This window comes from Kitasatospora sp. NPDC094028 (assembly GCF_049543595.1).
Taxonomy (GTDB): domain Bacteria; phylum Actinomycetota; class Actinomycetes; order Streptomycetales; family Streptomycetaceae; genus Kitasatospora.
This window is the reverse complement of the sequence record NZ_JBMVFA010000021.1, coordinates 1-57,671: the sequence shown is the minus strand read 5'-3', so window position 1 is coordinate 57,671 and position 57,671 is coordinate 1. Positions and strand designations below refer to the sequence as shown.

Sequence of the window (57,671 nt, the reverse complement as noted above, 5' to 3'; positions counted from 1 at the left end):
CGGCGTGATGGACGACACCCGGATCCGGCGCAAGCTCGCCCAGGCCATCGCGACCGCCGCTGAAGTGCCGCGCCGCCACTACCAGTTGGCCGCCTGCCTGCGGGGCGACGACCAGCCGGTCGGGGGCATCCGCCTCGACGTCGAGGACGCGACCACCGGTTACGCCGGCGTCCTCACCATGGCCCGGCACCTGCGCGGCACCGGGTGCGCCACCGACATCGGCCGGCTCATGCTCGAACTCGCCTTCGCCGGGCTCGGTCTCACCCGGGTGTGGAGCATGACGTCCGTGGAGAACAGCGAGGCCGTCCGTGCGATCACGCGCTTCGGTTTCACGCCCATCGGCGAGACCGAGCGGTACTTCCCGGAGGCCGACGTCACCATGCGCCTGGTGGTCATGGAGGTGCTCGCGGACGCCTGGCGTGCCACGCCCGTTCCGGACGGCCCCCGCTCCGGCTGACCCCGACCGGTCAGACCGCGACGGCCGCACCGGTCCGCGCTCCGGACGATCCCTGGGCCTGAACTCGGGTCACTGGCCCTGGCCGGCGCTCCCCATCGGGCCGATCTTCACCGGCGCCCCGCTGCCGTCCGTGACGGGCAGCGAGCCGGCGCCCGGCCAGGGCAGGGTGACCGACTGGGTCTCGTCCGGCGGGGTCACCACCAGGCCGGTGATCCGCACGCCGGTGCCGCCCGAGGTGTTGGCCGGGTAACTGATGCCGAAGTAGGTCGACTTGCCGTTCGCCACGATGCCCGCGACGACCGGTTCGCCGGAGCGCTTCGCGGACACCGTGCCCGCGGAGGTCTTCAGGTCGACGCCCGCGTACCCGGAGAGCGCGCAGTCCTTGCCGCTGTGGTTCTTCAGCTCGACCACGACGGTGTTCTCGGCGTCGCCGGTGACGGTGCGCTCCGCGGCCGTGATGGTCAGGTCCGCGGTCCGGCACTTGGCGCTCTTCCCGGCCCCGGCGGAGCCGGCTGGCGCGGTGGTGGGCGCCGTGCTGCCCTTCCCCGTCCCGCCCGAAGCCGGAGTGCCCTTGCCCGCCCCGCCGGTGGCCGGACCGCCGCCGGGGGCGGCCCCGGTGGACGCGGTCGGCGCCGCGGTCGGGGCTCCCTGCGCGCTGCCCGCCTGGTCGTCCTGGCAGGCGGTGAGCGAGAGGGCGGCGGCGACGGCCAGGACGGCGAAGGCGGGCTTGCGGACGCGCACGGTGTTCTCCTCCGGGTGGGACGGGCAGGGCCCGGTGCTCGGTGCGAGCGGGTTTCCGAAGACCGGGACCGCCCTCCCGCACGAACCGTTCCGCCCGGGCCGCCCCCAGGACAGTGCTGTGACACGTACGGCCGCGAACCACCCCCGCCCTGGCCCGCCGCACCGTGCCGCACCCCGCCGCCGACCTGCCCGAACACCGGCCCGCACCGCCGACGCGCACCGCCGCCGCGCACCGCCGACGCCGCCCGCCGCCGGTACAGACCCGTGACCCGCACGGTCTTGACCTTCCCTCGGAAACCCCCGGTCGCCGGCCGCCGGTACGTCGCGAGCCGGTCACCGGCCGGCGGTGCTACCAGTTGGCCCACAGGAGGTTCCAGCCGCCGAGGCCGTTGTCGGGGGCGACGGTCTTCTCCTTGGTGTTCACGACCGTGACGACGTCGCCGATCAGCGAACTGTTGAAGAACGACCCGGCGGGGGAGGAGTCGCTGCCGCCCTCCACGTCCTTGAGCGAGACGCAGCCGTGACTGGTGTTGGCCTTGCCGAACGGGTCGCCCTTGTACCAGTAGTTCCCGTGGAGGTAGGTGCCGCTCCTCGTCAGCCGCATCGCGTGGGGGGCGGCGGGGATGTCGTACTCACTGCCCATGCCGACGGTCTGGGAGTTCATGTGGGTGACCTTCTCCTTGGACATGACGACCATGGTTCCGCCCCAGGAGGGGTGCTTGTCGTCGCCGAGGGTGGCGGGCACGGTGGTGGCCTTTCCGTCCCGCCTGACCGTCATCAGGTGCGTGGCGGCGTCCGCGGTGGAGACCTGCGAGCGGCCGATGACGAACGGCTCGTCCTTGTCGACGTCGCCCCAGACGCCGGGGGCGACGTCGACGTTCTTCAGCCGGTAGTGGACGGTGACCCTGGTACCCGGCTTCCAGTACTGCGCCGGGCGGAAGTCGATCCGGTCGTCGCCGAACCAGTGGCCCTTCACCTCGGTGCCGTCGCTCGTCTCGAAGGTGATGGCCTTGGCGACGGCCTCCTTGTTGACGACCCTGCTGCTGAAGTCCACCTTGACGATCATGCCCACGCCGTAGGTCTGGCCGTCGGCGATGTTGTCGTTGGTGGACACCTGCTTGCCGGGGGAGACGGTGGTGAAGGCGCTGGTGGCCGCGGAGACCAGGCCGTCGGCGTCCTTCGCCTGGGCGTTCACCGTGTACGTCGTGCCGGGGGCGAGCGCGGCGGCGGGCTTCCAGCCGGTGCCGTCCGGGGTGATCGAGCCCTGGACGGGCCTGCCGTCCTTGTCGGTCACGTCGACGGCGGTGAGCCTGCCGTGCGAGACGGTCACCTGCAGCGCGGTCGGTGCGACCGCCCGGGCCCCGTCCTTGGGCTCCACGTCCAGTACCGCGGCCGACGTCCTCGGCGTCGCCGCGTCGGCGCCCGCCCCGCCGGGCGTGCCGGACGGGGTGCCGGACGCGGCGGTGTCGGAGGCGGGGGTGTCGGCGCTCTTGCCCTGGCCGTCCCCGCAGGCCGCGGACATCAGCAGGACCCCGCCCATCGCCAGTGCCACCGCGCCGCGGTGGAGACGGTCGTTGGTGCGTATCGCGGCCCGGGCCGCCCGAACAGTGCTCACAGTTGCTCCCTCTCGGTGTTCGCCGTCAGCTTGCGAGCCGGTCCGTCCCCGCCGCAACGGTGGGACGGCGATCAGGGACGCGGGGACGTCCCTGCCCCATGTGAGCTGGGAAGACGTAACCTTCCTGGGACGCGGCGAGGGGCGCCGGGAGAGCGTGGCCGATGCCGTCGGCCACCTCGGGGGAACCGGGGGACGGCCTGCGGCGTGCTTGCCTGCCGGAGCCGGGGAACGGGTGGAGGAACAGTGCCAGAGGGGAACGGCGAGTTGAGGGAGTCGGATGGGGTGGCGCGGCTGCTCCAGGAGCTGAAGAGCCGCTCGGGCCTCAGCTACGGCGCGCTGGCCAAGCGGCTGCACGTGAGCACGTCGGCCCTGCACCGCTACTGCAACGGCGACGTGATTCCGGTGGAGTTCGACCCGCTGGAGCGCCTCGCGCGGCTGTGCGGGGCGACCCAGGAGGAACGCGCCGAGCTCTACCGGCTGTGGGGCATCGCCCACGCCGCGCGAGGCACCCGGCAGACGCCCGCACCCGCCGGGCCCGCGGCACCGCAGACCCCCACGACACCGGCACCGGCACCGACACCGGCACCGGCACCGACACCGGCGCCGACCCCGGCACCGGCCACAGGGGGAGTCGGCGAGGACGAGAGGCCCACCCCGGCGCACACCCCCGCAACGCCGCCGCCGCCTCGGCGGCGGCGGAGCGTACTGGCCGCCGTGACGGCCGTCGTGGTGCTCACCACCATCGGGGCCGTCGCCACCGGTCTCAAGACCCACCGGGCCGGTGACCCGGCGTCCGCCCCCACACCCGCGGCCGGCGCCGCGGCCCAGGGCACGGGCGCCCCGATCACCGTCGCGGTCCGCCCGTCCCTCCGGGACGCCGAGTGCGACCGGTACCTGGTCGACCGTCCGCCGTCGGACGTCCCCCGCCCGCCCGCGGTGGTGGACGTCCCCGCCTGGGTCTCCGAGGTCGGCGCGGTCCCCGGCCACTACCAGTCGATCGAGCTCACCGTGCAAGGCACCAGCAGCGACACCGTGGTGCTGACCGCCCTCAACGTCCGCATCGTCCGGACCGCGGCCCCACTGGCCTGGAACGCCTACTCCATGGCCGACGGCTGCGGCGGCGGAGTCGACGTCCACTCCTTCGACCTCGACCTGGACGCGGCCCGCCCCCGTCCGGTCGTACCCGAGGGCGGCACCGGCCTGCCGGTCAAGGTGAGCGAGCGGGACCCGGAAGTCATCGAGGTCAACGCCGAGACCACCTCCCACGACGTCAGCTGGTACCTGGAGCTGGAGTGGTCCAGCGGCAACCGGACCGGCACCCTGTCCATCGGCCCGACCGAGGGCGCGTCGTTCCGCACCAGCGCGGTCAAGGGCCGGCCGCTGTACCGCTACCCGACCGGCGGGAAGGCCTGGGAACCGAGCCCCTTCCAGAAGTGACGGCCGGGCAGCGTACCCGCCCCCCACCGGAGCGCCTCGTCGTCGGCTGCGCCGCGGTGCCGTGCCCGTACGGGCGGTTCCTGCGGGCTCCCGGTCAACGCCGGAGGCCGAGCAGCTCGGCCGTCTCGGCGCGCCGGTTCCAGGCGATGACGGCCAGCGGCACCATGAACAGGAACGGGGTCCCGGCGTTCTCCCCGTGCATCGCGGTGAGCTGGGCGACGAACGCGAAGGCCAGGAAGACGATGAGTGCCGTCGCGGCGGGCCCGGCCAGCCGCCCGACCAGCAGGCCGACCGCCCCGGCCAGCTCCACCAGCCCGGTCAGGTACATGAACCAGTGACCCCAGCCGATGGCGTCGAAGACGGTCGTGGCGGCGGGGAGCGCGAGCAGCTTGGGCAGCGCGCTGGCCAGGGCGAAGAAGAGCGCGAGCAGGATCCGCAGCGTCCAGACCGACCGGACGACGGCCTTGCTGGACTTCATGGCGATGACGGTGCTGGACATTTCAGGTCTCCCGGGGCGGCTGTCGTTGCGTACTCGGGTATGACCGCCGCCACCGTCCGAACTCATCGGTCCGGCGAGAAGAAGTTTCCCGGGCCTCGGCCGATGGGCCCCGCCCCCCCGCCGCCGCCCGCCGCCGGTACGGACCCGCGACCCGGACGGCCTTGACCTTCCCTCAGGCGCCCCTGGTCAGCTGGGCACCCGGTTGTCGGTCGCCAGCACGTCGCCCGGCACCGCCGAGCCCACCCGGCGCCGCAGCGCGCCGATCGCCGGATCGGAGATCGACACCGTGAGCCGGTACAGCGGCTGACCGGTCGTGCTGTTGTGCGCGTCGGTCGGCGCCACCAGCCGCTGCTGGACGGCGAACCCGTCGAAGCCCGGGCACAGGGCCGCGGCCGGGAGGGTCACCTGCACGGAGGCGCCGCCCTCCGGCCCGACGCGGACGGTGCCACCCGCGCCGGACGGGGCGTCGTCCTCGTGCGTGACCGGCAGGCCGTGGGCCCCGCCGACCAGGCCGTCCGGGCCCTCGATCTCCACCGCCACGCCCTGCGGACCGAGCGGCGCGGACAGGTCCAGCGCGCGGCTGCCGGAGCCCGGACCGAGCAGCAGGCCGATGGTGAAGTGCCCGGGGTCCGTCGCCGAGTTCCGCGAGAACCCGTAGGAGCCGAGGACGAGTTGCGGCCCCGGCGGTGCGGCGTCCGGCTCCGGTCCGGCGTCGAAGGTGAAGGCCGCGGGCGCCGGCTCGAAGTGGTGGAAGCCCTTGGCGCCGCACCTGGAGCCGTCGAAGACCCCGCCGCCGGGCAGCGCGACGTCCACGGCCGGCCGGGGCGAAGCGGGCACGGCCCGCGGGCTGCGCGGTGCCGGACCGTCCCAGTTCACCAGAGCGGCCGGGTCCGCCCCGACCGCGACGGCCGGCCCCTCGACGAGCCCACGCTCCTGCGGGTCGGCCACGCCTACGAGCAGACCCGGCCCGCCCGGGCACTCGCCACAGCGGCCTGAGCGCCGGGCCGGGGCCATCCGCGGCGCCCCGGTGATGCGTCGAGTCGTGTTCCCGGGCCGGGAGTTCACGGGTCGGCCGAGAACTGCCGGACGGCGTGGGAGGGGGAGAGGCCCGGCCCCGGGTATCAGCCACCGAGCTCAGCGCCGCGCGCCCCGCCCTTGCGGACCATGCGGGTGTTGTCGGTCGACCGGGATGCCGGGGCTGTGGGGCGCAAAACCGTTCGCCCCGGCGTTCGGGCGGCGGGCATGATCGGCCGGTGGACCTGCCTTCCCTGCTGGCCGCCATCGAGTGCGGCGACGACACCGCGGTTTTCGAATTCCTGGAGGACGTCTTCCTGAACGACGCGGCGTACGACGAACTCCTCGGCGACGGCGGCGTCACCCTGTTGGCCGCCGCCGCGCACGCCGGGCGCCACGAAGTCGTCGACCGCCTGGTCGCGCGGGGCGTCGATCCGGCCCGCCCCTGGGCCGGGGGCGTCGACCCGGTCACCTGGGCCGCCGAGAACGGCGCCTACTGGGTTCTGAACGCGTTGCTGTCCCCCGAACGTGACCCGCTGCGCGCCGACAGCGCGCACCGCCGCGCGCTGCGGGCGGCCCGGGCGGCACTGGAGTCCGGGGCCGGTGCCGGGTCCGTGCCGCCCCCGGCCCACCGGGCGGTCATCACCGACCTGGAGGCGAGGCTCGGCATCCCCCGCACGCCGGACGAGCTGATGGCCCGTGCCCTGGTCCATGCCGATCCGGAGCACGACGACTGGTTCGCCTCGCTGTTCCGGATCGCCGGGCCGGAGAGCCAGGAGAGGTTCGACTGGGCCCGTACGGTGGCCGAGGGCGCCGGGGAGGCGGGGGAGGCCGGCTCGCTCGACCGCCGGCGCTTCGCGCTCGACGTGATCAACTTCCTCGGTTTCGGCCTCAACCCCGACAACGGCGACGACGAGCCGCCGTTCGGCAGGGCAGCCGTCGAGTTCCTCCGGCCCCGGCTGGACACCGAGCAGGACCCGTACGCCCTGCGCGCCGTCATCGCGGCCTTCACCGGCTACTGCTCCCGCGAGGAGCTCCCGGCCGTCCTGGCCCACGCCGACCACCCCGACCCGGCTGTCCGCCACTGCGTCGCCCTGGCGTTCCCCGGCCTCCTGACGGACCGCCCCGAAGCGCTCGCCGTCCTGCTGCGTCTGGCCGACGATCCTGCCCCCGTCACCCGGACCAGTGCGCTCCACGCCCTCACCCGCTCGGCCGTCGACAACCCCGCCCTGCGCGGCGTGCTGGCGGCCCACCTCACCGACCCCGACTTCGACGCCCGCCTGGAAGCCGCCGCCGCTCTGGCCCTGCGCGGCGACGAACGCGGCACGCCGGTCATCGAGGAGGTCCGTCGCAGCATCAGGAACCGCGGCAGCCGGGGCGCCGGTCGCCTCGAAGACCTCCACTACGAGCTCCGCGCCGCATTTCCGGGCCCGTGACCGAACGGCCCGGGCCGGCTCATGCACGCTGTTCCCCGCCGTGGCCGTGCTGTCGTGCGGCCGCAGGCCTGCCGCGCCGTGTGGTGTCGGGGGCGAGCGCTACGGTACGTCGCCATGGACGCCGCCGATCTTGAGCGCCGGACCCGTACGCGGTCCGGCTGCATTCCGCCGGAGCTGGTCGCACGGCTGCTGGAACGCGGCCACACCGCTGTGGTGGAGGAACAGGCCGGGCGAGGGGAGTGGTTCTGCGCGCGGACATGGGCCGGACTTCTCGCCGAACAGGGCCGGCAGGCACAGGCGCTGGAGGTACTCGCCCCCCTATGCCGCGACGGGCTGGTGGACGGCCACCGAAGCCACCGCCGCCCTGCTGGAGGGCTGGGGCCGGATCGAGGAGGCGATCGAGCTGACCCGGGCCCGAATGGCGCTCGGACACCCGATGGCACTGAAGTCCTACACCCGCCTGCTCGCCCGGCACGGACGCGCCGAGGAGGCCTTCACCCTGCTGCTCCCGCACATCGACGACCGGTCCCTCGCCCAGGCCCTGGTCGACATCGCCGCTGACGTCGACCGCGACGACGAGGCCGCTGAGCTGCTCGACGCCCGGATCCCGGCCGAGCACCGGTGTGACGGCCCCTGGTGCTGCCGCGGTCTCGACCCCGACACGGCGATCGGGCTGCTCGCGACGATCCGCGAGCGCCAGGGCCGCGTCGACGAGGCCGTCGCCCTGCTGCTCCGCCGCCGGATCACCTCGGTCAACGGCCGCGACCAGCTCGCCGACCTGCTGGCCCGGCAGGGCCGGATCGGGGAACTGCGCGCCTACGCGGCAACCGAGGACCTGGGCGACGCGGCGCAGCGGCTCGCGGAACTGCTGGAGGAACGCGGCGACGTCGAGGGCGCGATCGCCGTGTACCAGCAGGCCGCCGGGCCTGCGGCCCAGGATCCGAACGCGGCCTTCGAACTCGCGCAGCTCCTGGCCCGGCACGGTCGGGGCGACGCGGCGATCGACGTGATGCGCGCCCAGGCCGACGCCCGGCCCGGCGAGGACTGGATCCTCCATACCCTGGCCGACCTGTGCCTCGACCACGGCCGCCCCCAGGACGGCCTGGCCCACCTCGACGGCCTCAGAGCCCGCCGCGGCAGCGAGGAGGAGTGGGACCTGTTCCGGATCCGACTGCCGCTGATCGCCGCCGACGACGGTGTCGACGAAGCGGTCGAGCAGGCCCGGGCGCACCCCGAAGGAGCCACCGCGTTCGCGGCCTCCGACGTCGCCCGCCTCCTGGCCGGCGCCGGGCGAACCGAGGAAGCCGTCGCCGTCCTCGAACCGCACGACCTCGAACCGCACGACCTCGAACCGTACGGCCGAACGAACCGGTATGACCTGGCCGGCTACCTCATCGACCTCGGCCGCACCGCGGAGGCCCTGAGCCGCCTTCAGCACACCGAGCCCTCGCCACCTCCCATGCCGACCGCACGCCGGTGGGCCGACGCACCCCCGTTCTGAATCCCGCCCTGCCCGGCCACGCTTGCGGGAAACGCGTGCTCGGCGGCCCGCAGCCGCGCGGCCACCGTCGACTTCCCGGCACCGCTCGGCCCCCGCACCCGGATTTCATCCTCGGCGAAGTGGCCCGCCCCGGTTCGCTCGTACGCTCGTCGGGCCAGGGAAGGCTCGGATGACAGCACGGGGGCACATGCCGTGGGATCCGGGGTGTGCGGGGAGCTGGGGAGGCGGACGATGCGCACGGTGGGACGGGCGGCCTGGAACGCGGCACTGGCGGCGTTGTTGGGTGGCGTGGTGTTCTTCGGCGTTCGCACGCTGGCGGATTTCGCCCACCGTACCCGCAATCAGGTGGGCGTCCCGGTGCTGGTGTTGCTCGTCCTGACGGCCGTCTACCTCACCTGGGTGGTGCGGCGCGACGACCCGGCCAGGTGGATGGCTTCGCTCGGCGCCATCGCCACGGCCATGCTGTTCGTCCACATCGCCCTGCTGGATGCCCGGGCGCTGCGCGATCACGGCTTGGAGCAGCACGCCCGGATAGCCAAGGTGCAGACGAAGTTCAACGCCGACAACACCGACTACCAGGTGTACACGCTGGAGGCCCTGGACGGTCCGCCGATCAATGGGACGGCCACGGGAGACCTCGGCGGTTCGAGGGAGGTCGGCGAGATCGTCGTCGTCACCACCGACCCATCAGGCCAGGTCGCCCCGAAACTGGGCAAACTGCCGAGTGCGGCCACGCAGGTGTGGATGGGCCGGGTCGACACCGCCCTCGCAGTCCTCCTGGTCCCGGCGCTGATCGGTTGGGCGAAGGAACGCACCAGGAAACGCCCTGGCCGGCAACGCGGCTGACGCACCGGGCCCTCGCGAGCGCCCGCCTGCGCCGCCGCCCAGGTCTCCAGGACGGCCGCGACCCGTGCCGGGCGCTCGGCGTCGGCGCGCGCCGTCTGCATCGCCTCCGCGCCAGCAGACGGCCCTCCACCGGCACGCCGAGGCCGTCAGCGGCTGATCCCCCCTGAGGGACCCGGCAGCCCCGGCTGCGGGGACGGGACCGGCCCCGGCGGCGTCTCACGACCCCACTGCGTGCCCCTGCAGGCTGCCGATCCGCTCAGTGATCCGCGCTGCGGCGTCGGGGCCGGCCAGAACGGTGACGTTGGCGGGCGAGGCGGACAGCGTCGAGTCGACGGCGATGATCGGGACCGACGGTGCGGCCGAGGCGATGCGGGTGGTCGCCTGGCCGAAGGGCGCGCCGACGGTGACGATCAGGTCGCAGTGCTGAGCGAGTAGTCCCGCGAGGTGCGGAGCGGCCTGTTCTGCGGTGGTCGCTGGTTCGATCATCTGCTGGACGTTGGTGCTGTGCTGCGCCCCGGCAGACTGCATGGCGGACCAGATCCCGGTGACGGTGTCACTGCCCGTCGAGCTCGTGCTGTCCGCGGCTAGGCACGCGGTTGCTCGTCCCGACACGTCGTTCGCGTTGGCGGCGGTTGCGCGGGGCGTTCCGTCGCCCGTGAACAGCACGTAGCCGAGTGCGGTGGCAGCGGCAGCGACGACCAGGGAGGCGATGAGCAGGGTTCGGCGGCCGGGGCGCAGACGCAGGGACATGGGGCGGGCCCTCCTGGGGCGGGGAGCGGGTCAGCTGTGCCGCTTGGACCGGGACGTGTGTGCGGACGGGCGTGAAGATGTGCCGGAACGGGGCCTCGGTCGGGGAGACTTGCCGGACGCGTTCATGACGGGCCTTGGCGGCCCGGTATCCCGGGCCTTTGCACGACCGCGGGACCTGCGCCGGAGGATGGCTGCTGCACAGGCAGCCAGGACGATTCCGGTGGACGATGCGACGACGATGAGCAGGCCGGAATCCGAATCGGAGTCGGCATCAACCGCTTCGTGCGATTCGTGGAGAAGGGGATTCTCGAGGTTGCCATCGTCGGTGGAGGAAAGTGCCGAGATCGGGTCGATTCTTCCGAAACCGAGTTTCGGGTCAGGGCGGTTGTTCCGCTCGACCGTCGTGGTGATGAGCCGGTGAATCACCTGACCGGCTGTCAAATCCGGGTGTGCAGAGCGGATGAGTGCGGCAGTGGCCGAGACGTAGGCCGCCGCGTAGCTCGTGCCGTCTGCCTTCACGTAGCGGCCCTGGTTGTTGGTCGAGTAGATCTCGGCGGCGGGTGCCGCTACGACGATGCCGCGGCCGGATTCACTGGTCTTCCAGAAATCGCCGGTCTCGTTGACTCCGGAAACCGATACGACTCCGGGGAAAGCGGCCGGATACATCGGTGGATTCCCTCGGTCGCCCTCGTTGCCCGCCGATGCGACGACGACGGCGTCCTTGCCCATGGCGTAGGTGACGGCCTGTCTGAGCAGGGGGTCCGGATTGGGTGCGCCGAGGGAGACGTTGATGACCCGTGCACCGTGGTCCACCGCCCAGACGATGCCCCGTGCGACCAAGGGGGCAGAGACCTGGTTCCCGCTGCTGACGCGAATTGGAAGGATCTTCGCGCCCGGCGCGAGGCCCGTCATCCCCTCACCGGGCGCCGGGCCGCCCGTGCCGGCGATGATGCCGGCGATGGCAGTCCCATGGGATTCGCCCGAGGTGTCCGTCCGGCCGTCGTCGCCGTCACCGATCAGGCTGGTTCCGGGAAGGACTTGTCCGGCCAGGTCGGGATGTGAGGCCGAAACCCCGCTGTCGACGACAGCGACCGTCGTTCCGGCGCCGCGGCTGATCGACCAGACCTGGTCGGCCTTGAAGTGTTCGGCGTCCAGCGGCCATTCGCTGGAACGGATGCTTCCGGCATTGCTGACTGGTGTTCCGGCGACCAGGATGGACGCGGTGAATACGGCAACACCGCAGGCATGGAAAAACCGGCGTATTGCGGCCATCGGTGGTTCTCCTGGGGCGGAGTGCTGGTGATTCAAGAAGGCATGAGGGTTCCTAGATCGGTGGCGATCTTATACACACACGCCTTGTCGGAAGCCTCGGGATGAAGCGTCGGGACCGTGCTTTGCAGAACTTTTGCCAGGACCATTTGAAGGCAAAGCGGGTGATAGCCCGGCATCTCGGATGCCGGGCGGTGGTTGCGCACTGGACCCGAAGCGGTCGTGGTCGATAGAAGATCTGCGGGCCTGCCTGATGGGAGGTCAAAGACTCGTTTCTTCGGAGGGTCGGCCGTGCGCCGCTTGTTACGCCGTGAATCGCAAAAGCCGTTGGGCCTTGGGGGCGGGAGCCTCCCCCAGCGCGCGGCCCGTCGTAAGCGGAGCGCGGCAGCCCCATCAGGCGGAGCGTCAGATTCGGTGATGCGGCGTGGACTCGTAGCGATGCTGTCGTTGACCCTGCTGCAGGCGGTGGCGCTCCAGCCTGCGGAGGCCTTCGCCCGCGAGCACGCCCCGTCGCCAGCCGCATCGGCGGGGGCTCCCCAGGTACCACAGCAGCGTTCGGACGATGCCGACCGGAAGGGGCACCAGGTCGGTGCGGGAGAGACCTCTCGACACTCAGACGGTGGCGTGTCGGCGGGCCATGTTCCCGCCCCCGGGGAGTTACCCGAGAAGCTGGACCACCAGGACAGCGGCCAGCCGCACACGTCCGACGCCCAGAAGCCGGTGAAGGGCGAGCAGGTGACGCCCCCCGACCTGCCCAGGCGTCAGGCGAAGGGCGCGGACGGATCCCCGAAGAGCCAGGGAGAAGGCGCCGCCGGGCAGGTCGCGCCGACCAAGGACTCGCCGGCCGCCTGGGTCGGCCCGTCCGACCCCGCTGCCGGAGCCACTGAGGTCACACAGGCCAGGACCCCCACCACCTCGGTCTTCCAGAACCCGGACGGCACCAAGACGATGCGCGTCTACAGCCAGCCCGTCCACTTCAAGAAGCCGGACGGCACCTGGGAGAACATCGACACCGGCCTGTCGCGCCGCCGGGACAACAGGTGGGCCGAGGCGGCCAACGACCAGCTCCTCAGCTTCTCGCCGAACGCGGACGGCAACGCACTGATCGACTGGACCCTGGACGCCGGCCACCGGGTCTCCTACAGCCTCCGGGGCGCCAAGCCGGTCGGTGCCGCCGCGTCGGCGAACACGCTCACCTACCCCGGGGCGCTCACCGACTCCGACGTCGTCTACAACACCCTGGCGACCGGCATCAAGGAGTCGCTGGTCCTGCACAGCACGGCCGCGCCGACGACCTGGGTGTTCCCACTGAACACCACGGGGCTGACGGCCTCCCTGGACGCGGCCGGGAACGTCCGCTTCAGCGACGAGGCCGGCAAGGTCCGGATGACCATCCCGCACGGGTTCATGGAGGACTCGGCGCTCGACCCGCACTCCGGCGAAGGCGTGTTCTCCGACGCCGTGACCTACAAGCTGACCACAGTGGACGGCCGGCCCGCCCTGCAGATGGACCTCGACGCCGCCTGGTTGAAGGACCCCAAGCGGGTCTTCCCGGTCAAGGTCGACCCCACCGGGCAGATCGGCGCCACGCGTTCGACCTACCTCGTGTCGAACAGCGCGACGAACCACGCCAACGAGAGCAGCCTGAAGACCGGCAGCTACAACGGCGGAGCCTCCTACGACACCAGCTACCTCGTCTTCGACTCGCTCGGCGCGAACCTGGGCAACATGTACGTCCAGAAGGCCGAGCTGGACCTTAACGCCATCTGGAGCGGGGGCTGTGAGGCTCGGGACGTCGCCGTGCACGCCATCACCTCCCCCTGGGACCCTTCCGGCGTCACCGACTTCTCCCAGGTGCCGTTCGACCCGGCGGTGATCGCTTCCGCCAACTTCACCGCGCCCAACAGCAACTACTGCCCGGGCTCGCCCGTCACCGTGCCGTTCAACCTCGGCGGCGACCCGACCACGGCCGGAGTCCAGCTCGTCAACAGCTGGACCCACGGCGGGGGCAACTACGGCTTCGCACTGACGGCGGACAACAGCGACATCCAGGCCTGGAAGCAGTTCGACAGCGTCAACACCCAGCACCCGCCGTTCTTGAAGCTCACCTACGTCGACTGGGCCGCGAGCTACTCCGTCCCGCCGGATTACATCCCGCCGACCGCGATCTCCCCCGGCTCGCAGCAGGTCACCATGACCAACCTCGCGGCGAACTGGTGGAACTCCAGCAGCATGCAGGTCCGTCCGAGGTTCTTCGACGCGAACTGGAAGGAGTACTGGCCGGGCGCGGGCACCACCACGGGGGTTCCCGGGCTGGTCAAGACGGGGGATACGACGACGTTCACCGCCACCATCCCGCCGATGGCGCCTGGAACCAGGTACCAGCTGTGCTGGGACGGTCTGGTGAACGGCACCTACTCGCTCAAGGACGACTTCGGCGTCCCGTACCACACCTGTACGTGGGTCGAGTCACGCAACGTCATTCCGCAGCTCGACGTGATGGCACCCCTGTCGAACTCCGTCGTCGGCGTGCTGCAGCCCCAGCTCTACGCGACCGGACACGACCCGGACAACTACCCTGGCCGCGGGCTGGACTACGACTTCCTCGTCTACACCAACCCCTCCTCCGGCACTCCGCAACTGCTCGCCGAGTCGGGGTGGCAGCCGAGCACCTCCTGGGCGGTCCCGGCCGGGCTCCTGGAATGGGGCAAGAGCTACCTGTGGAACGCCAAGGTCGGCGACCACGTCGGCGAGAGCCCGCTGTCGAAGACGGCCGCCTTCTCGACCGAGGTCCAACAGCCTCTGATCACCTCCCACTTGGGAGGAGCGGCCGGCGACCAGTCCGGCCGCACCTTCGACCCCAAGGTCGGCAACTACACCACGGAGGCCACCGAAGCCCAGATCAAGACCGTCGGGCCCGCGCTCGCCGTCACCCGCTCCTACAACTCGCTCGACCCGCGCACCACGACGCTCTTCGGCGCCGGCTGGACATCCCCCTTCGACATGCGCGTGCAGCCGGACGCGGACGGGACCGGCTCCGTCGTCCTCACCACCGCCAACGGCCGCGCCGCCAGGTTCGGCGCCAACCCGCACGGCGGCACCGTCTTCACCCCGCCGCCAGGAGAGTTCGAGTCGCTGACCGCGGCTGCCGGCGGCGGATACGACCTCCTGGTCAAGGGCGGCACCCGCTACGAATTCCACGCTCCCTCCGGCAACGGCTATGCCCTGTCGACCGTGACGGATACCGCGGGACACCAGCAGACCCTCCACTACACCAACGGCCGGCTCGACACCGTGACGGACACGGCCTCCCACCGCGCCCTGCACTTCTCGTGGACGGCCGACCAGCGCCACGTCGCGACGGTCTACTCCGACCCCGTCTCGGGCACCGACTGGAACAATGCCCTCACCTGGGCGTACACCTACAGCACGGCCAATCCCGACGAGCTCGACCAGGTCTGCTCGCCCCCGGCCGGAGCCAATACAGCGCGCCCCTGCACCACCTACAGCTACAGCCAGGGCTCGCATCTGCGCTCCGCGGTGCTCGACTCGAGCCCCGCCTCGTACTGGCGGCTCGGCGAGAGCGCCAGCACCACGGCGGCCAGTGATGTGGTGGAGAACCAGGGCAACGACAACGCGCACTACTCGGCGACCGGTGTCACGCTCGGTACTCCCGGGCCCACGTCCGCCACCGCCTCTGCCGCTGCCACCGCCGCCGTGTTCGACGGCAAGTCGGGCTTCGTCTCGCTGCCGCAGAGCGTCCTCGACGCGTCTTCCTACACTTCGGTCGGACTCTGGTTCAAAACCTCCTCGTGGGGTGTGCTGTTCAGCTACCAGGCGGACAGTTTCCCCGGCAACGGCACGACACCGTCGAACTACACGCCCGCGCTCTACGTTGGGCAGTCGGGCAAGCTCCACGGCAAGTTCTGGAACGGCTCCGCCACCACCATCGACTCCACCGCCGCCGTCACTGACGGCAAGTGGCACTTCGCCCTGCTCTCGGCGGCGGGCAACACCCAGACCCTGTACCTCGACGGCCAGGCCCAGGGTAGCCTCGCGGGCATGATCATGGCACCGGGCCAGCGCTCGGAGGCGGTCGGTGGCGGCTTCATCAGCGCCGGGTGGTCCGACACGCCATACCAGGACTACACCGGGCACGCGAGCTACTTCACCGGCAGCATGAGTGACGTCGCCTTCTACAACCGTGCACTCGGCGCCCCGGCCGCCGCCGCGCTTTGGCAGGCCGGCACCCAGACGTCGACCGAGCTTACGGGCCTGAAGCTGCCCTCTGGGAAGACCCGCCTGTCCGTCGCCTACGACTCCCTCAAGGACAGGGCCGCCCAGGTCACCGACGAGAACGGCGGCACCTGGAAGCTGAGCACGCCCACCGTCTCCGGCTCCTCGCAGGAATACCGCGGACAGGTGATGGGCGCGCGGCCCACCGGCTACTGGCGACTGTCCGAGAGCGACGGCGTCCAAGCCGCCAACCAGGTCTACAGCCCCCGCCCGACCCCCAATAACGGCAGCTACTCCGACGTCGCCCTCGGCGGCAGCGGGCCCTTCTCCGGCACCACCGGTGCCGCGACCTTCAACGGCAGCACCTCCTGGGCCGAACTCCCGGCCGCCTACGCACCCCAGCAAGGCCCCGGGGCCATCAGCCTCTGGTTCAAGACCACCGGCACCGGTACCCTCCTGTCGTACCAGTCCTTCCCGGTCGGAGGCAGGTCCAACGGCACGACCGACCGCTGGAACCCCGCCCTGTACATCGACGCGGGCGGCAAGCTGCGCGCCCAGCTGTGGATGGGCGACGCCACGAAGACCATGGCCACCGCCGCTCCCGTCAACGACGACAAATGGCACTTCGCGGTGCTGTCCGCCGACAGCACCACCTCCCAGAGCCTCTTCCTCGACGGCGCACTGGCCGCCGGCCCGCTGAACGGCACCATCGTCCCCAACGGCACCAGCCACGTCTTCCTCGGCGCGGGCGCGGTCTTCGGCGGCTGGCCCAACCCCCCGGCCGACCCGGACGGCCACTACAAGGGCCAGATAGCCGACGTCGCCGTGTTCCCGCACGGCTTCGACCAGGCCCGCGTCACCGCCCTCAACCAGATCGCCACCACCAGCGGAGCCGCCCAGTACGACTCCGCGATCCTCGACGCCCAACCCAGCGGCTACTGGCGCCTGGACGACAGGAGCGGCAACCAGGTCACCGACGTGGTCTCGTCCGCCGCGCTGGCCCAGAACCAGGCCAGCAACCACAGCACCACCTGCTGCCGGACCGGCCCGTGGGCCTCGGGCACCTCCGCCGCGACCGGATTCAACGGCACCACCTCCTACATCCAGCTCCCGGGCAACCTCGCACCCAAGCCCTACGGCTCGACCACCGTCGAACTCTGGTTCAACACCACCGGCCCGGGCGTGCTCTACGGCTACCAGTCCTTCCCCCTCGACGCGAAGCCCAACGGCACCACCGACCGCTGGAACCCGGCCCTCTACGTCGGCACCGACGGCAAGCTCTACGGCGCCCTGTGGAGCGGCAGCACCGCCAACGGCACCGTCTCACCCGCACCCGTCAACGACGGCAAGTGGCACCACGCCGCGCTCGTCGGCGACCTCACCGGCCAGACGCTCTACCTGGACGGCGCCAAGGCCGCCGACAACACCTCCGCCCGCCCGATCACCTACAACGGCTCCGCCTACGCCTACCTCGGCGCCGGATACACCGACAGCTGGCCCAACAAGCCCACCGACCCCACCGGCCACTTCAACGGCGCGCTCTCCGACTTCGCCCTCTACAACTACGCCCTCGGCGCCGGAACCATCGCCGCCCAGTACCGCGCCGCCACCACGCCGGCCACCGGGAGCGGCCTGACCGCCGCCGACGCCTACCGGGCCGCCGTGGTCCAGGACGGCGCCGCCGGCTACTGGCGCCTCAACGACCCCTCCGGCTCCTGGTACTCCCTCGACCAGCTCGGCACCGCCCTGCCAGACGGAACCTCCGGCACCTACAAGGATGTCACCCTCAACGCCAACGGCCCCTCCAGCGACTACGACAACCAGCGCTCCGCGGTCCTCAACGGCACCACCTCCTCCGTCCGACTCCCCACCGACACCGCCCCCGCCCAGGGCCCCGCCACCATCGAACTCTGGTTCAAGACCACCGCCGGCGGCCCCCTCTACGGCTACCAGAACTTTCCCGCCGACACCCCGGCTCCCACCTACGGGCTCTGGGACGACGCCCTGTACGTCGGCTCGGACGGACGCCTGCACGGCCAGTTCTGGATGGGCTCGGCCGACTACACCCTCACCTCCGACCGGACCGTCAACGACGGCGCCTGGCACCAGGCCGTCCTCACCGCCGACGACACCGGCCAGACCCTCTACCTCGACGGCCGGCAAAGCGCGAACGACACCGGCGGCCACAAGATCACCTTCAACGGCACCGCGTACGCCTACCTCGGAGCCGGCGAAACCCGCTTCTGGCCCAACACGGCCGGAACCCACTTCAACGGATCCATCGCCGAGGCCTCCTACTACCAGACCCGCCTCGACGCGAACACCGTCACCGCCCACTACAACGCCATGGGCAACGGCGGCACCGCCACCCCCGTCACCAGCGTCAACATCACCGACCCGACCGGCAACACACTGACCCAGCGCTACGACGCCCGCTCCGCCAAGAAGGTCGCCAGCACCGACGCCTACGGCAACACCACCCGCTACACCTACGACACCGCCGGATACCTCTATACCGTCACCGACCCAGACGGGCACACCACCACCACCGGACACGACACCCGCGGCAACGTCGTCTCCCGCACCACCTGCCAGGACAAGACCCACTGCCAGACCAGCTACTCCCAGTACTACCTCGACACCACCACCGACCACCTCGGCGCCGCCAACGACACCCTGCTCAACCACGCCGACGCCCGCTCCGCCGCCCCAGGCGACACGACCTACCGCACCACCTATACCTACGACGCCAACGGCAACCTCAGCGACACCACCACGCCGGCCACCCCCGACTTCCCCCAGGGCCGCACCACCTACACCGGCCGCACCATCGGCACGGAGCCCGCGGTCGGAAGCGACGGCGAGCCCACCACGGGCACCCAGCCGCCCGGCCTGGTGGCCTGGCAGTCCCCGCCCGTCGACCACGCCGCCTACCCCAACCCGGCATCGGTACCCGCGAACCTGAGCACCCACCGCTACTACAACGCGGCCGGTGACCTCACCAAGACCGTCACGCCCCTCGGCCTCACCACCACCTACACCTACAACAACCTCGGCCGCCTGATATCCGCGACCGAGACCTGCACCAACTGCGGCCCGGGACAGACCCCGACCACCGCCACCACCACCTACGGCTGGGACGGCCAGGGCAACCCCACAGGCCGCACCGACCCCGCGACCACCGACGCCGTCACCGGAACGGTGCACACACCGAGCACCACCACCACGTACGACCAGGACGGCAACACCACCAACCGCACCACCGCCGACCTCACCGGCGGCGACAAGCCACGCACCGTCACCTGGACCTACTCGCCCACCTACGGCCAGGTCACGGGCACGACCGACCCGGCGGGCCGCACCACCGGCTACACCTACGACCCGTACGGCAACACCGCCACCATGACGGACCCCGCCGGAACCCGGTACCACTACTCCTACTCCCCGATGGGCCAGCTCCAGCAGACCGGCATCGAGAACTTCACCGGCAACCCCACCAACCCGGTCGCGTCCGGCTGGCAGGTCATCGAGTCCCGCGCCTACGACCCCGCCGGACGCCTGGCTACCGTCACCGACGGCATGGGACGCACCGTCCACACCTACTACAACGACGACAACACCGTCTCCGAGATCGACGCAGACGGATTCCACACCTTCGACCCCGCCGCCCAGGCCTTCGACGGCACCCTGCGCAACGTCGTCCTGCAGAAGAACACCTACGACGCGGCCGGCGACCTCGTCCAGCGCGTGAGCGGCGGCGGCAAGACCACGGTCGTCAACACCTGGGACGCCGCCGGCCGCGCCGCGAGCACGGTGGTCGACCCCGGCGGGCTCAACCGCACCAGCAGCAACGCCTACGACGCCGCCGGCCGCGTCCTGCGCTCCACGGCCACGGACGGCACCCAGACCCGGGAGACCGACTTCTCCTACGACATCGCGGGGAACGTCACCGCACAGACCGTCAAGAACCCGCCGCAGGACTCCACCACCACCTTCACCTACGACCAGCGCGGCCTGCTGCTCTCCCGGACCAGCCCCAACGGCAACACCAGCGGTGCCACTCCCGCCTCGTACACCGCTGGCTACCTCCACGACGAGGCGGGCCGTCAGACCGTCACGACCGCGCCGCCGGTGGCCACCACCACCTTCAACAGCGCGACTGGCCAGCCCCTGACGCTGACCGTCGCCCCGCAGACCCGCACCGGCTACAACACCTTCGGCGAGACGGCCGAGACCAAGGACCCGACCGGCAACATCACCACCACCACCCACAGCTTCGACGCCACCGGGGAACACCTCGCCATCGCGGGCAACACCTACACCGCCCCCGACGCGAGCGCCACCTTCACCGCCGTCACCCGCGTCGACTACGACGCCATGGGCCGCCCCAAGACCCTCACCGACGCCAAGGGCAACACTGCCACCAACATCTACGACCAGCTCGGCAACCTCGTCGAGAAGGACCTGCCGGCCATCGCCGGGGTGACCCCCAAGTGGCTCTACACCTACGACCTCGACGGCGAGACGCAGTCCATCGCCGACCCGGCCGGCGCCCAGACCCTCTCCACCTACGACGACCTCGGACGCACCGTCACCCTGACGGACCTTGTCCGCCGTTCCGGCCAGCCGACCGCTTCCTACACGAGCTCCTTCGGCTACGACGACGCCGGTAACCGCATCACCGCGATCTCGGCCACCGGAGCCGCGGCCACGTTCGGCTACAACGCGGCGGGGGAGCGGACCAGCGCCACCGACCCCCTGCAGCGCACCACCAAGACCGGCTACAACCTCACCGGACAGGTCGTGAAGGTCACCCTTCCCGGCACCGGCCCCGGCACGGACGGCCCCGCCACGGTGACCACCTACGACCAGGCCGGCAACCACACCCAGACCGCTCAACTGTCCGCCACCGGAACGACGCTGGCCACCTCCACCGCCAGCTTCGACGCCGCTGGCGAACAGCTCTCGATCACCGACCCAGACGGCAACACCACAACTGCGGTCTACGACGGCCACGGCCGCCAGGTCCAACAGACGCAGCCGGTGGCCACCGGACGCAGCATCACCACCGCCTTTGCCTACGACGCCGCAGGCCGAAGGACCGGCTACACAGACGGCAACGGCAACACTACCTACTACACCTTCAACAGCCTCGGGCTGCCCGAGTCCACCGTCGAGCCTGCCACCAGCGCCTACCCCAACCCCGCCGACCGCACCTACACCACCAGCTACGACGCCCTGGGCGAGGCCGTGTCCCTCAAGGAACCCGGTGGGGTCACCATCTCCAGCAGCTACGACACCGCAGGCCGTCTCACCAGCCAGGCCGGCAGCGGAGGCGAGGCGCCGACCCCGACCCGCACCTTCGCCTACGACGCAGACGGCCGGATCACCTCGCTGTCCACCCCCCGCGGCACCCAGACCTACACCTACGAGGACCGAGGCGCCATCGCTTCCGCGTCCGGCCCGATGGGCACTGGCAGCTACATCTATGACGCGGAAGGTCGACTGGCCTCCCGAGTTGATGCGGCCGGCACCACGAGCTTCACCTACGACGGCGCGGGCCAGCTCAAGACCCTCGCCGACCCCCAGACCGGCAGCACCCTGGCCTACAGCTACACGCCCACCGGTCGGGTCGCCGCCATCCAGTACGGCACGGGCGACACCCGCTCCTACACCTACGACGACCAAGGCAACGTCACCGCCGACAGCGTCAAGACCAGCACCGGCACGGCCGTCTCCTCACTCAGCTACGCCTACTACCCGTCAGGCCGCCTCAAGACCCAGACCACCACCGGCCTCGCCGGCGCCACCACCCACACCTACGGATACGACGCCGCCGGCCGGCTCAGCACCTGGAACAATGGCGCCGCCACCACCGCCTACTCCTACGACGGCAACGGCAACCTCACCTCCAACGGCACCACCACAGCCACCTACAACCAGCGCAACCAGCTCAGCACCGCCGGCGCCACCAGCTACACCTACACGGCCCGAGGCACTCGCTCCGGCGCCACGACCGGCACCACCACGACGAGCGCCACCTACGACGCCTTCGACGAACTCACCAGCCAGGGCGGGCAGACCTACACCTACGACGCCCTGGGACGCCTCACCACCAGCGCCGGGCACACCTTCACCTACGACGCGACCGGCAACAACCTCACCTCAGACGGAACGGAGAACTACACCCGCACGCCGTCCGGCGGCCTGACCGCCATCGGCACTCCCTCCGGAGCCGCGTTCGCCTACAATGACCGCCACGGCAACCTCGTCGGCACCTTCACCACTAGCGGCACCGCCACCGCCGGCTCCAGCGCCTACGACCCCTGGGGCAAGCCCACCGCGACCGCAGGCACCACCCACAACCTCGGCTACCAGGGCGGCTGGACCGACCCAACCAGCGGTCAGGTCAGCACCGCCAGCCGCTGGTACGACCCCGCCACCGCCGACTTCACCAGCCGCGATACCGCCAACCTCGCGCCCATCACCGCGGCCGACGCCAACCGCTACGCCTACGGCGCCGGCGACCCGCTGGCCAACGCCGACCCCAGCGGCCACAACCCGTGCGAACCGGACAACGTCGGCTCAGACCGCGACCCAGACGGTGACTCGCCTGTTAGCCCGGCTGCGGCCGCCACGAATCCCGGAATGAGCGCGAGCGCCTGGGAACGCAAGGCCCAGCACATGGCGGACATGGAAATCGCGGAAGCCGCAAGGACGAAGGCCGCCTATGACCGCATGAGCTACGGTGAGTCGTCAGCCAACGAGGAGTTCGACGGTACGTGGAACGTGGCCCTCAAGAACGCGGAGAAGAATGGCTATGGCTACGGCTACGGCGGGGGAGGGGCAAGCGGGGCCATGGGACTCGCGCGGGCGGAAGCCATGGGCGAGGCCGAGGCGATGGCGCTGGCGATGGAATTCGAGCTGGCCGCCGGCTACAGCAGCTGTGACACCGACGAGCCAGTCGGTCCGCCCCATCACCGCCATCCCTGGGTGTGGCATCCGGATCGGATAGATCAGCCGACGCCTCAGGTGGACCCCCACAACCTCGACCCCATCCCCTGCACCGTATGCTCCACCCCAGCGCCTGCCGGGACTCCCCTCAACGGCCCGCAGCTCGGGCCGACGCAGCAGGGCATACCGGACACTTTTGGAAACCAATCGGCACAAGCACCGTTCAATCCCGGAAGTGTGGGTCAACCCCCGGGGAACCAAACGGCCAGAAATCAGATAGACCAGAACTGTTCCAAGGGAAGCGGTGTAGGCTACCAGTTGCCTTTGGGCATGGACGGCTTCGGCAGGTCGAACGGCATGCTGGCATGCGTCACTGAGAGCAGCGTGCGACCATCCGGAACGTCACCTGTCTCCGAAAAGGCCAGAGCGAACCTGTCCGGTTATACGGAGGCTCAGGAATATGTGGACAAAACCATGGGCCTTACGCCGGAGAAGACAATCAACGCCTGCCATCTGATCGCGGACACGCTGGGGGGGTCCGGTACCGACCAGGGCAACCTCGCGACCTGCTTCCGCGGTGTTAACACCTTCGACCGCAGTGCCGGCAGCCTGGGGCGGAACAACATGGCAGTCATGGAGCGTGATGTGAAGCAGGCGGCGCTTTCCGGCCAGAGTGTCCTCTATACAGTTATTCCCAAGTATAGGTCTGACGCCAGCAAGGTTCCCTACCAATTCGTCTTGACTGCCCGCGGCTACTACGCCAATGGGGTGGCGGGATTCAAGAGGGATATGACAGTGGAAAACACCTACGGGGTGGGCGGGGTCAATCTTGGCGACGTGATCAAATGAAGGATTTGGAGACGGTGATGACTGGGGATGCGGGCGGCAGCGACGGGCGCGGGCCTCTTGCCGAGTTGATGAATCTAGTTGCTGCACCTTCGGGTGGTGGAAATTCTGTCGACTGGGGTCAGGTCGCAACCGAATATGATCATGGGCTTCCTGATGACTACAAGGAATTCATGGAAATCTATGGGGAGGGCATATTTGACAACTTCCTCTCGGTGGTCCCGCCCATTCCCGAAGCCTATCCAAATGACGCCAGTGCAACGGTGAAGGGGCTGACTGACGATGCCCAGTTCACTGGGGAGGAGGAAGGCTTCTCCGATCCGGACCTTCTGATCGGCTGGGGCCTGACGACCGACTCGGACCTTCTGTGCTGGTGTGCGTCCGGTGATGACCCTAATGATTGGACAACCGTTCTCTGGCGCCGCCAGTGGTCCAGCCCGGACTCATGGCTGCAGTTTGACTGCGGCATGGTGGAGCTTCTTTGTCGGTATGTTCGACACGAAATTCCGCAGTTCTGGATCTCGGATCTCAGATACCCGGGGTCGCGCTTCAACCGATCTCGCGACATCAGAAGGTATAGGGGGTCTGGAACGGATCTTTGGGGTCCAGATCCGCTCGCTGAGTAACTCTTCTGGGAATGGTTCTCATCGGGGCGATGTCTTCCTCTGACCCTCTGGCGAGATCTTCCGGTAGCCGGTTCGGCCGCCAAGCCCACGCCTCACCACTCCCGGGCTGCCGCAAGCAGGTGCTGACGGCGGCCCGGGCCTGGAGGCGGCGGGCGAAGACGTAGCGCCAGTACCGGCGGGTGGTGGGCAGGTCCTCGGCGTAGGCCACCAGCGGCAGCTGCTCAGGGCCTGCGGCATCGGGCGGCCCGCCAGCTGCTGGGCCCAGGCCGGGGCGGCGACCAGGAGGGACTCCTCGTCGGCGAGGGGCGCGGCCCGCGCGGGCGCTGGGTGGCGACCACCAGGTCATGCCGGCCCGCCCGCAGTTCCTCCAGCAGGGCCTCGAAGACGCCGGCGTCCCTCCACTGCCGGAAGCGGTTGTGGACGGTCGACCAGGCACCGAATTCCCCAGGCATCTCCCGCCACTGGCTGCCGGTCTTGAAGTGCCAGATCACGCCCTCGAACTGCTGTTGCAGCCGTTCGGGGTACGGGCCGTACTCGCCGATCGGCAGGTACGGCTCGACGAACTCCCACTCTGCAGCCGATAGTTGCACTCGCGTCACAAAACACGTCTACCAGGTCGGGCCGCACTTCGAGGGCAACTTCCCATGGTGATCACAACCGGATGCGCACCCCCAGGCAGATCGCTGGGCCGAATATCGTATTGGCGCACATCGATCATGGTTGACAGTCAATCATGTGGCCATGGGTTGGCGTGCAGTCACATGGAGTGCGGTGGCCGTCGGTGCGCTCGCCGCCGTCGCGCTCGGGGTCTACGCCCTGCTGGCGGGGGCGGACAGGGCATCCGGGCTGGCCGGGGTGATCGTCGGCTTCTGCGAGATCGGGGCGCTGGTGCTGGGCGTGGTCGGCTGGGCAGCGGAGCGCCGGGCGGCGCCGGCCGCCACTGCCCCGACCGCGCAGACGACACCGGCACCGGCACAACCGCAGGCGCAGAACGGGAAGTTCGCGATCTCCGCCGAGCGGATCGAGAAGGCCCAGTTCGGCGACGGGAACACCCAGCACAATGCCTGAGCCCGACCCCGGGTCGCAGGAGGTACGGGCCGAGTCGATCTCGCACTCGGTCTTCGGTGACGGCAACACCCAGTACAACGTCCAGATCCACTACGGCGCCAACACCTGGGCCGACCGGCCCGCCGCCGCGCCGCTGGCTGGCGTCGCTGGGGAGATCGAATCGCCGTACCGGGGGCTGACGGCCTTCGAGGAGTGGGACAGTCCGTTCTTCTTCGGACGGGACGGCGTGGCCGCCGACGTGCTGGACCGGATGGCCCAACGGGCGGCGGACGGCGGCGGGCTGCTGATGGTGTCGGGGGTCTCCGGCGCCGGGAAGTCCTCGCTGCTGCGCGCGGGGGTGCTCCCCCGGCTGCGTGCCACCGGGCTGGACGGCGAGCCGCAGGCCCGGTCCTGGCCCTGCCAGTTGCTCACCCCGGGAGCGGCACCGCTGGACGACCTGGCCGTGACGGTGGCCGCGCTGGCCCGGATCGACGCCACCGCGGTCCGCGCCAACTTGGCACGGGACCCCGGGAGTTTCGCGCTCAGCGCGCGCCAGGCCGCGCTGGGCCGGGACGGAGCGGACGCCGCCGGACCGGGCCGACTGCTGTTGATCGTCGACCAGTTCGAGCAGCTGTTCATCCGCTGCCCGGAGGAGGCCGAGCGCCGCGCATTCGTCCAGGCCCTGCACGCCGCCGCAGCTCCGCAGGGTGCGCTGGTGGTCCTGGTGGTGCGCGAGGATTTCGAGGCGCGCTGCACGGACTACCCGGAACTGGTGGATGCCGTCCAGAACCGCTACCTGGTCACACCGATGACCGACATCGAGGTCCGCGCGGCGGTGACCGAGCCCGCCCGCAAGGCGGGCGCCCGAGTGGACCCGGCGCTGGTCGAGCTGCTGGCGGCCGAGTTGGCCGCCCGCACCGCCGGCCACGACAGCAGCCCGCGCACCCCGGCCCCCTCCGGCACCGGCCTGCTGCCGCACCTCTCGCACGCCCTGGACCTGGCCTGGCGCACCCGCGCCCAGCCGGAGCTGCTGGCCCTGTCCGACTACAGCCGGGTCGGCGGCACCCACGGTGCCTTGGCCCGCAGCGCCCAGCAGACCTATGAGGACCTGACGGAGCATCAGAAGCACGCCGCCCGCCGGGTCTTCCTCCAGCTGACCTCCGTTGCGGACAACGGCACCCCGCTCGCCCTGAGCGCCACCCGGGAGGAACTGCGCCACGGCGCGGGCGAGCAAGCCGACGCGGTCCTGGAGGCCTTCGCCGCCCGCCGCCTGCTCACCCTGGCGAGCGAGAGCGCCGCGATCAGCCACGAGGCACTGCTCAGCGCCTGGCCCCTGCTGCGCGACGACTGGCTGGCGGAGTCCCAGACCGACCGGGTGCTGCGCGGACGGCTGCGGTCGGCGGCCGACGAGTGGGCGCACCAGGACAAGGACCCGGCGTACCTGTACAGCGGGACGCTGTTGGCGGCGGCGATGGAGGCGGCGGAGCGGCACGGCGCCTCGGACGAGCGCCACATGCCGCTCAGCCACACGGAGCAGGACTTCCTGCGCGCGGCCGAGCGGGCGCGCACGAAGCGCAGCCGCCGCCGGAACACCCTACTGGTGGGGCTGGTGGTCCTGGTGCTGGCACTGGCCACGTCCACGGTCACGGCCTTGCGGGCCACGGACAACGCGAACAAGCAGCGTGACCTGGCGGTCTCCGGCCAACTGGCCGCGCAGAGCGAGGCGCTGGGCGACTCCGACCCGCAGACCGCCAAGCGCGACAGCTTGGCGGCCTGGGCGATCAACCAATCGCCGGAGGCCGAGCAGGCCGTCATGCAGGCCGCGCAACTGCCGGGTGTGGCGGTGCTCGCCAGCCACACGGGGCGCGGCGAGGCATTGGCGTTCAGTCCGAACGGGCAGGTGCTCGCGAGCGGCGGATCGGACGGCCACGTGCGGCTCTGGAACGTGGCCACCGGGCAGCAGATCGGAGCCGATCTCACCGGCCATGCCAAAGACGTCCTCTCCCTCGCCTTCAGCCCTGACGGAAAGGAGGTGGCAGGCGGGGGCGCCGACGGCACGGTGTTCCTGTGGGACGTGAGTACCGGGCAGCGACACGGACAGGCGATGGCGGGGCACACCCACAGCGTCTTCACCCTGGCCTTCAGCCCTGACGGGAAGACCCTGGCCAGCGGCGGAGGGGACGGCGGGATCCTGCTCTGGGACCCGGCCACCCAGCAACAGATCGGCACAGGGATGAAAGCTCCTGGCGGAGAGGTCCGTTCGGTGGTCTTCATCGGAAACGGCAAGCTCGCCGGCTCTGGAATGAAGGGCAGGGTGCTGCTGTGGGACAGGAATACGCAGCAGCCGATCGGAACGCCGCTGACCAACGACTTCATGGTCGCTGACGAGACGGTCTCGCTCGCTGCCACGCCGGACGGCCACAGTCTGGTCGTTGCCAAGGCCATCGGAGAGGTGGAGGTCTGGGACCTGGAGACGGCCACCTTGCGGAGCACGATCGTGCTCAACGGTCTGGCCCATTCCGTGGCGTTGAGCCCGGACGGCAAGACACTGGTCAGCGGGGGCGGGAACCCCGCCGTGCAGGTGTGGAACCTGACCACCGGTCAGCAGTTGGGGCTGCCTCTGATGGGCCACACCGGTGAGGTGGATGCAGTGGCCTTCAGCCCGGACGGCCACACGGTCGCCACCTCCGCCGAGGACGGCACCATCCGCCTCTGGAACACAGCCGCCTACCGGCCGGCCGGCCGATCGCCGGCAGACTCCGCCAACACGGTGGCCTACAGTCCCTACGATCCGCTGGTCGCAGTCGGTGGCTCGAACGGATCTCTGCAGCTCTTGAACTCGGTTACCCACCAACGGATCGGACGACCGCTGGTCGGCCACACCGCTGACGTGTTCTCGGCGGCCTTCGGCCCGAAGGGCATCCTCGCCAGTGGTGCTGCGGACGGCACGGTGCGGTTGTGGGACGTCGCCACCCAGCAGCAGATCGGGCAACTGACGGATGGCCACGCCCTCATTTTCTCGGTGGCGTTCGGCAAGGATGGGACTCTCGCCGCCGCGAGTGGCGACGGCACGGTGGAGCTGTGGAACGTCCCCGAACGCCGGTCGATCGGACACCTGTCGACCGGCAACGACCGGTCGATCGATTCGGTGGCCTTCACGCCCGATGGGGGCACGCTCGTCAGCGCCGGTGACGACGGTGTGGTGCGGCTGTGGGACATGGCGAGCCAAGGCCGGAACGAGCACGACCTGATCGGCGGTCTCGGTGCGCTGAGGTCCGTCGCGATCAGCCCCGACGGACATGTGCTCGCCATCGGGGCGCTCGGCGGCGCGGTGCAGCTGTGGGACCTCCGCACGCACCGGCAGATCGGGCGGCAGCTGAGCAACGGCAACACCCGGGTCGCCTTCAGCCCCGACGGGCGCATCCTTGCCACCGAGAACAACATGGCAGGAACGGTGCTGCTGTGGGATGTTGCCAGCGAGCAGGAGATCGGGCAACCCATCTCCGGCGACACGATGACCGCAACCGCTGTCGCCTTCAGCCCCGGCGGACACGAACTCGCCGTGGCTGGGCTGAACGAGGTCCAGTTCTGGGCCGTCGACGACTTCACCACCGCCCACGACCGCCTCTGCGCCGAAGTGGGCCCCTTCACCCCCGCCCTCTGGCACCAGCTCGTCCCCACCGGCCCCGCCTACCGCCGCGCCTGCCCCTGACCGCCTACCCCTGCGCCACCCGGAGAAGGTCGACCAGGCCGCCAACCGCAAGAGGAAGGGCAGCAGGGGCGGCCGGCCGGTCGGACACGACTCCGAGCTCTACAAGGACCGGAACACCGTCGAGCGCCTGATCGACAGGCTGAAGGCCTGGCGGGGCATCGCGACTCACTATGACAAGACTCCCGCGAGCTACCTCGCTGGCCTCCACCTTCGCGGCGCAATGATCTGGATCAAAGACCTCACCAGAGCCACCGCTTGATCACGACCAAATACACACCCTAACGCCTGGATTCACGGCTTCCGGCGCTTGCGGATCCGCTGGGACATCCGCGACGACATCCACGAGGCATTCCTCAAACTGGCCTGCTGCATGATCGCCTACCGCCGCGTCCGAGCCTTGTGTTTGCTCCTCTTAGTGTGCTTTGTTAGACGGCTTGTCGCATCGTGTGGTCGGTAGTTCTCTGGTCGTATGAGGGCTGGGGGGCTTGCGTTGTGGCGGGGTCGGTTGGGGGAGTTCGCGGCCGAGGTCTTCCCGCCATTGGCCCGCTGTGACCAGCGGGCCAATGGCGGGCTGTACCTGCGGGGGTTGTTGCTGGAGGGCCGGCGCAAGTCGACGCAGCCGATAGCCGAGCGGATCGGGGGATCATCAGCGGCTGCAGCAGTTCATGACGTCGTCGACCGTCAGTCGTGGGACCGCCGATGCCGCCGGGGGCCGGGAAGCGCAACCTCACCCACTTCTTCGACCCCGAAGGGAGGCTCCTCACCATCTCGGGGAGCGTGGTGCAGCGTTGGGAACCGTGCACCGGCTGGGAACTCGCACGTTTCGACGCGAAGTTCCTGCTGCCAGACAACAACCCGGGCGTCAGGATCGCCCCCTACCCGGCGCCGAACAAGGCGGCCGTCATCGTGCTGGGCGATCCCGACGTTCGCATCGTCGACATCACCACCGGCACCGTTCGGACCTGCCGCGTCGGGCAGTGCGCCCCCCAGGGCTCGCACGAGTTCGGCAGGCCACCGGCAGCGACGGGCAGTTCGTACCGCTTCCTCGACGCCTCCGGAGACGGCCGAACCGTCATCTACGCCGGTCTGCCAGGCTCTGGGGTCTCTGGTATTGGACCCGCGGGCGTGGCGCAGCGACCCGTGCCGCATCATCGGCTACCGAACCTTCACCGACGACGAACGAGTCAGTTCGCCCGCACACCCACCGCCACAACCCCCGTGCGCCGCGCCCGAGAAGCCTGCGGGCCGCTGACAGGTAGTTGGTTTTGATTTTATGGAGCAGCCGAATGAGCCTGATGTCCGTCGCCGAGAGCGTGATCGGTGCGCCGCGCGAGTATTCCCGGCCCGATGTCTGGGGGCCGGTTGAGTTGCGCTACGCCATCTCACTTCCCGAGGAGTACAAGGAGTTCGTCTCGGCTTATGGGCCCGGGGTGATCGGAAGCTTCCTCGGCCTGCTCCACCCCGGCAATGAGATGGATTCGCTCGAGGCCTTGCATGCCGCCATGTGTCCTCTCTATCGGGAAATCTCTCCGGTGAAGATTCCGTACCGAATCCTTCCGGACCGAGGTGGGGCATTTCTTTGGGGGCTCACGACCGAGGGGGACGCCTGTTTCCTGATCCCTGACGCCTCGAAGGGGTGGAGGGTCGGGATATGGTTTCGCCAGTGGGCTCAGTGGTGGGAATCTGAGCAGGATTTCTCGACCTGGATGGCCGATATTCTTTCGGGTGGACTTGTCATCGAGGGATTCCTGCTCGGAAGGAGCGGGACCGTGGCGTTCGAGCCGGATCTCTGATAGGGCGACCAGTTGCAGAGCTCCGGACCGGACTGCCTGTTCCTGGTCTGCCCCGGAGGGTGATGCGCGGCGCAGCCGACGGAGGTTCCGTGCTTGCCGGCTCACAGCTTTCGGTGCTGTGAGCGGCGCTGCCGGGGCTTCAGAGTGGTGCCGCGACGGCGTTGGTCGATCGGCGACGAACTTGATGTCATCGGCGTGGTCGGCGCCGACCGGTTGCGGGGAGAACCGGCCTGGTGCGCCGAGTTGGGGCCGATGTCGAAGCCGGTGGCGCAACTGCTCGACGGCGGCGCCGCGCAGATGAACCGTCTGCCGCGCGGGCTGCACGCCCGGTACAGCGCCTGCCTGGCCGAGGACTGGCCCGACGTGGTCGGGCTGCTCGACGGCGACATCTGCCGTGCCGGGATGTCGTGGGGGAGCAGGGGACGGGCAGGATGCCGGCCGGAGTCCACCCGGCCTTCGGCGATCCGACGTGCTTCGAACTCGCCCTGTGGGGCCCCGCCCCGGAGGTTCTGGAGGGTCTGGAACGTACGGCGGAGGCCGGGCTCGTCCTGTCCCCGAACCTGTTCCTCGGGGGATGCTGTCCCCGGCGATCGCCGGCCGGTGGCAGCCGCTGCTCTTCGCGTGCACCGCTTCGGAGGCCGTCCAGCCGCCGCCCGCTCACGTGGACGGGCTGACGGCGCTCGTCGGCAAGGGCAAGGCCGCCGCGCTGCGGGCGATCGGCGCGGGCCGCACCACCACCGAACTCGCCGCCGGGCTGGAGGTGAGCGCTCCTGCGGCTTCCCAGCACACGGCCACTTTGTGCGCGAGTGGGATGATCACGTCCGTCCGGGACGGACAGCGTGTCATCCACTCCCTCGCACCACGCGGGATCAGCCTGCTCGCGGCCAACCCGCTTTCCCGCACGGTGCGGCCGGGGCCGTTTCGTCAGCGGCGGCGGCCGGCGCGGACCGCCGTGGCGCCGGCCGCGAGCAGGGCGGCGGCCGCGAGGGCGGCGGTGGCCAGCAGGGTGTCGTCGGTGCCGGTGGCGGCCAGTGTCGGGGCGGCCGTGGCCGTCGTGGCCCGGGGCGAGGCGGTCGGTGTCGCGGGTGCCGTCGTCGGGCCGGGTGCCGGGGCGGTGGTGGTGGCCGCGGCGGCGGTGGGTGTCGGGGTCGGCGTGGCGGTGCGGGTCGGGCCGGGGGTCGGGGTGGTGGGGGCGGTGGTCGGTGCGGGGGCGCAGGCGGTGCCGCCGTTCCAGGAGGCGGTCAACAGGCCGGAGAACGGCTCGTCCGGGTAGTGCGGCAGCGGGTGGTCGCTGTCGCTGCCGTCGTACTTCTCGCCGACGGTGTAGAGGGCCAACTCGCCGTAGCACGGGGGCAGATGGCCGGTGACGTCGAGGGTGTCGCGGTAGTGCTCGCGGGTGAGCGTGGTGGTCGCCCAGCCGAGGAAGGTCTGCCGGCCCGAGGTGGCCCAGGTCGCTCCCCGGGTCGCGTAGGAGCCCAGCGAGACGTGGTAGTCGCAGCCGGCGGTCGGTACGCCGGCGAGGCGGACCTGCACGGTGGCGGACTCGGCGGGCATGGTGGCGTCGATGCTCCAGTGGGCGCCGCCGTCGACGGAGTACTGGATGGGGGCGCGCCCGCAGTCGGGCTCGGCGTGGGCGGCGGGCGCGGCGAGGGCGGTGGCCGTGACGGTGAGGCCGAGGGCCGTGAGCGCCGGGAGGCCGCGGCGGAGGGAGGTGCGCATGGGGACGTGCTCCTGGTGGGTGGTGATCGGGTGGGGAAGGTGCGGGTGTCCGCCGGCTCAGCCGGTCCCGGCCGCGGGTGCCGGTGCGGGTGCGGACACGTCGTCGGGGCCGGCGGTCCGGTGGCCGTCGCCGGGGTGGGGCCGGCCGTCGCCCTCGATGTCGACGTGCGGCAGCAGGCGGTCGAGCCGGCGGGGCAGCCACCAGTTGCCGTCGCCGAGCAGGACCATGGTGGCGGGGACGAGCAGACCGCGTACGAAGGTCGCGTCCAGGGCGACGGCGCTGGCCAGGCCGATGCCGAACATCTTGACGACGGGGTCGTCGGACAGCAGGTAGCTGAGGAAGACCGCGACCATGATCAGGGCCGCCGAGCTGATGATCCGTCCGGTGCCGGACAGGCCCGCCACCACGGCGCGGCGGTTGTCCCGCTCCCGCAGGTAGTTCTCGCGCACGGCGCTGAGCAGGAAGACCTCGTAGTCCATCGACAGGCCGAAGAGCACCGCGAACATCAGCAGGGGCACGTAGCCGGGGATCGGGACGGCGCCCTCCAGGCCGATCAGCCGGGCTCCCAGGCCGTCCTGGAAGACGGCCGTGAGCACGCCGTAGGCGGCGGCGACCGACACCAGGTTCATCACGGCGGCCTTCACCGCGACGACGGGCGAGCGGAAGGCCAGGAGCAGGAGCAGGCCGGCGACGGTCAGCACGAAGCCGACGACCAGCGGCATGCGCCGCACGATCCGCGCGTCGAGGTCCGCCTGGGCGGCCGGGGTGCCGCCGACGTGCAGCACCTGGCCGCTGTCCGGGGCGGCGGCGGGCAGCACCTCCGAGCGCAGGCGGTGGACCAGCGCGGTGGTGGCGGGGTCGGACGGGGCGGTGGTGGGGGTGACCTGCCAGCGGACGGTACGGCCGTCGCCGGCGAGCGCGGGCGGGCTGACCGCCGCGACGCCCTCGGCCGCGCGCAGTGCGGTGGTGACGGCCGCCGGGCGCGGGTCGGTGGCCCCCGCGGCGGGGGAGGGCAGCACGTCGACGACCTGGAGCACGCCGTTGGAGCCCGGGCCGAAGGCCGCGGCCATCCGGTCGTAGGCGGTGCGGCTCATGCTCCCGGCGGGCTTGCTGCCGGCGTCCAGCTGGCCGAGGCGGAGGTGGGCGGCCGGGGCGGCGAGGGCGCCGAGCAGGGCCAGACCGGCCAGCAGCAGGGGCCAGGGCCGGGCCGCGACCAGGGCGGCGATCCGGCCCCAGCCGCGCGGGCGTGCGGCGGGGGAGGGGGCGGCGGGTTGCCGGGGCGTCAGCCGTCCGCCCAGCAGCACGAGGGCCGCGGGCAGGAGGGTGAGGTTGACGCCCAGTGCGGTCACCACGGAGATCGCCGGGGCGAGGGCCAGGGCGTACAGCAGCGGCAGGCCGCCCAGGGCCAGGCCGGCCAGGGCCGCGACGACGGCGCTGCCGGCGAAGGCGACGGACTTGCCGGAGCCGGCGGTGGTGCGCACGGCCGCGTCCTCGATCCCGACCCCGGCGGCGCGCAGTTCCCGGAAGCGGGTGAGGCCGAAGAGGGTGTAGTCGATGCCGACGCCGAGCCCGATCATGGCCGCGATGGTCTCGCCGGCCTCGGGGACGTCCATCAGGTGGCCGACCAGGCCGAGGACGGGCAGGGCGACGCCGAGACCGATGACGCCGGCGAGCAGCGGCAGGCCGGCGGCGAGGAGGCTGCCGAAGGTGAGGGTGAGGATCAGCAGGGCGGCGCCGAGGCCGATGGCCTCGCTGCGGCCGGTGCTGCCCCGGTCGACGGCGGCGGCCAGGTAGCCGCCGGGGGTCACCTCGATCCCGGCGGCGGTGGCCGGCGCGGCCGCGGCGAGCACGGCGTCCGTCGTTTCGGGCGTCACCTCCCGCCCGGAGACGTCGAGTTCGACGGAGAGGTAGGCGGTGCGGCCGTCGGCGCTGATGGCCGCGGTGCCGGCCGGGTCGTAGGGCGTGGTGACGGCGACCACGTGCGGCACCCGGGCGATGGCCGTGGCCGCGCCGCGGACCGCGGCGCTCGGGCCGGCGGCGGTGAGCGGCTCGGCCCCGGCCGGGGCGTGCAGGAGGACGGGCTGCTTGCCGGAGGCCGAGCCGGGGAACGCGCGGTCGGCGATGTCCCGTGCGGCCTGGCTGTCGCTGCCGGGGATGGAGACGGCCTCGCTGGTGACGCGCCCGAACGTGGCGAGGGCGGTGAGCGCGACGGCCACCAGCAGCAGCCAGGCGGCGACGACCCGTTTGGGCCTGCGGGCGCACCAGCGCCCCACCGTGGTGAACATCTGCGGCACGGAGCCCTTTCTCGGGGTGGCGGGCGGCGCGGCGGCCCCCACCGAAACTAGTTGCACTCGGCGTGCAACGCGTACACTTGCACTCGCGGTGCAAGAATGTCAACGAGAGCGCGGAGGAGCCCACGTGAAGCGGACCGAAGCCGCCGCGCCCGTCACCGACGGGCGCACGGAACGCGGACGGCAGACCCGCGAGAAGATCGCCGACGCGATGCTCTCGCTCATCGACGAGAACCAGGCGCACTTCCCCGCCGACAAGGTCGCCGAACGTGCGGGCGTGTCACGCCGGCTGGTGTTCCACCACTTCACGGACATGGCCCAACTCGCCGAAGTCGCCGTCAACCGCCGCCTGGAACAGCTCGCGGCCCAGATCAGGCCACTGCCCACCGAAGGGCCCCGCGGGCCCCGGGTCGCCGCCCTCGCGGAGCAGCGCGCGCGCATCCTGGAGGGCGTCACCCCGGCCCGACTGGCCGTCATGCGACTGGAGAACCCGTCCCCGCGGATCCAGGAGGCCGTCCAGCAGATGCTCGACTTCGCCCGCCTGCGCCTCACCCAGATCTTCGCCACGGAACTCGACGCCCTCACCGGGCCCGCCCGCACGGACCTGCTCAACGGACTGGACGCGGTGACCACTTGGAGCACCTGGTACCACTGGCGCAGCAGCGGCCTGAGCGTCGACCAGGCGCGCCGCACCATGGCCGCCACCGTGCACGCCCTGCTCGCCGGAGCCGGAGCCGGAGCCGAGTCCGAGTCCGAGTCCGAGTCCGAGTCTGCCGCCGAGCCCGGGCCCGCCGACACCGGGACCGGGTGACCCGAGCCCGGGCCGTGCCGCCCCGCCGCGAAGCCGGCCGCCCGGCCACGAAGTCCCCTCAGACAGGCGACAGTTCGAGCCGACAGCGACGAAGGACGAAGGGCGGGCGACCGGACGCCCCCCGTGTCACACGCACACCGACGCCGCCGCCACGACAGGTCCGCGCCAACCCTCCACCCGGACCTCGACATCCGGCCCCCGGCGGGGAACAGCCCGGCCTGCCGGGCGCCGTCACCGTCTCCGCCGAACTCGACCTCGCCCACCGCCGCCTGGTCACCGCCTGCCGGACCGGAACGGACCCGTTCGAGATCACCGAACGAACCACGGCCTGCTGACCCGCCTCGCCCACCCACGGAGCCCCACCACCCACGGACGGCGCCCCGCCACCGTCCTGGCCCACCGAAAGCTCGTCCACCACGTCCGCGCCGCCCTGATCGACGGACCCCCGACATCGAGCCTGGAGGAACTGAGCCGCCGAGCCGACTGCTCCCCCCACCACCTGGAGCCGCGGGTGCGGCCGCCGCCGCAGCGGCCGGCGCCATCGGCGGCGACGACGGCGCCGGCGGCATCCAGGGACGCAGGTACGGACAGCAGGGCACCAGCGGGACCAACGGCGCCGGCGGGTGCGTCCTCATCGTCGCCACCTCCTGAACCGGGGTGCGGCCCGCCCGCCCCGGCCACCAGCCCGGTGCCGCGAAGGCCCACCCGACCCGGGGTGGGCCTTCGCGGCACCCAGGCCGCAGCCTCGATCCAACGCTGCCTGGTGTTCGGGCGGCCGGAGGGCCCGCCGAGCGGTGACCAGGGCCGTCCGGGGCGGCGGGGCACCGGGCTGCCCGCACTGCCGGGACCTCACCAGCCGCCTTGTCCCTGATCCAGGATATTCTCCCGGATATGAGAGAATCGGAACTGTCCCCCGAGGACCTGCGACTCGCCACCCGCCTGGCCGCTCTCCGCGCCGAACACGGCTGGTCCCTCGACGACCTCGCCGGTCGCAGCGGCGTCAGCCGCTCCACCCTCTCCCGCCTGGAACGCGCCGAGATCAGCCCCACCGCCGCCCAGCTCGGCCGACTCTGCTCCGCGTACGGCCGCACCATGTCCCGCCTGCTCGCCGAGATCGAGGCCGAACCGCCCCAGCTGCTCCGCGCCGCCGACCAGCCGGTCTGGCGAGACCCTGCATCCGGCTTCATCCGTCGCTCCGTCTCCCCGCCGCACGCGGGCCTGCGCGGCGAACTGATCGAGGGCACCCTGCGCCCCGGCGCCGCCATCGACTACGACGCCCCGCCCGTCCCCGGTCTCGAACAGCACCTGTGGGTACTGGACGGCACCCTGGACATCACCGTCCGCGGCGAGACCCACCAGCTGGCCACCGGCGACTGCCTTCGCTTCCGGCTCTGGGGCCCGTCCCGCTTCCACAGCCCGGGCCCGCGGCCGGTCCGCTACACCCTCGCCGTCGTCCTGCCGTGACCGCCCCGATCACCGGCACCGCCCGGACCGCTGTGACAACCTTCACCACCCCGACCGCCGCGCCCCAGGGGGTACCCGCCGTGACCGAGATCGTCCGCCTCACCGCCGCCGACCTGACGACCGACCAGGACGGGCTCGCCGACCTGCTGCTCGACGCCGTCGCAGACGGAGCGTCGATCGGCTTCCTCGACGGCCTCGACCACGCCGAGGCCGCCCGCTGGTGGCTCCAGTACGAGGACGCGCTGGCCGCCGGACACCGCCTCGGCTGGATCGCCCGCGACCCCGGCGGCCGGATCGTCGGCACCGTCAGTCTGGTCCTCGGCGACAAGGACAACGGCCGCCACCGCGCCGAGGTCGTCAAACTGATGGTCCACCGCGACGCCCGCGGCCAGGGCCTGGCCCGCCGCCTCCTCGACACCGCCGAACGCGCCGCCGCCGCGGCCTCCGCCACCCTGCTGCTGCTCGACACCCGCACCGACAGCCCCGCCGAACGGCTCTACCACTCGGCCGGCTGGACCCCGTACGGGCTCGTCCCCGGCTACGCCGCGGACCCCGACGGCGCCCTCGCCTCCTGCACCTTCTTCTACAAAACCCTCGCCTGACCCACCTGCCGACCGGCCCGGGCCGGCCGCAGGGCCCGCAGCGCCCGCAGGGCCCGCAGCGCCCGCAGGGCCCGCAGCGCCCGCAGGGCCCGCAGCGCCCGCAGCGCGTGAGCGACCGGGAGGCGCAGGAGCCGGGCCGCCGGCGCTGCCCGCCCCGACCGGGCGCACTTCGCCGAGTCCGCGTCCGTGAGCGATGCCGCGTCGGGCGATCACGGTGTGATGCCGCGCCTCCAAAGCCGGAGGCGGTACTTGTCGAAGTCGTAGCCCCGGTCGGCAGACGGTCTCCCGGGGGCCGGCGGCGGGAAGGCGGGGGTACGGTTGCGGCCGGGCCCCACACCGGGGCCGGAGATCCACCAGGGGGGAAGATGACCGGGCGCAAGGGGCAGATCGAGGCGTTGATGGCCGCGTTCGCGGGGGCGGTGCTGGCGCTGCTGGCCAGGACGCTGCTCAACGGCGCGTACGACGCGCACCGCGATGCGTACGCCGTGCTGAAGTGGCTGGACGGCGCGGTGCTGCTCGTGGGTGTTGTGGCGGCCGGGCTGACGTACCGCCTGCTGCGGGGCCGGACGCACGACTGACCGGCGCCCCGCCCGGGCGCGAGCCCGCCGGGCCCGGGTGCCTCACGGGGGAGAGACCCGGGCTCGCGGTGCGGGCCTCGCGCGGCTCCGGCCGCTCCGGCGGTCCGGGGCTGCTGGACACCTCCGGGCTGTTCCACCCTTCCTCGACGTGCTCGTCCGCCGGGTGCCGCGGCACTGCGTCGGCGTTCGTGGTCGTCCGTCCTGGTGCGCCCCATTGATGCCGGACCGATGGGGACGGGTCACGGCCGGTGGACGGATTCCATGCGGGTGTACTGCCCGGTGCCGTCGGTGCGGGCACGGCCGGCGGCGTCCCCCGGGGCGCGGCGACGGGGCCGGGTCACGGGTTCGTGCCCACCGGCGTGCCCCGCCGCCGCAGCCTCAGCGGCGGCCCAGAATCCTCGCCAGGAAGCCGCCGCTCCTGACCGCATTCCGGTCGCAGGCGCAGCGGTCGGCCTTGCGGACTCCGGCGAGCACCTGGTCGACGTGCATGCCGCACCCCGCGTAGGTGGCCTTGCCGCACGTGCGGCACACGGTACGTCGACACATCGCAGAACTCCTCGCGTTCAGTCGGTCGAAGGGGGCTCCTCCTCCCCCCAGTATACCGGGTGGGGTATAGGACCCCCGCGCCGGCGACGTGATCACCCGCGCGCGAGCTTCGGCAGGGAGGCCGCGAGGTGCCCGGGCGATCGCGGGCGGCGCGTGCCGGCCGGGAGCCGTAGCGCCAACGGCGGTGGCGCCGCGCGGGAGGCATCGCGGAACTGTCGCGGGAATCCCTGTCCCGTGACTGCCGTTGCGGGTTCGCCCGGACCGGGTAGGTACCGACCGTGCGTGACATCGGCGAGGGCGAGCACGGCCATCCGGACCAGCAGGTCATCGCGCGCGTCGTGGCGGCCCTCAGCGGCGGCGACCGCCGGGAGCTGACCAGTGCGTGGATGGCCTCGGCAGAACGGGCGCTGCTCGCCGCCGCCCTGTCCGACCGTCCGGACTCCGACACCGCGGCCATGCTCCTGGGCCTGGTCCGCCTGTTCCGCTACGTCCTGGCCCCCACGCCGACGCCGTCCGACGCGGCCGATCTGAACGCGGCCCTGCACCTGCTCGGCAGGCCCGCGGTCCGCGAATCGCCCAAGCTTCCGCCCGAGGTGCGGGATCTCTTCGCGCTCGAGGACGCCGCGGCGAGGCTGGCCCGGGCCGGCGAGCGGCGACGGATCCCGGCGCACCGGCTCTGGGCGAGGCTGCTCGTTCGGTCGCTGTACCTGCATCCGGCGTTCGCGGCGGAGGGCACGCGCATGGTGCGCGAGCACCTGACCGCCGTGTTCGCGGCCGCGCCGGACCCCGCCGGATCGCTGTTCGTCACCGCCGACGCCATCGGGCTCTTCGACTGGACCCTCCCGGCCGCAAGGCAGGCGGCGTGGCTCCTGGGCGAGGCCGTGGACGTGACACCGCAGGACTCACCGGAGCGCGTCCCGCGCCTGGAGATACTCGAAGCCCTCCTGACCGACATCGCGGACCGCAGCGGCCTGAAGTCCGACCGGCTGAGCGCGCTGCAGATCGGCGAGTGGCTTCCGTGCGGGACCTCGCGGCTGGCCGGGGCGAACCTCGTCAAGTACACGCTCGGGCCCCGCGGGCAGCTCCTGAAAGGAAGGCAGGAAGCGCCCAGCGCCGCCACCCTGGCCGACCTCCGGCGCCTCCGGGACCTCGTCGCGGCCTTCCTCGCCACGGGCGAACTGTGGTCCTTGCACGAGGCCGTCGCGCTCGCCTGCTCCGACCGGTGGCCGCCGTCCGACCATGCCGACCGCACCGACGCGATCGCGGACCTGGCGCACGCCCTGATCCAGGCCGCGCTGACGCTCGGCAGCGTGGACCAGTTGCACTACGGCTTGGCGGTCATCGCCGCCGAGGAGCGCCGGCTGCCCGCGGCCACCGACTACCGCGCCACCAAGCGGCTCCAAGCGGCGCTGGGCCTGCTCCACATGGAACTGGGCATCTTCACCGGCGAGATCCAGCACCTGCGGGCAGCACGGCACGAACTGCGCAACGCCACCGCCGACATCGAGGAGGGCCCCGTGCCCCACGACCTGGACCCCGACACGCGGGCGGCGCTGTGGTCCTCCTACCACCTGACGCTGGCGAACATGTACGGCGCGCTCCGCGAGCGCGACTACCTGGAGGACGCGAAGGCGGCCCTGGACACGGCGGCCGCGATCGACGGGGTGTCCGATCACCGGGCGCGGCAGATCCGCCACCAGCGCGCGCTCCTCGCCCTCAACCTCGCCTCGCTCCACCACGGGGACGGTGCGATCGACGCCCAGGAGTTCGCCGCGACGATCGACAGCTGTGACGCCGAGCTGGCCGCCCTCGTCGCATCCGCCCGGGACGGCACCCCGCGAGCGATGCTGGGGGAGTTGCTCCACGGCCGGGTGGCCTGCCGCGTCCTGCGTCCGGACGCGACCGTGCCGTACGACCGGGAGACACGACGCATCCTCGACGAGGCGCTGCTGCTCGTACCCGAATCCGACGTCCAGGCCCACGCCCGGATGAACGATTGGAAGTTCCGTCTCACCGCACGGCTGGCCGACGAACACTCTCCGGATGCCGGATCGGCCCGCCGACCGGCGAAGGAGCACTACGAGCAGGCGAGGGCCGCGGACGGTCCCGGCCTGCCCGCCGCCGCGTACATCTGGGCCCAACACTGCCTTGCGGACGGCGAGTTCGCCCAGGCCGCGGCCGCGGCGTCGGACGCGGTGAGCGCACTCGCGGACATCGCCCGCCGCCAGGCGTACTTCCACGACAAACGCAGGACGCTGGCCGATCTCACCGCGCCGGCCTGGCTGGCCGCACGCGCCCACTGCGAGGACGGCCGCCCCGGCCCGGCCGCCGCCGTCCTGGAGCGTGCCCAACTGCTGGTGCTGGAGGACATGTACCTGCGCCCGCAGGCGGTCGAGGCCGCCGTGCGGCGCTTTGGCGACGCCGCCCTGGCCGAGCGCTACCGTGCCGTCGAGGGGGTGCTGCGGCGTACCGACGCCAGGCCGCGCGACGTGCGGGCCGCCCTCGACGAACGCACCAGGCTGATGGGCCGGATCCACCTGCTGCCCGGCGTGGCCCGGGTGGGCGGACCGGCCGTCGCGCAGGCGGCCGCGGGGACGCCGGCGCGCCTGAACGGCGGCGCGGTGGTGCACCTGCTCGCCGACTGGGCCGTCGTGACCCACGGCGACGGCCGGATGCGGGCCGTGCGGCTCGACGGGTTCGGCCGGGAGCGGGTGACCGCCAGGTACCGGACGTACCGCGGCCTCGCCATCGATCCGAGGAGCAGCGTTCCGGCCCGGTCGCGGTGCGTGGAGCAGACCCTGGACTGGCTCGCCTGCGCGGTCGTCGAGCCGCTGCTGCGGGAACTCTCCGGCGAGGAGCGGGTGCTGCTGGTGCCCACCGGTGTGACCGCCGCGCTGCCCCTGCAGGCCGGTTTCGCCGGTACGGACCTGCGGGTGACGTCGCTTCCGGCCACCTCACTGGCCCCGGCCCGCCGTCGCCCCGCTCGGCCCGGGCACGTCCGCGGTGGCGGTCCCGCGCCGGCCGGGCGCCGGCAGCATCCCCGGAACGGTCGAGGAGGTCGAGGCCGTACGGCGCGCCTTCCCCGGCGCCCGCCTGCTCGTCGACCGGGAGGCCACCCGGCAGGCGGTCACCGCCGGCATCCCGGCGGAGCTGCTGCACTTCGGATGCCATGGCGTCGCGGCGCAGGACGTCCTCGACTCGGCCTTGCTCCTGGCCGACGGCGACCTGACGGTCAGGGACATCCTCGCTTTCCCGGCGCAGGTGCGCGGCACCCGGCTGGCCGTCCTGTCGGCCTGCCACAGCGCGGTGGCGGACCGGACGCTGCCGGGGGAGGCGGTGAACCTGTCCACCGCCATGCTCGCCGCCGGCGCGGACGCCGTCATCGGATCGCTGTGGCCCGTTCCGGACGCGGCGACCACGTCCCTGATGTCCCGGTTCTACGCGGCGCTCGGCCACGGCGCGGACCCCGTCCGGGCGCTCAGGACCGCCCAGCAGGCCGTCGGCGCCGATCCCCGCTGGCGCAGGCCGTACTACTGGGCCGGCTTCGCGTACTGGGGACTCTAGAGCGGCGGAGCCCGTCAGGGCTCAGGCGGGCGTGCTGTCCTCGTCCTCGGAGACGGTCTCCAGCACCGCCTCGGTCGCAACCTCGGCCGACTCCACCGCCCTCAGGTCCACCCGGCCACTGCGCAGCACCAGCCAGGCGTGCTTGGCCTCGTCGAACGACCGGAAGACCTTGGTCATCTCGTCGATGAGCTTGCGGGCGGCGGCAGCGGTGAGCGTCAGGCCGCCGAGGAAGACGGTCACGCCCCCCACCACCGAGACCGGATCGACGATCCGCTCGGGCAGCCCGTCCGCGTCGTTGCGCTCGGTCCCGACACAGGCCAGCGGCCCGAACTCGGCGAGGGGAAGCCCCTGGAGATGCCGCTCCAGCCGCGTGGCGACCTGCTCGGAGCCCACCCCCGCGGGCGGCTCCACGATGATGACCAGCTCGCCCAATTGGCCCCCCACTCCGCGGACTTCCGTGCCTCGGATGGCATCGTCGCACCCGCCCTCCACCCGGGCAACCACCCGCCGCCCGGTGCGACCGAAAGGAGCTGACAGGACGGCTTCGCGCGCATGTCCGTTCGTCGTGTGCGCCCGCCTGCTCGACGACCCCGACCCCTCCGTACGGACGGCCCTGCTGGACTCACCCCGTCGTGTGCCGTCGTTCGTGGCTTCCCTGGCCACGCACCGCGATCCGGCAGCGCGCCGACTAACACCTGCACGGGTCGCGGTACCGTTCCCGACGTGCTCTGCGGGCAGCGCGGAACGTCGCGTTCGGCCGGGGCACGGGCCGGTTCCTGGCGGCCTGACCACGAACACGTGCGACAGGAGGAGGGAAGGTGTCATCTTCATGATCGGCCCCACCGCCCCACGAGTACGGCGGATCACTCGCCCCGACGCGACCCTGTACGGGGAGGAGGCCGGCGCCGGACCGACCTTCCTGCTGCTTCACGCCGGTGGCGAACGCCGTCAGGTGTGGCGGCCGGTCAGTGAGGTCCTCGTCGATGCCGGGTACCGGTGCGTGGCCTTCGACCAGCGAGGCCACGGCGACAGCGAGGGCAGCGCTCGCACCCTGTCCTCGTGCGCGGACGACATCAGCGCGATGCTGCACGCCGAACCACCGGCAAGCGTGGTCGTCGGCGCCTCACTCGGCGGACTCGCCGCCGTCGCCGCCCTCACCGACCCGGCAACGCGAGCCAGGGTGGCAGGGCTGGTGCTGGTCGACGTCGTACCCTGCCTCGAACCCTCCAGAGTCCGCCGCTTCCTCGCCTCCGCCGGCCTGCACGGCGCCCACACCGAACTCGTCGAGGACATCCTCGCCCAGGTTCCACGGCTACGGCAGGTCACCGCGGAACTCGACCTGCCCGTCCTGCTCGTCCACGGCGACAACGGTTCGTCGCTCACCGACGAGGACATCGACCAACTGCTGCGCCTGGCCCCGCACACCACGGTCCGGCCCATCCAGGGCGCCGGGCACCTCATCGCCCGCAACCAACCCGTGGCCCTGGCCCAGGCCGTCGTCGCCGTCACCACCGCCTGGCGGTAAGCACGATGCCCGGGGGGCGTGGGCTGGACTGCGCCCGTGCTGGCCGGTCGGGCTGCGGTGGGCTTACCGGCGGCGGGGCAGGCCGGCAGGTTGCTCGCCATGGCACTGGCGCAGGTGGTCCTCGGATCGGGACGCTCGATCGTCCTCCACTTTTCCCGGCTCGTCGTGGTGTGGTTCCAGCCCGATTCCGACCTGTCGTCACTCGGGCGAGTGGCTCCCGGGCTGTGCGATGTCCCGTGGGACGAGAAGGCGGAGGACCTCGAACTCCAGAGCCACGCGCCAGCGCCAGGCACCGCGCCATTCTCCCCGCCCCGGGCGGGCGGGGAACACGGCTGACCGATCCGGGACCTGGGGCCGGCCCTCGTGGTTCGGCCGCCTGCCGCCGCGGTCCGGCCGTCGCTGCTCGCCGTCCCGGTCGTCGACCCGGGCGGCCCGCTCGGCCGGGCCGTCTACCGCTGGTAGGTGCGGTTCCAGCGCGCCCGGTGCTGACGGTCGCCCTGTCCGGCGCCGTTGATCTGGGGGAAGGAGAGCAGGCCGGCGCCGTTGTTCCACAGGCCGAGCAGGTCGCGGTGCAGGGCCCAGATGCCGTGTTCGGTGCACAGGTTCTGGGCGGGGCGGGTGAAGCGTGAGGTGGTGACGAACACGGCGACCTGGGCCCGGTGGTGCTGGAGTGCGCCCATCACGTCGCGGATCTCCCGGGCGGGGATCGCGTTGCCCGGTGCGTACCTCTTGCACTGCACGATCATGGTCCGGCCGTCCGGCAGGACGCCCTTGATGTCGGCGCCGTTGTCGCCGGCCCCGCCGACCCTCTCCACCTGCGTGCAGCCGTCCCGCCGGCACAGGGCGGCCACGAAGTCCTCGAACTCGGTGCCGGTCATCCGGTCGACCTCGGCCAGCGTGCGGTGTCCGGCCGCGACCGCGTCCATCGCCCGCCACCGCCGGTCCTCCCGCCGGGCGGTGCGGTCCCTGCGCCACAGCGTCCAGCCGCCCGCCACCGCGCCCGCGACCGCCAGCACGACCACGACGTACACCCACACCAGCTGCCAGAACACCACCAGCAGCACGGCCGCCGTCAACCCGCCGATCCCGAGCACCTTCAGCCCGGCCGCCCGCCGCCTGGCCGCCGCCGACCTGCGCTTCCTCGCCACCTGTGCCCCCTCGCGTCCGATCGGATCCGACCCGGCATCCCTCCCCCGTCAACAGCCGGGACGAACACCGCGGACACCCGGGACCGATGCGACGTCAGGTGCTGCGGGCGCGCCGCAACTGCCGTACTGCGCCCCAGGACCGGGGGGGGCAGGCGCTCCCCGGGAACCTTCGCACTACTCAGCCGGCTATTGAGTACGTCCGCCCATGAGTTGGTGCCGGTTGCTTTCTATCGTGACCTGCATGGACACGGACCCGACCCCCACCAACCCCCCGACCTCGGGCAACCCGCGGTCGGCCACCGGCTGCGGGTTCGCGCTGGCCGCTCTCACCGTCCTGGCCGTCCTGGGAGCCGTGGCACTGGGCAAGTTCGAGAAAAGCCTGACCGGGTACGGGCACCTGCAAGACCTGTCCGGAAGCGTGGCCGAACCCCTGCGCCCCGGCGCGACCGCCCACTACGACGACGACCTGGCGATCACGGTGAGCCCGCCGCACCGGGAGCCCGACAACACCTACAGCTTCACCATCACCTACGACAACGGCACCGACAAAGAGCTGCGCCCGGGCGGGGAGTCCCCGGACACCACATTCGGCAAGAGCGGCTCAGCCCCCATCGTGGTCCGTGGGGGGAAGCCCCTTGGCCCCGACATCCCCGGCTGGGGCGTGACCGTGCTGGACCGGGCCGGCACCGCATCCCTCCTCATGCCGCCTCTCGGCGGGGACCGGAAGCGCACGGTGCCGGTGCGGGTCAAGCCCGACAAGGAGGGGGGCTTCGTCACGGTGGAGGTCACCCCGACGTCCAGTGGTTACCGCGAGACCGCGTACTGGCAATTCGACCTGAGCCGGCCGCACCCGTGAAGGTGCCGCCCGCGGCGCGGGCCGCCCGGGTGCGCAGCACGCGAGGGCGGTGAACGGGACCGGCTCGCCTTCGTCCTCGGCGGCCCCGGGCCCGGGGTGGGCCGTCTGGCGGGCCCCGGCCCGCCAGACGGCGCCGGCAAGCGGTCCGAGACCGGCAACTCGTGCTGCTGAGCGCGCTGTTCGGCGGTTCGTGGGACTACGTGCCGGACTTCCTGACACCGCAGCCGCAAGCCCCGGAGACCGCGGTGCAGGAGGAACTGCACGCGGTCACCACAACCGGTTCCGCCCGTCTGCGCTGGGAGCTGCAGATCATGGCTCACGGGGTCGGTGAGGAGCGGTTGGCCGGGCGAGTGGTTCCGGTGGTCCTTCGCGACGCCCTGGAGCGGGGCGAGCGGGACTTCCTTGCCGCCAGTACGGTCTCCTACCACCTCGGCATCCTGCACCACACCGGGCTGATCGCCCGCACCGGACAGCACGTCCTGTACGAGCAGACCCCCCGCGCCGCCGACCTGCTGGCCGCCCCCGTGCCGGGCCGCACCCCGGCCGGCAACGGTGCAGTGGCCCAGTAGCGGGCCCTCCGCGGCCTCGCCCGCCGTCGGCTGTGGGATCGCCGCCGGATGCCCTCCCCTCCCGAAGCGCCGGTGGACTTGTCGGTGTACTGGCATGCTGTCGACGGGGGAGAGCCCTGCCGGCCCGGCAGGGAGGAGCGCATCGGGAGGAGAGGTCCATGGGGGCGGGCACCGAGGCCGGGGACTGCGGCCTGTCGGCGCAGGAGCGTTTCGAGAATTGGCACGAACTGCTGCTCCGGACGCGGGAGTGTGATGCGACCACTGCCCACATCGAGAACTTCAGCGCGGAGGTCCGGCGGTTCGAGCTGGGGCCGGTGGCCCTGCTGGGGACCTCGTTCCCGTCGGCCCGGTTCCGGCGGACCGAGCGCATGATTCGGGCGTCGGACGAGGAGAACTATCACGTGACGATGCTGACGGCCGGCTACGGTCAAAACCAGGTCGGTGCACACCAGGTGGGGGACCTCGTCCTTTCATTCAGTCAAAGTCCCTCTGACACACGGTACTTGGGGATCGACGCACGGGGCCGGGGAGGGGGGACGGTCACCGGGGTCGGCATCGATCTGCCTGCGTCGTTGCTGCCGATCCCCCCGCACCGCCTGGGAGATCTGGTCGGCCGCAGGATGTGTGGGCGTCGAGGGACGGGCGCGCTTCTGGCGGAGTTCCTCGGCGGACTGGACCGCCAGGCGGCCGACTTACGGCCCACCGAGCGGGTCAGGCTCGGCGCGGTCGCCGTGAACCTGATCTCGGCCTGGCTCGCCCGGGAACTCGACGCCGAACATGCGTTGTCGTCGGAAACCCGGGACGGCGCCACCATGGAGGGCATCAGGTCGTTCATCCGACGGCACCTTCACCACCCCGACCTGGCGCCCCCGGTTGTCGCAGCGGCCCACCACATCTCTGTCGGCCACCTGCACCGCCTGTTCACCCGGCACTCCCACGGCCAGACCGTCGCCGCCTACATCCGCAGCCAACGCATGGCCAAGGCGCACCGCGACCTGGCCGACCCCGCGCTGCGCGCCCTGCCCATCCACATCATCGCCGCCCGCTGCGGCCTCCTGCGCGCCTCGGACTTCGGACGCGCCTTCAAGGCCGCCTACGGTCTCACTCCACGTGAACACCGCAGCGGGGCGCTGAGCGGGCCTGTCGTAGATGCGAGGGAGAGCGCAGAGTCGGCGACGCAGTGAGGAGTTCCCGACCGGCCTGCCGTCTACCTTGAGCAGCGAACGGGCAATCCTGGCAAGGAAGTTCGGGATGTTCCAGGCCGCCGATTCTCCGAACTGGGGGGAGTTCGGCAGTGTTCGAGATCGATGCGGATTTGTTCCAGCACTCCGAGAAAAGGGTAAGGACAGATGCTTCGACTTGCAGGCAAGGCCAATCGGGCCGGTTCGGTCCTCGCGACGGCGGCTCTCGCCGCGTGCGCGTTCTTGGGGACGGCGGGGCCGGCCTCGGCCACAGACGGTGACCAGTCGGCCTCGCTGACGGCCGGCGGCATGCACGTCCAGAACGCGAACAGCAACAAGTGTCTGGTGGTGCAGGGTACTGCGAACAACGCCGGCGCGTTCCAGTACGACTGCGCGTCGTTCGCCGACCAGAACTGGTCCCTGGTCCCCACCGCGTGGACCGACACCTACCAGCTCCAGAACGTGAACAGCAACAAGTGTCTGGTGGTGCAGGGCACTGCCAACGGAAACGGCGCGTTCCAGTACGACTGCGCGTCGTTCGCCGACCAGTACTGGACCCTGGTGCCCACCTCGTGGAGCGGCGCCTACCAGCTCCGGAACATGAACAGCGGCAAGTGTCTGGTGGTGCAGGGCACTGCCAACGGAAACGGTGCGTTCCAGTACGACTGCGCGTCGTTCGCCGACCAGTACTGGACCCTCTACTGATCCGCACCCCCGTGACCGCCGGTCGGCCCAGGGCGTGGACATCATCATGAGCCACCCGTAAGTCGACCACCCCATCGCTCCGCGCCCACTCCGGGCGCGGGGCGATGCGCGTCCCGGGCCCGAATCTGCTCGTCGGGCCACCGCTCGGCCGCTGCCGCCGTCCCGCCTGGGCCCGGCACTGCACCACGGGGTGCAACGCGACGCGACGCGCAGGCCCGCCCGGCCGTCGCGTTGCACCGCTGGCCTGCGAGAACCCCGGTGGTCCGGGTCTGCGAAGCAGCGTGTCGCCACCCGTGTCGCACCCGGCCCGGCGGTCGTGAGCACCCGGAGAGTCGCCATGGCCGCCGGGGAAGGGGTGTGCCGACGGGCGGCGTGGCCTTTACTGGAGATGAGGGACTCCCCGGCAGGAGGTCGTGCCATGAGTCCGGCTCCGCAGCAGCAGACCTTGCCCCGCCTCGTCGTCGACACCCCGGAGCGGCTGCGCGGCCAGGTGTACGTCGTCGCCGACCGGCCGATGCTGGTCGGCCGGGACGAGGGGTGCCAGATCCACGTGGGCGAGCCCGGGGTCAGCCGGCGCCACGCGATGGTGTGGCGGTCGGGCGGGCACACGTCGGTCGAGGACCTGGACTCCACCAACGGCACCCGACTGAACGGCCACCCGCTGCACGGGCAGGAGGTGCTGCACACCGGGGACGTGATCGACTTCGGGCCGTTCGAGGTGCACTACGAGGAGCCGCGGGCCCCGGACGACACCGTCCCCGGGCCTGGGGCGGAGACGGCGCACGGCGCCACGGCGGCGACACAGATGTTGGGGCCGGGGCCGGCGCCTGCGCGGGACCTGCCCGAGGCGGTACCGCCGATGCCGTCGGTGCGGCCGCCGGTGCCGACGCGGGGCGAGTCGCCGCCCGTGCCGGGCACCGGCCCGCGCTACGACGTCGAGTGGCAGAAGGCAGACGGGAACCTCAGCAACGTCGGCGGGGACCAGTACAACAGCCAGTACTACTACGTCATGCAGGCCCGGCGGGAGAGCTTCTTCCGCGAGGTCGCGGCCACCCGCACCCGGGCCCGGCACCTGGTGCTCGCCGGGTTCCTGCTGTTCGTGGCCGGCGGCGGGGTATACGGCTGGGCGCTGATCAGCTTCATCTCGAAGACGAGCGACGCGGCACAGTCCGGCAGCCCGGACTACTCGGTGCCCGACCTGCTCGGGCCGAAGGTCGGAGGCGTCCCGGTCGGTGCGATCGGCTTCGCGGCGGCGGCGATCGGTTCCCTGCTCCTGCTCATCGGGATCGTCCTGCACGTCGTGGCCACCTCGCGGCGGCGGCGCTTCGAGGACGAGGAGAACCGGCGGTTGCGGTACCCACCGCAGCCGTCGTGAGCCGTGCGTCCGGAGGGCTGAGTCCGCGGAACCGAGTCCGCGGAACCGAGTCGGAGAGCTTTGACGGGAGGCGCGCCCATGGTCTTCAACATCGGCAACCAACAGGCGGGGACGATCAACAACGTCGGCCGGGACCAGACCGTCCACGACGGACAGTCGGGCCAATTGACGCTCGGTGCCCAGGAGCTGCGCGGACTGGTCGGACAGCTGCGCACAGCAGTCGAGGCGCAGCCGCTGCCGGCGTCGGCGGCGCCGCAGGTCGAGGCGGAACTGGACGCGCTGGACCGGGAGGCCGCCACGCCCGAGCCGGACCCGGCGGCCGTCGCGGACCGGCTCTCCCGGATCACCCGGCTGCTCGGCGCGACCGGTGTCGCGCTCAAGGCCGGGACCGCCCTGTTCGGGGCCGTCACCGCGCTGGCCGGCTGGCTGGGCACGGCCGGGCAGCCGATCCTGCACGCGATCGGACTGTGAGGCGGGAGGCCGGCCTCCGGCACCCGCTGCCCGGCGGCATCGAGGCCGCCGGTCAGCCGGACGCCACCACCGTGAGGGGTTGCTTCGTGATCTGCAGCAGCGGCCGCGTTTCACGGGTGAAGGCCGAGTACGGGCAGGCGTTGAGTTCCGGGTCGCGGGATTCCCATCCCTGCAGCCACGGGCGCAGCCGCGGGTTGTCGACGTCGATCGAGCCGTCGGGCAGGAGCCGTCCGATGGTGTTGGCCGCATCCGACAGGGCCACGGTGCATTTGCCCAGCCGGCCGTCCGCACGAACCAGCAGCGAGTTGGCCCGGGCGGCGTAGCAGACCTCCTCCGGGGCGAACAGTCGCTCGGCACCGCCGCCTTGGACCAGCAGCGACTTCAGGTCGGCGATCTTTCGGTCGTCGGATTCGAGCACGTCCATGGTGGCGTCGTTGGGGCCGCCGAGGCGTACCACTCGCTTCAGAAACACCGAGAACCGTGGGTCGTCGAGGAAGGTGTCCCGAATGCGGGTGAGGAACTCCGGCATCACCGGCAGGTTCTCCGGGGTCAGATGGACCCGCAGCAGCATCCGCACCTGGGCGGAACTCTCGCGGACGGAAAGGAGGTTGCGCCAGATCTGCTGGAACGTCCCCTTGCCGTCGGCGCGCACGCGGGTCCGGTCGTGGTACTCGTCGGGCCCGTCCAGGGAGACCTGGTACGCGCGGACGCCGAGGGTGGCCAGGTGCTCGGCCGTCCTGCCGTCCACCAGGTAGCCGTTGGTGGTCATATCGCTCTCGTAGGAGAGGCCGTCGTGCTGCTCCTGCGCCCTGCGTGCGTGCGCGGCCACGTCCTCGATGATCGAGCGAGCCATCATCGGCTCCCCGCCGAACCACGACACCTGAAGGTGCCGGAGTCCGGCGGCGCGCCGATCGATCAGGTTCTTGACGCCGCTGACGACCTCGGGCGCCATGCGTCCGATGGCGAAATCCTCGTAGCAGTACGTGCAGCGGAAATTGCACTGCTCGGTCGGCAGCAGGATCAGTTGGAGGCGATCGTTGCGAAAGGAGTTGACGAACTCCTGGTCGAACGAGGGCGATTCGCCCAGGGCGCCGGTCACATCTCTCCCACGGACGTGCCGCATCCCTTGGCGCAGTTGCCGCCGTGGCAGTTGTTGGCTGTCGGTTGCTGCGCCGGGTTTGGCTGCGCCGCCATGGCGGCCGTCACGGCCCGGCTCAGGTCCGGATCCTGGATTCTGACCTTCCCGTCGCTGTCGACGGTGAGGTCCTCCGTGCGAAAGGCGAACGTGGGTGCCTGATTGGCCATGGTCTTCTCCCTTGAGGGGTCGGGAGGGCTTGGGTGCCGACCGGTCGCGGAACAACGTCCGGACGGCGTCGTCTATATCGTCCGAGGCGGGGATGCGCGCCGCACGGAATGTTGGTCTGGGCAGGTGACCGCCCCCGGTGCGCTCGGTCGCGCCGTGGCTCTTCGCGTCGGGAGGCTCGGCCACCAGAGCACCGGAGCGGACCGGTCGGCGGCGCAGGTGGGGGGAGAGCGGGGTGCCGCGTTTTCACGAGGCGGTGAGTGTGGCCAGGGCGTCCCGCGCGGCGGCCGTGGCGGCGGCTTCGGCGTCGGAGGGCGGGACGTCCTTCACGGTGTAGCCGGAGCGGGTGGCCGATTGGTACTTGACGGTGACGACCGCGTTGCGCTGGAGCACCACGAGTTCGATGCTGCCGAAACCCGATGAGACGGTGTAGAGCAGGGTCGCCTGCTCGCCGAGGCCGGGGACCGCCCGGTCGTCGGTGATCTTCATGGTGGCGACGGTGGTGGCCAGCGACCGGGCGCTGCGCAGCGACTCCTGGTAGACGGTGCCGGCGGCCGGGGACAGGATGACGATGACCTGCATCATGGTCATGCCGGAATCCAGGCTGGTCCAGCTTCCGCTCGACATCGTGATCGCGTTCGGCATCGGCGCCCCTTCCTTGCAGGGGGCGCCCTTGGCGTAGCGGGCGACCGTCTCGGGGCGCACCAGCGCGCAGCCCGCCGCCAAAGCGGTGTAGGGCGCCGCGGACGGGGACGCCGGGCCGGAGGGCGGGGCCGCAGCCGAAGCGTTCACGTTTGTCGCGGAGGAGGCGGTCGTGGGCGGCGTGACGAGGTTGGTCGGCGTGACGAGGTTGGCCACCAGGCCCAGGACGAGCGCGGCCGCGCCCGCGCCGGCCGTGATGCCGCCGAGCAGCCAGGTCCACCGCCGGGCGGGCCCGGCCGGGCGCAGGTCCGCCGGGTCGGGGAGGGTGGCGGGAGTGGCCGGGGGCGGCAGGGGGCTGGTGCGGGGGAGGGTCGGCAGCGGCTCGGTGGCGGGCGGGGTGTCCTCGAACTCGGCCATCTCGTGCTGGGCCTTTCGCTGGGCGTCAGCCGCCGGCTGACAGGTGGTAGGCGGTCAGGGTGCTCCCGTAGCCGAGCAGCAGGGCCGAGTCCTGGAGCAGGACGAGCGGGTCGCCGGGCTGGCGGGCGAAGGTCTGGCGCCACCGGGGTTCGCCATCGGCCTCGGCGAGCGCCTGGAGGGCGATCCCGTCCGCGTCCGTGGGCGTGGTGATGAGGACCGATCCTCCGGCCGTGCCCTGTACGGTGGCGGCGCCCGGCGCGGACGGCCAGGTCCACACGGTGGCCCCGGTGCGCAGGTCGGTGCCGGACACGCCCCGCGGGCCGCCGGTCACGACCAGGGCGGCGGTGTCCGCGCACCCGGTGACGATGCCGGTGTGGGTGCCGGTCCAGAGCCGGGCGCCCGCGGTGTCGAAGGCCGCAGTCGGGCACTGCCAGTCGGTGGCCGTGGTTCCGACGAGGGGCAGGCAGGTGAGCACCCCTCGGTGGAGCGAGAACGAGCCCAGATAGGAACCGCTGAACATGGTCGCCGGGGCCGGCGGAAGGCCGCTCGGCCGGCTCCACAGGGCCCTTCCGTGCCCGCCGTCCACGGCGGCCAGGGCGAGGTCCGGGCCCAGGGCGTACAGGCTGTCGCCGCTCGGCGGCGCGTAGAGCTCCTGGGCGTCCAGCGTCCAGCGCCGCTCGCCGCTCGTGCGGTCGAGCGCCAGGAAGCGGAAAACGCCGCCGGCGGTCCCGGCCGGGTCGCCGAGGAGCGTGACGACCAGCAGCCCCGCCGCGTCCATGCCCTGGACGCGGAAGGAGGTGCCCAGCGCCGCGCTGCTCCACAACCGGCGCCCCGCGCCCGCGTCGTAGCCGTGCAACGCCCCGTCCGCCCCGGTGACCAGCAGCAGGCCCGGCAGCGGCAGGGCCACGGACTGCGCGCCGGGAACCGGGTCGGCGGAACGCCAGAGCTCGGCGCCGCCGCGTGCGTCGCGCGCCCGCACCGTGCCGTCCGGGTCCACCGACCACACCCGCCCGCCGTCGCCGACCGGCAGCGCCCCCGCCTCGGCGGCGCTGCTCCACAGCACCCGCCCGTCGGACCGGGCGTAGCCGACCGCCCCGGTGCGGTCGGCGCAGACCACCGCCGCCGGCCCGCAGGACACCGGCGCCATCCCGGCCCGGGGCAGCGACACCGACCAGGCCTTCGGGGGTGCCCCGGCGTTGCCCGGCCACAGGGCCCGGGTGACACCGCCCGCGGCGGCCGTGGCGAGCAGTGCGCCGCCGAGGACGAGCAGCCGGCGCCGGGTGCCGTTCGGATCGTTCAGCACCCGGGCCAGCTCGCGCTCACGCCGCCGTACGGTCCGCTCCGCCCCTCCCAGCCAGCCGGTGCCGACCGCCGGACCGTACCGGAACGCCTCGGCGAGCTCGGCCGGCGCGGGCCGCCGCCCCGGATCCCGGTCCAGGCAGCGCACCAGCAGCCGCGTCAGCTCCGGCGGCACGCCGTCCAGGTCCGGGGGCTCCTCGGAGGCCCGGTAGACCAGCACCGCCGGCGGCCCCTCGCCGAAGGGCGCGCGGCCGGTCGCGGCGAACGCCAGTACCGCACCGAGCGAGAACAGGTCGCTGGCGGGGGTGAGGCCGAGCCCCGCCGCGTGCTCGGGGGACATGAAGCCGGGTGTGCCGATGACGTGGCCGGTCGCGGTGGGCAGGGCGTCGGCCGTCGGCTTGCTGATGCCGAAGTCGATGACCCTCGGGCCGTCCCGGGCGAGCAGGATGTTCGAGGGCTTCAGGTCCCGGTGGATGATCCGGGCGCGGTGGACCGCGGCGAGTGCCTCCACCAGCCCCGCCCCCAGCACGTGCAGCGCGGGCCCGGAGAGCGGGCCGTGCCGCGCCACCGCCTCGTACAGCGACGGCCCGGCGACGAACTCCGTTGCCAGCCAGGGGATTTCCGCCTCGGTATCGGCATCCACCACGGCCACGGTGTACGCCCCGGAGACCGACCTGGCCGCGGTCACCTCCTGGGCGAACCTGCGCCGGAAGTCGGGGTCGGCCGCGTACTGCTCCTGCACGGTCTTCACCGCGACGGGGCGCCCGCTGCCGGAGGCGGCCAGATAGACGGCGCCCATGCCGCCCGCGCCGAGCCTGCGCAGGACACGGTACGGGCCGATGCTCCGTGCGCCCGTCCCGCGCCGTGCGCCCGTCCCGTTTCCCGGGCCCGTCCCGCTCCCCGGGTCCGTCCCGCTCGGCTCGCTCATCCGGTGCCGGCCCGGAAGGCGCGCAGCGCGGTGGAGGAGGCGCAGTAGAGCGTCCGGCCGTCGGCCGCGGTGGTCCACAGGCCCTCGTCGGAGGGCGGCCGGGCCACCCAGCGGACGGTGCCACGGGCGGCGTCCAGGACGGCCGACCCGAACGGCGGGTCCGGCAGGGGCACGGCGAAGAAGCCGTCACCCGCGGACGGCGCCCGGAAGTCACCGCCCGCGTTCGGGGTGCTCACGGCCGCCACGGTGCAGTGCCACAGCCCCCGGCCGGTCGTGGTGTCGAGGCAGTAGGCCGTGCCCAGGGCCCCGGACAGCAGCAGCCGGTCGCCGCCGAGCGCACAGCCGAAGACCGCCTGCGGGACCGGGGGAGCGGTCCAGCGCTGCCGCCCGGTCGCCGCCTCCACGGCCACCACCGTCCCGTTGACGACCATCACCAGCAGGTCGCCGGTGCGCAGCAGCCGGGCGGGTATCCCGGCGCCCCTGGGCGCGAGGCCGGCCGCCTGCCAGCGGGACTCGCCCGTCCGCAGGTCCACCGCGTGCAGGACGTCGCCGTCCCGGTAGTAGCAGGTGCCGTCGGCGACCAGGCCCATCGAACTGCCGGAACCGCTGTACAGGTCGTCCGAGTGGCGAGCCATCGACACCGCCAGGCTCTCGGCGACGACGTGCCGCCACAGCACCTCGCCGCCGCCGAGATCGGCCCCGACCACGAGCCCGCCACCGCCGAAGGAGGTCTGCCAGGCCATCACCACCGTCCGGTCGTCCGCGCCGAAGACCCGCAGGGTCATCGCGGCGTTCGTCTGCTGGTCGGCGGGCACGGCGAGCGGTGTCCGGTGGGTCCGGGCCGCGGCGTCCAGCCACACCAGGCTCGCGAAGTCCGGGGACGTGCCGTACAGCAGGCCGCTCTGCGCCTGGACGAACTGGACCTGGACCTCCGGCTGGGACCACGCGGTACGACCCGTCGCCGCGTCCAGGCCTGTCGCGCCATCGCCCTCGCTCCACCACACCGGCGTCGAGCCGAGCAGGGACAGCTGGTGGTCGACCGTCACGCCGCCGAACGGCTGGCTCCACAGCGGAGCGGGGGCCGGCGCGGGCGAGGCGCCGGCTCGGGCCGCGTCGGCCCCCCACGCGTCCACGGGGTCGCCGACCGTCGCCGCCCCGGCGGCCGCCCGGGCCCGGCGGGTGAGCAGCAACGGCACGCCCACGGCCGCCGCCGCGCCCGCCCCGAGCCCGGCACCGAGCCCGAACAGCCCGCGGCGGCTCAGCGACCGCCACGCCCGCACCGGCCGCGCGGGCGGATCCGCGGGCGGCGCCGCCAGGTCGATCCCGGCCTGGCGCTCCCGGTCCTCAAGGTCGGCCAGCAGTCCCGGACTCAGCAGCGCCGCCGGATCGGCCGGGCCCAGTGCCGCCAGCACGCCGGCCGCCGTGGGCCGCCGACCCGGGTCCTTGTCCAGGCACGCGGCCACCAGCGGGCCCAGCGCGGCGGGCACCCCGGACAGGTCCGGCCACTCGTACACCACCCGCCGGTTGATCTGCGCGGGCTCACCGACACCGAAGGGCGTACGGCCGGTGAGCGCGTACACCAGCAGACAGCCGAGCGAGAACACGTCCGACGAGGCATAGGTGACGGACGCGGAGACGATGCGCTCGGGCGCGATGAAACCGGGGGTGCCGCACACCATGCCGGTCCGGGTCAGGTGAGCGGCGTCGAAGGCCCGGCTGATCCCGAAGTCGATGACGCGCGGGCCGTCCCGCGCGACCAGCACATTGCCCGGCTTGAGGTCACGGTGCACCACCCCCACCCCGTGGATCGCGGCCAGCGCCTCCGCCAGAGCCGCCCCCAACGCCCGCACACCGGCCTCGCCGAACGGGCCGAACCGCAGCACCACCTCGCCCAGCGACGGAGCCGGCAGGTACGCCGTCGCCAGCCACGGCCGGGCACCGCGCGGCTGCGCGTCCACCACCGGCGGCGTGTGGAACCCCGTCACCCGCCGGGCCGCCTCCACCTCCTGCCGGAACCGGTCCCTGAACTGCGGGTCCTCCGCGTACTCGGGCCGGATCACCTTCACCGCCAGCAGCCGCAGCCCCGGCGAGCGGGCAAGATACACCACCCCCATCCCGCCCTCGCCCAACGGCCGCAGCAACTGATACGGGCCCACGAACACGGCCGGCTGCGCCTTCCCGCCCTCGGCGTCACCGTTGGCAGCCACCAAGCCTCCCCCAGCGTGTCGCCGCCCTCACAGACGGACAGAGTGACACGGACAACCCATCCGACGGTTCCCCTCCCCATCAATTGAAGGCTCCCATCTGCCGACCGACCAGACCGCAGGCGCCCAACACGCAGCCCGACAGGCCGGATGAGAGCCGCGCACGTCCGAACCCCGCGCATCACTTCCACCGCGCCGCCCTCGCGGTCGGGGATCTCCTCGACGTGGCCGCGCGGCACGCTCACCAGTGCGCCGCGCTCCCGGTACTGGGCGAGCGCGGCCACGCCCCACTCGAAGGCGCCCGGCTTCCCGGCGCCGGCCTTCCTCTTCGGCGCCGCCTCCCCGGCCGGGACCGCCAACGCTCGACGCCGAGCGCGGCCAAGCACCCCTGCTGCCCATTCATCGGTCCCGGCACGCCGCCAGGTTCTCCCGCCACCCCTCGTTCCCGACTCCTGGAAGGAATCGCGCGATGACCGAGACCACCCGCCCCCACCCGCTGCCGCGCCCGCGCGGCTGGAATCGTCCGCCTCCTGCAGCGTTTCTCAGCTTTCCGCTACTCCGCGGGGGGAGAGCTGTACTGCGCAAGGGCTTCGTCGACTGTGGACTTCTCCAACAGGCGAAGCTCCCAGGGGCCGGTATTCACATCAAATTCCTTGCCGAAGCCAACCCATTTCCCGGCCATCCGCCGCCCGG

Annotated in this window: 41 protein-coding genes and 4 pseudogenes (1 of these 45 running past the window's edge); 26 read left to right on the top strand and 19 right to left on the bottom strand. The window is 72.1% G+C overall.

Features of this window, described 5'->3' with window-relative positions; all coding sequences use genetic code 11:
- Positions 1-457, top strand: partial view of a GNAT family N-acetyltransferase gene (locus ACPC54_RS27030; RefSeq protein WP_498968415.1) — the 3' portion only. 143 nt of this gene lie to the left of the window's left edge; 457 of the gene's 600 nt are visible here — the last part of the coding sequence; its start codon lies beyond the left edge, outside the window; the stop codon is at positions 455-457.
- Positions 458-526: 69 nt separating this feature from the next.
- On the opposite strand, the gene ACPC54_RS27025 is transcribed toward ACPC54_RS27030, so the two are convergent.
- Entirely contained in the window at positions 527-1,198 is a 672-nt protein-coding gene (locus tag ACPC54_RS27025; protein WP_498968413.1) for a DUF4232 domain-containing protein, read from the bottom strand.
- Positions 1,199-1,547: 349 nt separating this feature from the next.
- Positions 1,548-2,813 (bottom strand): L,D-transpeptidase, encoded by a 1,266-nt coding sequence (locus tag ACPC54_RS27020; RefSeq protein ID WP_498968411.1) that lies wholly within the window; start codon positions 2,811-2,813, stop codon positions 1,548-1,550.
- Positions 2,814-3,077: 264 nt separating this feature from the next.
- Here ACPC54_RS27020 and ACPC54_RS27015 point away from each other — a divergent pair, with 264 nt between their 5' ends.
- Complete coding sequence (locus tag ACPC54_RS27015; protein ID WP_498968409.1) at positions 3,078-4,250, top strand: helix-turn-helix domain-containing protein; 1,173 nt, start codon at positions 3,078-3,080, stop codon at positions 4,248-4,250.
- A 94-nt stretch (positions 4,251-4,344) separates the two neighbouring features.
- Here the strand turns inward: ACPC54_RS27015 and ACPC54_RS27010 are convergent, their stop codons facing one another.
- Positions 4,345-4,749 (bottom strand): DoxX family protein, encoded by a 405-nt coding sequence (locus tag ACPC54_RS27010; RefSeq protein WP_498968407.1) that lies wholly within the window; start codon positions 4,747-4,749, stop codon positions 4,345-4,347.
- Between the two features lie 186 nt (positions 4,750-4,935).
- Positions 4,936-5,697 carry a hypothetical protein gene (locus ACPC54_RS27005; RefSeq protein ID WP_498968533.1) on the bottom strand — a complete coding sequence of 254 codons (762 nt, stop codon included), beginning with the start codon at positions 5,695-5,697 and terminating at the stop codon, positions 4,936-4,938.
- 305 nt (positions 5,698-6,002) lie between these two features.
- Here ACPC54_RS27005 and ACPC54_RS27000 point away from each other — a divergent pair, with 305 nt between their 5' ends.
- The 3 genes from ACPC54_RS27000 (at position 6,003) to ACPC54_RS26990 (ending at position 9,546) form a co-directional block, all read left to right on the top strand.
- Positions 6,003-7,199 carry a HEAT repeat domain-containing protein gene (locus tag ACPC54_RS27000; protein WP_498968406.1) on the top strand — a complete coding sequence of 399 codons (1,197 nt, stop codon included), beginning with the start codon at positions 6,003-6,005 and terminating at the stop codon, positions 7,197-7,199.
- 436 nt (positions 7,200-7,635) lie between these two features.
- Positions 7,636-8,700: a tetratricopeptide repeat protein gene (locus ACPC54_RS26995; protein ID WP_498968404.1), complete on the top strand. Its 1,065-nt coding sequence runs from the start codon at positions 7,636-7,638 to the stop codon at positions 8,698-8,700.
- Positions 8,701-8,931: 231 nt separating this feature from the next.
- Positions 8,932-9,546: a hypothetical protein gene (locus ACPC54_RS26990; RefSeq protein WP_498968402.1), complete on the top strand. Its 615-nt coding sequence runs from the start codon at positions 8,932-8,934 to the stop codon at positions 9,544-9,546.
- A gap of 216 nt (positions 9,547-9,762) precedes the next feature.
- Here ACPC54_RS26990 and ACPC54_RS26985 read toward each other — a convergent pair whose 3' ends face one another.
- Both ACPC54_RS26985 and mycP read right to left on the bottom strand, forming a co-directional pair.
- Positions 9,763-10,296 (bottom strand): hypothetical protein, encoded by a 534-nt coding sequence (locus tag ACPC54_RS26985; RefSeq protein WP_498968401.1) that lies wholly within the window; start codon positions 10,294-10,296, stop codon positions 9,763-9,765.
- 30 nt (positions 10,297-10,326) lie between these two features.
- Positions 10,327-11,568 (bottom strand): type VII secretion-associated serine protease mycosin, encoded by a 1,242-nt coding sequence (gene mycP, locus ACPC54_RS26980; protein WP_498968399.1) that lies wholly within the window; start codon positions 11,566-11,568, stop codon positions 10,327-10,329.
- 621 nt (positions 11,569-12,189) lie between these two features.
- On the opposite strand from mycP, the gene ACPC54_RS26975 reads away from it, so the two are divergent.
- Together ACPC54_RS26975 and ACPC54_RS26970 are read left to right on the top strand one after the other, a co-directional pair.
- Entirely contained in the window at positions 12,190-23,604 is an 11,415-nt protein-coding gene (locus ACPC54_RS26975; RefSeq protein WP_498968398.1) for a LamG-like jellyroll fold domain-containing protein, read from the top strand.
- A complete protein-coding gene (locus ACPC54_RS26970; protein WP_498968396.1) occupies positions 23,601-24,227 on the top strand; it encodes a hypothetical protein in 627 nt (208 codons plus the stop codon). The genes ACPC54_RS26975 and ACPC54_RS26970 overlap by 4 nt, the downstream gene beginning before the upstream one ends.
- Positions 24,228-24,565: 338 nt before the next feature.
- Here ACPC54_RS26970 and ACPC54_RS26965 read toward each other — a convergent pair.
- Positions 24,566-24,826: pseudogene (locus tag ACPC54_RS26965) on the bottom strand (transposase); the annotation flags it as partial.
- Between the two features lie 142 nt (positions 24,827-24,968).
- On the opposite strand from ACPC54_RS26965, the gene ACPC54_RS26960 reads away from it, so the two are divergent.
- From ACPC54_RS26960 to ACPC54_RS26935, 6 genes and pseudogenes are all read left to right on the top strand, one after another.
- Positions 24,969-25,295: a hypothetical protein gene (locus tag ACPC54_RS26960; protein ID WP_498968394.1), complete on the top strand. Its 327-nt coding sequence runs from the start codon at positions 24,969-24,971 to the stop codon at positions 25,293-25,295.
- Complete coding sequence (locus ACPC54_RS26955) at positions 25,288-28,986, top strand: nSTAND1 domain-containing NTPase (RefSeq protein WP_498968392.1); 3,699 nt, start codon at positions 25,288-25,290, stop codon at positions 28,984-28,986. Before ACPC54_RS26960 ends, ACPC54_RS26955 begins: the two co-directional genes overlap by 8 nt.
- 19 nt (positions 28,987-29,005) lie before the next feature.
- Positions 29,006-29,245: pseudogene (locus ACPC54_RS26950) on the top strand (IS5/IS1182 family transposase); the annotation flags it as partial.
- A 210-nt stretch (positions 29,246-29,455) separates the two neighbouring features.
- Positions 29,456-29,666, top strand: a pseudogene (locus tag ACPC54_RS26945) (transposase); the annotation flags it as partial.
- Positions 29,667-29,763: 97 nt separating this feature from the next.
- On the top strand, positions 29,764-30,255 hold the full coding sequence (locus ACPC54_RS26940; RefSeq protein WP_498968531.1) for a hypothetical protein: 492 nt from the start codon (positions 29,764-29,766) through the stop codon (positions 30,253-30,255).
- A gap of 17 nt (positions 30,256-30,272) precedes the next feature.
- Entirely contained in the window at positions 30,273-30,779 is a 507-nt protein-coding gene (locus ACPC54_RS26935) for a hypothetical protein (protein ID WP_498968391.1), read from the top strand.
- Between the two features lie 924 nt (positions 30,780-31,703).
- On the opposite strand, the gene ACPC54_RS26930 is transcribed toward ACPC54_RS26935, so the two are convergent.
- Positions 31,704-32,498 (bottom strand): hypothetical protein, encoded by a 795-nt coding sequence (locus ACPC54_RS26930; protein ID WP_498968390.1) that lies wholly within the window; start codon positions 32,496-32,498, stop codon positions 31,704-31,706.
- 57 nt (positions 32,499-32,555) lie between these two features.
- Positions 32,556-34,784 carry an MMPL family transporter gene (locus tag ACPC54_RS26925; protein WP_498968525.1) on the bottom strand — a complete coding sequence of 743 codons (2,229 nt, stop codon included), beginning with the start codon at positions 34,782-34,784 and terminating at the stop codon, positions 32,556-32,558.
- 133 nt (positions 34,785-34,917) lie between these two features.
- Between ACPC54_RS26925 and ACPC54_RS26920 the strand changes: the two genes are divergently transcribed.
- The 4 genes from ACPC54_RS26920 to ACPC54_RS26905 all read left to right on the top strand — a co-directional run bounded on the left by ACPC54_RS26920 (position 34,918) and on the right by ACPC54_RS26905 (position 38,245).
- Positions 34,918-35,601: a TetR/AcrR family transcriptional regulator gene (locus tag ACPC54_RS26920; protein ID WP_498968388.1), complete on the top strand. Its 684-nt coding sequence runs from the start codon at positions 34,918-34,920 to the stop codon at positions 35,599-35,601.
- Between the two features lie 891 nt (positions 35,602-36,492).
- The gene (locus tag ACPC54_RS26915; RefSeq protein ID WP_498968386.1) at positions 36,493-37,065 is read left to right on the top strand and encodes a helix-turn-helix domain-containing protein; all 573 of its coding nucleotides are present in this window, start codon (positions 36,493-36,495) and stop codon (positions 37,063-37,065) included.
- A gap of 80 nt (positions 37,066-37,145) precedes the next feature.
- Positions 37,146-37,667, top strand: coding sequence for a GNAT family N-acetyltransferase (locus ACPC54_RS26910; RefSeq protein ID WP_498968384.1), 522 nt, complete (start codon positions 37,146-37,148; stop codon positions 37,665-37,667).
- 365 nt (positions 37,668-38,032) lie between these two features.
- Positions 38,033-38,245: a hypothetical protein gene (locus ACPC54_RS26905; RefSeq protein WP_498968382.1), complete on the top strand. Its 213-nt coding sequence runs from the start codon at positions 38,033-38,035 to the stop codon at positions 38,243-38,245.
- 378 nt (positions 38,246-38,623) lie between these two features.
- On the opposite strand, the gene ACPC54_RS26900 is transcribed toward ACPC54_RS26905, so the two are convergent.
- The gene (locus ACPC54_RS26900) at positions 38,624-38,791 is read right to left on the bottom strand and encodes a DUF8730 family Cys-rich protein (protein WP_498968380.1); all 168 of its coding nucleotides are present in this window, start codon (positions 38,789-38,791) and stop codon (positions 38,624-38,626) included.
- 902 nt (positions 38,792-39,693) lie between these two features.
- Positions 39,694-41,421, bottom strand: a complete 1,728-nt coding sequence (locus ACPC54_RS26895) for a hypothetical protein (protein WP_498968379.1) — start codon at positions 41,419-41,421, stop codon at positions 39,694-39,696.
- A gap of 373 nt (positions 41,422-41,794) precedes the next feature.
- Here ACPC54_RS26895 and ACPC54_RS26890 point away from each other — a divergent pair, with 373 nt between their 5' ends.
- On the top strand, positions 41,795-42,355 hold the full coding sequence (locus tag ACPC54_RS26890) for a CHAT domain-containing protein (RefSeq protein ID WP_498968378.1): 561 nt from the start codon (positions 41,795-41,797) through the stop codon (positions 42,353-42,355).
- 21 nt (positions 42,356-42,376) lie between these two features.
- On the opposite strand, the gene ACPC54_RS26885 is transcribed toward ACPC54_RS26890, so the two are convergent.
- Complete coding sequence (locus ACPC54_RS26885; protein ID WP_498968376.1) at positions 42,377-42,787, bottom strand: hypothetical protein; 411 nt, start codon at positions 42,785-42,787, stop codon at positions 42,377-42,379.
- A 397-nt stretch (positions 42,788-43,184) separates the two neighbouring features.
- Between ACPC54_RS26885 and ACPC54_RS26880 the strand changes: the two genes are divergently transcribed.
- Both ACPC54_RS26880 and ACPC54_RS26875 read left to right on the top strand, forming a co-directional pair.
- Positions 43,185-43,880 (top strand): alpha/beta fold hydrolase, encoded by a 696-nt coding sequence (locus tag ACPC54_RS26880; RefSeq protein ID WP_498968374.1) that lies wholly within the window; start codon positions 43,185-43,187, stop codon positions 43,878-43,880.
- A 99-nt stretch (positions 43,881-43,979) separates the two neighbouring features.
- Positions 43,980-44,216, top strand: a complete 237-nt coding sequence (locus ACPC54_RS26875; protein ID WP_498968372.1) for a hypothetical protein — start codon at positions 43,980-43,982, stop codon at positions 44,214-44,216.
- A gap of 113 nt (positions 44,217-44,329) precedes the next feature.
- Here the strand turns inward: ACPC54_RS26875 and ACPC54_RS26870 are convergent, their stop codons facing one another.
- Positions 44,330-45,028: a restriction endonuclease gene (locus ACPC54_RS26870; RefSeq protein ID WP_498968370.1), complete on the bottom strand. Its 699-nt coding sequence runs from the start codon at positions 45,026-45,028 to the stop codon at positions 44,330-44,332.
- A 241-nt stretch (positions 45,029-45,269) separates the two neighbouring features.
- Between ACPC54_RS26870 and ACPC54_RS26865 the strand changes: the two genes are divergently transcribed.
- From ACPC54_RS26865 to ACPC54_RS26840, 6 genes are all read left to right on the top strand, one after another.
- On the top strand, positions 45,270-45,884 hold the full coding sequence (locus ACPC54_RS26865; RefSeq protein ID WP_498968368.1) for a hypothetical protein: 615 nt from the start codon (positions 45,270-45,272) through the stop codon (positions 45,882-45,884).
- A gap of 161 nt (positions 45,885-46,045) precedes the next feature.
- Positions 46,046-46,453: a hypothetical protein gene (locus ACPC54_RS26860; RefSeq protein ID WP_498968366.1), complete on the top strand. Its 408-nt coding sequence runs from the start codon at positions 46,046-46,048 to the stop codon at positions 46,451-46,453.
- 158 nt (positions 46,454-46,611) lie between these two features.
- Entirely contained in the window at positions 46,612-47,637 is a 1,026-nt protein-coding gene (locus ACPC54_RS26855; RefSeq protein WP_498968365.1) for an AraC family transcriptional regulator, read from the top strand.
- A gap of 306 nt (positions 47,638-47,943) precedes the next feature.
- The gene (locus tag ACPC54_RS26850) at positions 47,944-48,339 is read left to right on the top strand and encodes an RICIN domain-containing protein (RefSeq protein ID WP_498968364.1); all 396 of its coding nucleotides are present in this window, start codon (positions 47,944-47,946) and stop codon (positions 48,337-48,339) included.
- A 418-nt stretch (positions 48,340-48,757) separates the two neighbouring features.
- Positions 48,758-49,714: an FHA domain-containing protein gene (locus tag ACPC54_RS26845; protein WP_498968363.1), complete on the top strand. Its 957-nt coding sequence runs from the start codon at positions 48,758-48,760 to the stop codon at positions 49,712-49,714.
- A gap of 78 nt (positions 49,715-49,792) precedes the next feature.
- Positions 49,793-50,185, top strand: a complete 393-nt coding sequence (locus ACPC54_RS26840; protein ID WP_498968361.1) for a hypothetical protein — start codon at positions 49,793-49,795, stop codon at positions 50,183-50,185.
- A 52-nt stretch (positions 50,186-50,237) separates the two neighbouring features.
- On the opposite strand, the gene ACPC54_RS26835 is transcribed toward ACPC54_RS26840, so the two are convergent.
- The 6 genes and pseudogenes from ACPC54_RS26835 to ACPC54_RS26810 all read right to left on the bottom strand — a co-directional run.
- Positions 50,238-51,284 carry a radical SAM protein gene (locus ACPC54_RS26835; RefSeq protein ID WP_498968359.1) on the bottom strand — a complete coding sequence of 349 codons (1,047 nt, stop codon included), beginning with the start codon at positions 51,282-51,284 and terminating at the stop codon, positions 50,238-50,240.
- The gene (locus ACPC54_RS26830) at positions 51,281-51,490 is read right to left on the bottom strand and encodes a hypothetical protein (RefSeq protein ID WP_498968357.1); all 210 of its coding nucleotides are present in this window, start codon (positions 51,488-51,490) and stop codon (positions 51,281-51,283) included. Before ACPC54_RS26830 ends, ACPC54_RS26835 begins: the two co-directional genes overlap by 4 nt.
- Positions 51,491-51,734: 244 nt before the next feature.
- A complete protein-coding gene (locus ACPC54_RS26825; protein WP_498968355.1) occupies positions 51,735-52,547 on the bottom strand; it encodes a hypothetical protein in 813 nt (270 codons plus the stop codon).
- 25 nt (positions 52,548-52,572) lie between these two features.
- Positions 52,573-54,669, bottom strand: a complete 2,097-nt coding sequence (locus ACPC54_RS26820; protein ID WP_498968523.1) for a protein kinase domain-containing protein — start codon at positions 54,667-54,669, stop codon at positions 52,573-52,575.
- A gap of 101 nt (positions 54,670-54,770) precedes the next feature.
- The gene (locus ACPC54_RS26815) at positions 54,771-56,981 is read right to left on the bottom strand and encodes a protein kinase domain-containing protein (RefSeq protein WP_498968354.1); all 2,211 of its coding nucleotides are present in this window, start codon (positions 56,979-56,981) and stop codon (positions 54,771-54,773) included.
- A gap of 550 nt (positions 56,982-57,531) precedes the next feature.
- A pseudogene (locus ACPC54_RS26810) lies at positions 57,532-57,671 on the bottom strand (DNA-binding protein); the annotation flags it as partial.

Coding starts and splice junctions, on each gene's coding strand:
- ACPC54_RS27010 (WP_498968407.1), bottom strand. CDS start 4,749: ATGTCCAGCACCGTCATCGCCATGAAGTCCAGCAAGGCCGTCGTCCGG.
- ACPC54_RS26995 (WP_498968404.1), top strand. CDS start 7,636: ATGGCACTGAAGTCCTACACCCGCCTGCTCGCCCGGCACGGACGCGCC.
- ACPC54_RS26990 (WP_498968402.1), top strand. CDS start 8,932: ATGCGCACGGTGGGACGGGCGGCCTGGAACGCGGCACTGGCGGCGTTG.
- ACPC54_RS26985 (WP_498968401.1), bottom strand. CDS start 10,296: ATGTCCCTGCGTCTGCGCCCCGGCCGCCGAACCCTGCTCATCGCCTCC.
- mycP (WP_498968399.1), bottom strand. CDS start 11,568: ATGGCCGCAATACGCCGGTTTTTCCATGCCTGCGGTGTTGCCGTATTC.
- ACPC54_RS26970 (WP_498968396.1), top strand. CDS start 23,601: ATGAAGGATTTGGAGACGGTGATGACTGGGGATGCGGGCGGCAGCGAC.
- ACPC54_RS26960 (WP_498968394.1), top strand. CDS start 24,969: ATGGGTTGGCGTGCAGTCACATGGAGTGCGGTGGCCGTCGGTGCGCTC.
- ACPC54_RS26955 (WP_498968392.1), top strand. CDS start 25,288: ATGCCTGAGCCCGACCCCGGGTCGCAGGAGGTACGGGCCGAGTCGATC.
- ACPC54_RS26935 (WP_498968391.1), top strand. CDS start 30,273: ATGAGCCTGATGTCCGTCGCCGAGAGCGTGATCGGTGCGCCGCGCGAG.
- ACPC54_RS26930 (WP_498968390.1), bottom strand. CDS start 32,498: ATGCGCACCTCCCTCCGCCGCGGCCTCCCGGCGCTCACGGCCCTCGGC.
- ACPC54_RS26925 (WP_498968525.1), bottom strand. CDS start 34,784: ATGTTCACCACGGTGGGGCGCTGGTGCGCCCGCAGGCCCAAACGGGTC.
- ACPC54_RS26915 (WP_498968386.1), top strand. CDS start 36,493: ATGAGAGAATCGGAACTGTCCCCCGAGGACCTGCGACTCGCCACCCGC.
- ACPC54_RS26905 (WP_498968382.1), top strand. CDS start 38,033: ATGACCGGGCGCAAGGGGCAGATCGAGGCGTTGATGGCCGCGTTCGCG.
- ACPC54_RS26900 (WP_498968380.1), bottom strand. CDS start 38,791: ATGTGTCGACGTACCGTGTGCCGCACGTGCGGCAAGGCCACCTACGCG.
- ACPC54_RS26880 (WP_498968374.1), top strand. CDS start 43,185: ATGATCGGCCCCACCGCCCCACGAGTACGGCGGATCACTCGCCCCGAC.
- ACPC54_RS26875 (WP_498968372.1), top strand. CDS start 43,980: ATGGCACTGGCGCAGGTGGTCCTCGGATCGGGACGCTCGATCGTCCTC.
- ACPC54_RS26865 (WP_498968368.1), top strand. CDS start 45,270: ATGGACACGGACCCGACCCCCACCAACCCCCCGACCTCGGGCAACCCG.
- ACPC54_RS26855 (WP_498968365.1), top strand. CDS start 46,612: ATGGGGGCGGGCACCGAGGCCGGGGACTGCGGCCTGTCGGCGCAGGAG.
- ACPC54_RS26850 (WP_498968364.1), top strand. CDS start 47,944: ATGCACGTCCAGAACGCGAACAGCAACAAGTGTCTGGTGGTGCAGGGT.
- ACPC54_RS26845 (WP_498968363.1), top strand. CDS start 48,758: ATGAGTCCGGCTCCGCAGCAGCAGACCTTGCCCCGCCTCGTCGTCGAC.
- ACPC54_RS26840 (WP_498968361.1), top strand. CDS start 49,793: ATGGTCTTCAACATCGGCAACCAACAGGCGGGGACGATCAACAACGTC.
- ACPC54_RS26830 (WP_498968357.1), bottom strand. CDS start 51,490: ATGGCCAATCAGGCACCCACGTTCGCCTTTCGCACGGAGGACCTCACC.
- ACPC54_RS26825 (WP_498968355.1), bottom strand. CDS start 52,547: ATGGCCGAGTTCGAGGACACCCCGCCCGCCACCGAGCCGCTGCCGACC.